Origin of the sequence: Trebonia kvetii, from assembly GCF_007827045.1 — a bacterium.
Lineage (GTDB): Bacteria > Actinomycetota > Actinomycetes > Streptosporangiales > Streptosporangiaceae > Trebonia > Trebonia kvetii.
Genome location: NZ_RPFW01000004.1, coordinates 796,227 through 853,159, shown reverse-complemented (window position 1 = coordinate 853,159; position 56,933 = coordinate 796,227). Strand labels below are relative to the sequence as shown.

Annotated in this window: 50 protein-coding genes (2 of these 50 cut by a window edge); 21 read left to right on the top strand and 29 right to left on the bottom strand. The window is 71.0% G+C overall.

Annotated elements, in window-relative coordinates:
• On the bottom strand, positions 1 to 798 hold the 5' portion of the coding sequence (locus EAS64_RS23855; protein ID WP_145856194.1) for an MFS transporter. 636 nt of this gene lie to the left of the window's left edge; the window shows 798 of its 1,434 coding nt (coding positions 1-798); it begins with the start codon at positions 796 to 798; the stop codon falls past the left edge of the window.
• 165 nt (positions 799 to 963) lie between these two features.
• Between EAS64_RS23855 and EAS64_RS23850 the strand changes: the two genes are divergently transcribed.
• Positions 964 to 2,280, top strand: a complete 1,317-nt coding sequence (locus tag EAS64_RS23850) for a WD40/YVTN/BNR-like repeat-containing protein (RefSeq protein ID WP_145856192.1) — start codon at positions 964 to 966, stop codon at positions 2,278 to 2,280.
• Positions 2,281 to 2,428: 148 nt separating this feature from the next.
• Here EAS64_RS23850 and EAS64_RS23845 read toward each other — a convergent pair whose 3' ends face one another.
• Positions 2,429 to 2,800: an FKBP-type peptidyl-prolyl cis-trans isomerase gene (locus EAS64_RS23845; protein WP_145856190.1), complete on the bottom strand. Its 372-nt coding sequence runs from the start codon at positions 2,798 to 2,800 to the stop codon at positions 2,429 to 2,431.
• A gap of 111 nt (positions 2,801 to 2,911) precedes the next feature.
• On the opposite strand from EAS64_RS23845, the gene EAS64_RS23840 reads away from it, so the two are divergent.
• The gene (locus EAS64_RS23840) at positions 2,912 to 3,589 is read left to right on the top strand and encodes a hypothetical protein (RefSeq protein WP_145856188.1); all 678 of its coding nucleotides are present in this window, start codon (positions 2,912 to 2,914) and stop codon (positions 3,587 to 3,589) included.
• On the opposite strand, the gene EAS64_RS23835 is transcribed toward EAS64_RS23840, so the two are convergent.
• Both EAS64_RS23835 and EAS64_RS23830 read right to left on the bottom strand, forming a co-directional pair.
• Positions 3,586 to 4,998: a WD40/YVTN/BNR-like repeat-containing protein gene (locus tag EAS64_RS23835; RefSeq protein ID WP_145856186.1), complete on the bottom strand. Its 1,413-nt coding sequence runs from the start codon at positions 4,996 to 4,998 to the stop codon at positions 3,586 to 3,588. The genes EAS64_RS23840 and EAS64_RS23835 overlap by 4 nt on opposite strands.
• A 214-nt stretch (positions 4,999 to 5,212) precedes the next feature.
• A complete protein-coding gene (locus tag EAS64_RS23830; protein ID WP_145856184.1) occupies positions 5,213 to 6,646 on the bottom strand; it encodes a gamma-aminobutyraldehyde dehydrogenase in 1,434 nt (477 codons plus the stop codon).
• A 190-nt stretch (positions 6,647 to 6,836) separates the two neighbouring features.
• On the opposite strand from EAS64_RS23830, the gene EAS64_RS23825 reads away from it, so the two are divergent.
• The 3 genes from EAS64_RS23825 (at position 6,837) to EAS64_RS23815 (ending at position 9,207) form a co-directional block, all read left to right on the top strand.
• Positions 6,837 to 7,316: an Lrp/AsnC family transcriptional regulator gene (locus EAS64_RS23825; protein WP_145856182.1), complete on the top strand. Its 480-nt coding sequence runs from the start codon at positions 6,837 to 6,839 to the stop codon at positions 7,314 to 7,316.
• Complete coding sequence (locus tag EAS64_RS23820; RefSeq protein WP_281283306.1) at positions 7,313 to 8,686, top strand: aspartate aminotransferase family protein; 1,374 nt, start codon at positions 7,313 to 7,315, stop codon at positions 8,684 to 8,686. Before EAS64_RS23825 ends, EAS64_RS23820 begins: the two co-directional genes overlap by 4 nt.
• Positions 8,687 to 8,883: 197 nt before the next feature.
• On the top strand, positions 8,884 to 9,207 hold the full coding sequence (locus EAS64_RS23815; protein WP_145856179.1) for a hypothetical protein: 324 nt from the start codon (positions 8,884 to 8,886) through the stop codon (positions 9,205 to 9,207).
• A gap of 26 nt (positions 9,208 to 9,233) precedes the next feature.
• Here EAS64_RS23815 and EAS64_RS23810 read toward each other — a convergent pair whose 3' ends face one another.
• Positions 9,234 to 11,492 carry a S53 family peptidase gene (locus EAS64_RS23810; protein WP_145856177.1) on the bottom strand — a complete coding sequence of 753 codons (2,259 nt, stop codon included), beginning with the start codon at positions 11,490 to 11,492 and terminating at the stop codon, positions 9,234 to 9,236.
• 85 nt (positions 11,493 to 11,577) lie between these two features.
• Entirely contained in the window at positions 11,578 to 13,794 is a 2,217-nt protein-coding gene (locus tag EAS64_RS43775; RefSeq protein WP_222849526.1) for a serine/threonine protein kinase, read from the bottom strand.
• Positions 13,795 to 14,118: 324 nt separating this feature from the next.
• Here EAS64_RS43775 and EAS64_RS23800 point away from each other — a divergent pair, with 324 nt between their 5' ends.
• Together EAS64_RS23800 and EAS64_RS23795 are read left to right on the top strand one after the other, a co-directional pair.
• The gene (locus EAS64_RS23800; protein WP_145856175.1) at positions 14,119 to 15,900 is read left to right on the top strand and encodes a purple acid phosphatase family protein; all 1,782 of its coding nucleotides are present in this window, start codon (positions 14,119 to 14,121) and stop codon (positions 15,898 to 15,900) included.
• Between the two features lie 89 nt (positions 15,901 to 15,989).
• Entirely contained in the window at positions 15,990 to 16,937 is a 948-nt protein-coding gene (locus EAS64_RS23795; protein WP_145856173.1) for an FAD-dependent oxidoreductase, read from the top strand.
• Between the two features lie 165 nt (positions 16,938 to 17,102).
• Here the strand turns inward: EAS64_RS23795 and EAS64_RS23790 are convergent, their stop codons facing one another.
• Positions 17,103 to 17,558 (bottom strand): alkaline phosphatase family protein, encoded by a 456-nt coding sequence (locus EAS64_RS23790; protein WP_145856171.1) that lies wholly within the window; start codon positions 17,556 to 17,558, stop codon positions 17,103 to 17,105.
• A 123-nt stretch (positions 17,559 to 17,681) separates the two neighbouring features.
• On the bottom strand, positions 17,682 to 18,218 hold the full coding sequence (locus EAS64_RS23785) for a DUF1349 domain-containing protein (protein WP_342782066.1): 537 nt from the start codon (positions 18,216 to 18,218) through the stop codon (positions 17,682 to 17,684).
• A 172-nt stretch (positions 18,219 to 18,390) separates the two neighbouring features.
• Between EAS64_RS23785 and EAS64_RS23780 the strand changes: the two genes are divergently transcribed.
• The 3 genes from EAS64_RS23780 to msrB all read left to right on the top strand — a co-directional run bounded on the left by EAS64_RS23780 (position 18,391) and on the right by msrB (position 21,140).
• Positions 18,391 to 19,557: a GH12 family glycosyl hydrolase domain-containing protein gene (locus EAS64_RS23780; protein ID WP_145856167.1), complete on the top strand. Its 1,167-nt coding sequence runs from the start codon at positions 18,391 to 18,393 to the stop codon at positions 19,555 to 19,557.
• A gap of 40 nt (positions 19,558 to 19,597) precedes the next feature.
• Positions 19,598 to 20,518 (top strand): TIGR03619 family F420-dependent LLM class oxidoreductase, encoded by a 921-nt coding sequence (locus EAS64_RS23775; protein ID WP_145856166.1) that lies wholly within the window; start codon positions 19,598 to 19,600, stop codon positions 20,516 to 20,518.
• 208 nt (positions 20,519 to 20,726) lie between these two features.
• A complete protein-coding gene (gene msrB, locus EAS64_RS23770; RefSeq protein ID WP_145856164.1) occupies positions 20,727 to 21,140 on the top strand; it encodes a peptide-methionine (R)-S-oxide reductase MsrB in 414 nt (137 codons plus the stop codon).
• A 9-nt stretch (positions 21,141 to 21,149) separates the two neighbouring features.
• On the opposite strand, the gene arfB is transcribed toward msrB, so the two are convergent.
• Positions 21,150 to 21,581, bottom strand: a complete 432-nt coding sequence (arfB, locus tag EAS64_RS23765) for an alternative ribosome rescue aminoacyl-tRNA hydrolase ArfB (RefSeq protein WP_145856162.1) — start codon at positions 21,579 to 21,581, stop codon at positions 21,150 to 21,152.
• Between the two features lie 159 nt (positions 21,582 to 21,740).
• Between arfB and EAS64_RS23760 the strand changes: the two genes are divergently transcribed.
• The gene (locus tag EAS64_RS23760; protein ID WP_187366133.1) at positions 21,741 to 22,760 is read left to right on the top strand and encodes a DUF4349 domain-containing protein; all 1,020 of its coding nucleotides are present in this window, start codon (positions 21,741 to 21,743) and stop codon (positions 22,758 to 22,760) included.
• 94 nt (positions 22,761 to 22,854) lie between these two features.
• Here EAS64_RS23760 and hemQ read toward each other — a convergent pair whose 3' ends face one another.
• From hemQ to hemE, 6 genes are all read right to left on the bottom strand, one after another.
• Complete coding sequence (gene hemQ, locus EAS64_RS23755) at positions 22,855 to 23,598, bottom strand: hydrogen peroxide-dependent heme synthase (RefSeq protein WP_145856158.1); 744 nt, start codon at positions 23,596 to 23,598, stop codon at positions 22,855 to 22,857.
• Positions 23,599 to 23,667: 69 nt separating this feature from the next.
• The gene (gene hemG / locus EAS64_RS23750) at positions 23,668 to 25,089 is read right to left on the bottom strand and encodes a protoporphyrinogen oxidase (protein WP_145856156.1); all 1,422 of its coding nucleotides are present in this window, start codon (positions 25,087 to 25,089) and stop codon (positions 23,668 to 23,670) included.
• Positions 25,090 to 25,415: 326 nt separating this feature from the next.
• Complete coding sequence (locus EAS64_RS23745) at positions 25,416 to 26,072, bottom strand: HAD family hydrolase (protein WP_145856154.1); 657 nt, start codon at positions 26,070 to 26,072, stop codon at positions 25,416 to 25,418.
• A complete protein-coding gene (locus EAS64_RS23740) occupies positions 26,069 to 26,845 on the bottom strand; it encodes a tyrosine-protein phosphatase (protein ID WP_145856152.1) in 777 nt (258 codons plus the stop codon). The genes EAS64_RS23745 and EAS64_RS23740 overlap by 4 nt, the downstream gene beginning before the upstream one ends.
• Positions 26,846 to 26,990: 145 nt before the next feature.
• Positions 26,991 to 27,107, bottom strand: a complete 117-nt coding sequence (locus EAS64_RS47565) for a DUF5990 family protein (protein ID WP_369333565.1) — start codon at positions 27,105 to 27,107, stop codon at positions 26,991 to 26,993.
• Between the two features lie 86 nt (positions 27,108 to 27,193).
• The gene (gene hemE / locus EAS64_RS23730; RefSeq protein WP_281283305.1) at positions 27,194 to 28,243 is read right to left on the bottom strand and encodes a uroporphyrinogen decarboxylase; all 1,050 of its coding nucleotides are present in this window, start codon (positions 28,241 to 28,243) and stop codon (positions 27,194 to 27,196) included.
• Between the two features lie 294 nt (positions 28,244 to 28,537).
• On the opposite strand from hemE, the gene EAS64_RS23725 reads away from it, so the two are divergent.
• The 4 genes from EAS64_RS23725 (at position 28,538) to EAS64_RS23710 (ending at position 31,919) form a co-directional block, all read left to right on the top strand.
• Entirely contained in the window at positions 28,538 to 28,807 is a 270-nt protein-coding gene (locus EAS64_RS23725) for a hypothetical protein (RefSeq protein WP_145856148.1), read from the top strand.
• 81 nt (positions 28,808 to 28,888) lie between these two features.
• Positions 28,889 to 29,632 (top strand): DUF3000 family protein, encoded by a 744-nt coding sequence (locus EAS64_RS23720; RefSeq protein WP_145856146.1) that lies wholly within the window; start codon positions 28,889 to 28,891, stop codon positions 29,630 to 29,632.
• Between the two features lie 62 nt (positions 29,633 to 29,694).
• Positions 29,695 to 30,990, top strand: coding sequence for an HRDC domain-containing protein (locus EAS64_RS23715; protein ID WP_439333619.1), 1,296 nt, complete (start codon positions 29,695 to 29,697; stop codon positions 30,988 to 30,990).
• Between the two features lie 152 nt (positions 30,991 to 31,142).
• On the top strand, positions 31,143 to 31,919 hold the full coding sequence (locus tag EAS64_RS23710; protein WP_145856144.1) for a DedA family protein: 777 nt from the start codon (positions 31,143 to 31,145) through the stop codon (positions 31,917 to 31,919).
• Here EAS64_RS23710 and EAS64_RS23705 read toward each other — a convergent pair.
• The 7 genes from EAS64_RS23705 to EAS64_RS23675 all read right to left on the bottom strand — a co-directional run bounded on the left by EAS64_RS23705 (position 31,895) and on the right by EAS64_RS23675 (position 41,528).
• Positions 31,895 to 33,118 carry an NUDIX hydrolase gene (locus tag EAS64_RS23705; protein WP_145856142.1) on the bottom strand — a complete coding sequence of 408 codons (1,224 nt, stop codon included), beginning with the start codon at positions 33,116 to 33,118 and terminating at the stop codon, positions 31,895 to 31,897. The two genes, EAS64_RS23710 and EAS64_RS23705, sit on opposite strands and share 25 nt — an antisense overlap.
• Positions 33,111 to 35,375, bottom strand: a complete 2,265-nt coding sequence (locus EAS64_RS23700) for an RNA degradosome polyphosphate kinase (RefSeq protein ID WP_145856140.1) — start codon at positions 35,373 to 35,375, stop codon at positions 33,111 to 33,113. Before EAS64_RS23700 ends, EAS64_RS23705 begins: the two co-directional genes overlap by 8 nt.
• Positions 35,376 to 35,464: 89 nt before the next feature.
• Positions 35,465 to 36,166: a DUF4232 domain-containing protein gene (locus tag EAS64_RS23695; protein WP_145856138.1), complete on the bottom strand. Its 702-nt coding sequence runs from the start codon at positions 36,164 to 36,166 to the stop codon at positions 35,465 to 35,467.
• A 145-nt stretch (positions 36,167 to 36,311) separates the two neighbouring features.
• Positions 36,312 to 36,689, bottom strand: a complete 378-nt coding sequence (locus EAS64_RS23690; RefSeq protein ID WP_145856136.1) for a hypothetical protein — start codon at positions 36,687 to 36,689, stop codon at positions 36,312 to 36,314.
• Between the two features lie 144 nt (positions 36,690 to 36,833).
• On the bottom strand, positions 36,834 to 38,282 hold the full coding sequence (locus EAS64_RS23685) for an FAD-dependent oxidoreductase (RefSeq protein WP_145856134.1): 1,449 nt from the start codon (positions 38,280 to 38,282) through the stop codon (positions 36,834 to 36,836).
• A gap of 11 nt (positions 38,283 to 38,293) precedes the next feature.
• Entirely contained in the window at positions 38,294 to 40,321 is a 2,028-nt protein-coding gene (gene dxs / locus EAS64_RS23680) for a 1-deoxy-D-xylulose-5-phosphate synthase (protein ID WP_439333618.1), read from the bottom strand.
• Positions 40,322 to 40,565: 244 nt separating this feature from the next.
• Positions 40,566 to 41,528 carry a quinone oxidoreductase family protein gene (locus EAS64_RS23675; RefSeq protein ID WP_145856729.1) on the bottom strand — a complete coding sequence of 321 codons (963 nt, stop codon included), beginning with the start codon at positions 41,526 to 41,528 and terminating at the stop codon, positions 40,566 to 40,568.
• 215 nt (positions 41,529 to 41,743) lie between these two features.
• On the opposite strand from EAS64_RS23675, the gene EAS64_RS23670 reads away from it, so the two are divergent.
• The gene (locus EAS64_RS23670; protein WP_145856132.1) at positions 41,744 to 43,762 is read left to right on the top strand and encodes a LamG-like jellyroll fold domain-containing protein; all 2,019 of its coding nucleotides are present in this window, start codon (positions 41,744 to 41,746) and stop codon (positions 43,760 to 43,762) included.
• Positions 43,763 to 43,896: 134 nt separating this feature from the next.
• Here EAS64_RS23670 and EAS64_RS23665 read toward each other — a convergent pair whose 3' ends face one another.
• The gene (locus EAS64_RS23665) at positions 43,897 to 44,610 is read right to left on the bottom strand and encodes a GntR family transcriptional regulator (protein ID WP_187366132.1); all 714 of its coding nucleotides are present in this window, start codon (positions 44,608 to 44,610) and stop codon (positions 43,897 to 43,899) included.
• Positions 44,611 to 44,692: 82 nt separating this feature from the next.
• Between EAS64_RS23665 and EAS64_RS23660 the strand changes: the two genes are divergently transcribed.
• The 4 genes from EAS64_RS23660 (at position 44,693) to chrA (ending at position 50,006) form a co-directional block, all read left to right on the top strand.
• Positions 44,693 to 45,859 (top strand): cobalamin-independent methionine synthase II family protein, encoded by a 1,167-nt coding sequence (locus tag EAS64_RS23660; protein WP_145856128.1) that lies wholly within the window; start codon positions 44,693 to 44,695, stop codon positions 45,857 to 45,859.
• 288 nt (positions 45,860 to 46,147) lie between these two features.
• Complete coding sequence (locus EAS64_RS23655) at positions 46,148 to 47,791, top strand: alpha/beta hydrolase fold domain-containing protein (RefSeq protein ID WP_145856126.1); 1,644 nt, start codon at positions 46,148 to 46,150, stop codon at positions 47,789 to 47,791.
• A 56-nt stretch (positions 47,792 to 47,847) separates the two neighbouring features.
• The gene (locus EAS64_RS23650) at positions 47,848 to 48,690 is read left to right on the top strand and encodes an MOSC domain-containing protein (protein ID WP_145856123.1); all 843 of its coding nucleotides are present in this window, start codon (positions 47,848 to 47,850) and stop codon (positions 48,688 to 48,690) included.
• 2 nt (positions 48,691 to 48,692) lie between these two features.
• A complete protein-coding gene (chrA, locus tag EAS64_RS23645; RefSeq protein WP_145856121.1) occupies positions 48,693 to 50,006 on the top strand; it encodes a chromate efflux transporter in 1,314 nt (437 codons plus the stop codon).
• A gap of 67 nt (positions 50,007 to 50,073) precedes the next feature.
• Here chrA and EAS64_RS23640 read toward each other — a convergent pair whose 3' ends face one another.
• The 6 genes from EAS64_RS23640 to EAS64_RS23615 are packed head-to-tail and all read right to left on the bottom strand — an operon-like array spanning position 50,074 to position 56,690.
• Entirely contained in the window at positions 50,074 to 51,477 is a 1,404-nt protein-coding gene (locus EAS64_RS23640; protein WP_145856119.1) for an amidase, read from the bottom strand.
• Positions 51,428 to 52,258, bottom strand: coding sequence for an ABC transporter ATP-binding protein (locus EAS64_RS23635; RefSeq protein ID WP_145856117.1), 831 nt, complete (start codon positions 52,256 to 52,258; stop codon positions 51,428 to 51,430). Before EAS64_RS23635 ends, EAS64_RS23640 begins: the two co-directional genes overlap by 50 nt.
• Entirely contained in the window at positions 52,251 to 53,249 is a 999-nt protein-coding gene (locus tag EAS64_RS23630; protein ID WP_246115826.1) for an ABC transporter ATP-binding protein, read from the bottom strand. The genes EAS64_RS23635 and EAS64_RS23630 overlap by 8 nt, the downstream gene beginning before the upstream one ends.
• Entirely contained in the window at positions 53,246 to 54,097 is an 852-nt protein-coding gene (locus EAS64_RS23625; RefSeq protein WP_145856114.1) for an ABC transporter permease, read from the bottom strand. The genes EAS64_RS23630 and EAS64_RS23625 overlap by 4 nt, the downstream gene beginning before the upstream one ends.
• The gene (locus EAS64_RS23620; protein ID WP_145856112.1) at positions 54,094 to 55,044 is read right to left on the bottom strand and encodes an ABC transporter permease; all 951 of its coding nucleotides are present in this window, start codon (positions 55,042 to 55,044) and stop codon (positions 54,094 to 54,096) included. Before EAS64_RS23620 ends, EAS64_RS23625 begins: the two co-directional genes overlap by 4 nt.
• Positions 55,045 to 55,052: 8 nt before the next feature.
• Positions 55,053 to 56,690, bottom strand: coding sequence for an ABC transporter substrate-binding protein (locus tag EAS64_RS23615; protein WP_145856110.1), 1,638 nt, complete (start codon positions 56,688 to 56,690; stop codon positions 55,053 to 55,055).
• Positions 56,691 to 56,781: 91 nt separating this feature from the next.
• Between EAS64_RS23615 and EAS64_RS23610 the strand changes: the two genes are divergently transcribed.
• Positions 56,782 to 56,933, top strand: the 5' portion of a protein-coding gene (locus EAS64_RS23610) for a TetR/AcrR family transcriptional regulator (RefSeq protein ID WP_145856108.1). The gene runs 541 nt beyond the window's last position; only the first 152 of its 693 coding nucleotides appear in the window; it begins with the start codon at positions 56,782 to 56,784; the stop codon falls past the right edge of the window.

Sequence of the window (56,933 nt, the reverse complement as noted above, 5' to 3'; positions counted from 1 at the left end):
GCGCCGCTTTTCGTGGCGCAGCCAGGCGGCGAAGGCGACGAGCACCACCGGTCCCGCGGCGAGGCTGGCTAGGGACCAGGCCGGCCAGCCGTGGGCGCGGCCGTCGAGCAGCGGCAGCACGATCGCGATAAGCGCCGCGGCGAAGAGGGCGGCGCCCCGCAGGTCGAGCTTGCCCGGTGTACCCGAGCGGGACTCGGGTACCCACTTGCGCGCGGCGGCGATCGCGGCGATGCCAACCGGGACGTTCACCCAGAAGATCACCCGCCAGCCGAGGCCGGCCAGGTTCGCGTCGATCAGCACGCCGCCGAGCAGCTGCCCGCCGGCGGCGGCGATGCCCATCACGATGCCGTAGGCGCTGATCGCCCGCACCCGGTCAGGGCCGGCATAGGTGGTGCCGAGAATAGACAGCACGTTCGGCGCCATGATGCCGGCCCCGATGCCCTGGGCCAGCCTGGCCGCGACAAGGAACCCCGCGTCTGGCGCGGCGGCGCACAGCGCCGAGGTGAGGGTGAAGGCCGCGAGCCCGATGCAGAACGCCCTTCTGCGGCCGTAGTGGTCGCCGAGCCGTCCCCCGGTGACCAGGAACGCGGCGCTCGTGAGCCCGTACCCGGCGACCACCCATTCGATGGCGGCCGGGCTCGCGGACAGGCCGCGCTGAATGCTCGGCAGCGCGACGTTGACGACGAAGAAGTCGAGTACGTAGACGAAGGTCCCGCACAAGATGACGGCGAGCGGCGCCCAGCTGACGGTCCGCGGCTTGCCTGTCTCGGTGCGGCTTGCGGTGCTCAAGTCGGTCATGACTTGAGCCTCCGGCCTCCCGTTACAGGAGGGTCAAGCCAGTGCGGGCATCCGGTGGCAACTGTCTTTTTTCCTCCACAACGGGTGCCAGGTGACCCGGTACGGCGCACGGCGACTCTCCCGCGGAGGGCATAACCGAATCCGCTGCCGAGGCGTCTACGCGGCATGAGGACTAATGAGGGTGCTTCCCTGTCTGCTTCGCTTCCCCGGCGCGGTCTGCTCGCCGGCTTGGCCGCCTCGGCGGCTCTCCTGCTCATGACCGGCTGCGGGTCAGGTCCCGGCGCCGCGCCGGCGGCCCGTGCCGCGAGCACGACCACGGTCGCGACTGCGACCCCGGTCTCGACCGCGACCGCTACCCCGGTCTCGACTGTCTCCCCGGCCGGGCCGGCGGGTCCTGCCACGCCGGGTCCCGCGGCGAGCTCGGGCACCGGGCAGCGGTGCGCTCCCGGGCAGATCGGGCCGGTCGGCGCCTCGTTCGTCTCGGCGGACGACGGCTACCTGCTCGGCATCACGTTGAAGGAGTGCTGGGCGGACGCCACCTCCACGCTCAGGCTGCGGAAGACGACCGACGGCGGGCTGCGCTGGACGTCGCTGACCGCGCCGCCCGCGCCGTGGGGCGGAATCGCGCCCAGCGGCCCGGGGCGCGTCCCTGCCAACGGTGTGACCTCGTTGCTGTTCGCCGACGCGCGGAACGGCTGGGCCTACGGGCCTGGACTGTGGGCGACGCACGATGGCGGCGCCTCCTGGCACAGGATCGGCACCAAGGACTGGGCCGTGCAGAGCATGGCGGCGACGGACGGCCGCGTGGTCGCAGTGCTTGAGAGCTGCGACGCATACGACGCCGACTGCGCCGCCCCGTCCTTCGCCGTGCGGACAAGTCCGGCCGCCCGCGACGCGTGGCGGCAGGTCCCCGGGGCTGCCGGTCAGGGCATCCCGTCCGTCGTCGCGCGGGAAGGCATGGCCTTCCTCGTCGTGAGCGCGACCGGCGATGGGTCCCACGCGAAACGCGACACGCTGCTGTCCGGTCCCGCGAACGGCTCCGCGCGCTGGACCAGCCGCTCGATCCCCTGTGGCCGCGGCGCGAACCCGGTATCGGCGACGACGGCGAACCGCCTGGTGCTGTCGTGCGCGATGCTGGGCGCGCACCCGGCGGCGACGCATCTGTATGCCTCGGCGGACGCCGGACGGCACTGGACGAAGATCGCCACGCTCGGCATGTACGACGGCGCGGGCACGGTCGAGCGGACCGGCGCCGGCACCCTGCTGGTGGCCGGGATCTACAACGGGGTGGCGTTGTCCCGCGACGGCGGACGGACCTGGACCTGGCCGGGCGCCATCGACAAGTCGGACAACGTCGGCGGCGGTGACGCGATCGAGGCCGACCTGTTCACCAACGACGCCGGCTACGTCATCGTCACCTGCGGCTCGCTGTGGATCACCCGCGACGCCGGGCGGACCTGGCGGCCGGTCACCGTCCGGTAAGCGACCGCCGGCCGCGGCGGCGCCCTGCACCGTCCGAAGCGCGGGCCGCCTGCCTCTCGCAGGTAACCCGCGCTTCCCGGTGGCTCGCATTTCGCGGGGGCCGCGTTTCGCGAGTTGCGCGCCCCGCGCGCCTATTGCTGTTATCCGGCTAGGCGGAGACGAGGTCGCAGACGAAGATCAGGGTCTCGCCCGGCTTGATGGTGCTGCCCGCGCCGCGGTTGCCGTAGCCGAGGTCGGGCGGAATGACCAGCTTGCGGCGCCCGCCCACCTTCATGCCCTGCACGCCCTGATCCCAGCCCTGGATGACCTGCCCGACGCCGAGGCGGAAGCGCAGCGGCTCGCCCCGGTTCCAGCTCGCGTCGAACTCCTCGCCCGTGGAGTAGGCGACACCGACGTAATGCACCTCGACGGTGTCCCCGGCTCCGGCGGTCTTGCCTTCGCCCTCCCAGACGTCGGTGATCTCAAGGGCCTTGGGCGGTGTGCCCTCGGGATAGTCCACTTCCGGCTTCGTGATGTCCATGTTCCTGACCTTACCGATCACGGCAGATCAAACCCTTGATTCGGAATGGATTCGGTATTCCGCGCCTAGGCTAGGGCCTGCGGCCGCTGCCGGGCATGGGAGGATCGTCCGGTGGTTCCCGCGGCCATTCACGACTTCTTCACCGCAAGCGCCGGAGTAGCCGGGGCGCTCATCGGGCTGCTCTTCGTGGCCATCTCGGTTTCCGCCGAACGGCTCGCGAAGGCCGAGGCCTCGGCACAGACGCTCCGGATCCGCGCGTACGCGGCGCTGACGGCGTTTATCAACGCGCTGTCTGTCTCGCTCTTCGCGCTGGTCCCAGGGGAGAAGATCGGGTGGACCTCAGTGATCGTGGCGATCGTCGGGCTGCTGTTCGTGGCGGCGTCGCTGCTGTCGCTCATCCGGCTGCGGCAGGTCCGCTGGGCCAGCCTGCGAGACGGCCTATTCCTCGTCGGGCTGGCCGTCACGTTCGTGCTGCAGATGGTCGCTGGGATAAATGTGGTCCAGCGGCCGGGTGACTCCGGCTCGGTGAACACGATCGCGATCCTGGTGGTCGTCTGCTTCGTTGTCGGGATCTCCCGGGCGTGGGAGCTGATCGGCGGCCCGTCGATCGGCATCGGGCACGAGGTCGTCGCCTTGGTCCGCGGCGGCGACACCGTGCGGGACGGCGCACCGGTGTCCGGGGCCCCGCCAGGCGGGGCCCCGGACACCGCTGGGAGCGCCGAGGCACCGCGGGCCGCTGGGGACGCGCCAGGCGGCGACGCTCCACCCAGTGGTGCGGGCGAGTTCTAGCTGGTGGTGTACTCGGTCGTCCAGGTGTGACCCGCGTCGCTCGTGGCCTCGATCGCGAACGTGTTCGTCTTGAGGTTCTCGCCGACCACCCAGCCCTGGTTCGTGCTGAGGAAGGCGGCCGCGAGCGGCTTGTTGATCGCGGCGATGTTCCGTGCGTCGCTGAGGGTGCCGCCGCCGTTTCCTGCCAGCGAGAGCGGCGCCGCGCCCCAGCCGTTGGCCGGCGGGGTGTAGCCGACGAACGCGGCGGCATCCGAACTGATCGCGCTGAACGGACCCGGTTCAGAGCCGGGACCCGCGTTCAGGTGCAGCTTCGGGCGGAGCGAGGACTCGAGCATCGGCTCCTCCATGACACCGCGCCAGTGGCCGCCGTCACTGGTGGCATAGGCGAGATACGGCGAGTGCATCATCGCGGTGCCCTGCCCGACGAACAGCACCCACGCCGCGTTCTGGCCGGTGCACTGCACGTTGGGCGTGTCACCGATCGCCCCCGACTCCACCCTGACCGCGGGCGGCTCGGTGAACGACTTCGTCCAGGTCGTGCCGCCATCGGTGGTGTGCCAGATCACACCGGGAGTACCGAGATAGCCGTTCGACGCGCTGGTGAAGCAGGCGGTCTCCGGGTTGGCCGGGGTGCCGCCCAGTTGCTGCCAGGTCTGGCCGCCATCGGTGGTCCGCAGCAGCTGGCTGCCGGAAACCGGGCCGGACAGGCCGCCGAGGACCGGCGCGCCCGCGGCGCCCGCGCCGCCGGCCACCGCGTACCCGACGCTCGGCGAGACGAAGTGGACGGTGTCGATGCCCTGGCACTGGGTGCCAGGCCGGGACGCGCTGAGCGCGGGCTCGGCCGCCGCCGTCCAGGTGGCCCCGCCGTCGGTGGTGTGCAGCAGCGCGTTCTTGCCGACGGCCCAGCCATGCGCCGCGTCGGTGAAGTCCACCTGGTACAGGGCGGCCGGGCCGGTGTACTGCCTGGTCCAGCTGTGCCCGCCGTCGCTTGTCGCCAGGATTCGGCCGTTGCCCGCCGCCCAGCCATGGCTGGCGTCGACGAACTGGATGGCCTGGAGCGACGGGATGGCTCCGCCCGCTGTGCCGCCGCCGCCGGCGGGCGCGCGATCGGCGGTGACCGACGCCCCGGTACTCGTGCAGTTCGCGGTGGACGGCGATGACGATGATGACGGTCCGCCGGCGGCGGCGCGGGTTTCCCCGGTGGCGCTCGCCGCGGGGGCCTTGCTGGCCGGCTGGCGGGGAGCCTGCTCGCTGGCCAGCTGCGCGGTACCGCAGCCGCCGAGCAGACCGGCGGCCGCGAGCGCCGCGACCGCCGGGCCGATGGCCCGCGCACGCTGCCGTCCGGCCCCGGCGAGACGCGCGGGACGAGGGGTACCCGCAGGGCCGACATTTGCCTTGTTCGTGTCCATGGGCTGCATCTCTTTCCTCGGGGGTATGAGGTGCCGCCTACCCCTGAGCAGCGCTCACTATCATTCTGCACGCGCGATCTTGGGGGTAACTGGGGGTTTGCGTGCGACCACTACCCGTGGATCTTAGTCGCAACAAGTGAGTTCTTGCATCCATTCCGTGACGGAACCAGTGCCGGGTCGCGGCCCCGGTGCTACCCGCCGGGGCCGCCGCGGGTCACTCGCCGGTGTAGGACATCACGTGCTTGATGCGGGTGTAGTCCTCGAACCCGTACATCGACAGGTCCTTGCCGTAGCCGGAGTGCTTGAAGCCGCCGTGCGGCATCTCGGCGATGAACGGCAGGTGGGTGTTGATCCACACCACGCCGAAGTCCAGGCGGCGGCTGACCCGCAGGGCGCGGGCGTGGTCCTTGGTCCAGACGCTCGCGCCGAGGCCGTACCGCACGTCGTTGCCCCACCGGACGGCCTCGTCCTCGTCGGTGAACCGCTGGACGGTGATGACCGGGCCGAAGACCTCGTCCTGGATCATCTCGTCGTCCTGCCTGAGCCCGGAGACGATGGTCGGCTCGAAGAAGTAGCCGGGGCCGGAGATCGCGTGGCCGCCCGCCGCCACGGTGGCGTGGGCCGGCGTCCTGTCGAGGAAGCCGGAGACCCGGGAGAGCTGGACGGGGTTGTTCAGCGGGCCGTAGTTCGCGTCGGTCACGTCGAGCCCGCCGGTCTTGGTGGACCGCGCCTGCTCGGCGAGCGCGTCGGCGAGGTCGGCGGCGATGCGCGGCCCGGCGATGACCCGGGCGGCGGCGGTGCAGTCCTGACCGGCGTTGTAGAAGCCGGCGTTCGCGATGGCCTTGGCGGCCGACTCGACGTCGGCGTCGTCGAACACGATCACCGGGGCCTTGCCGCCAAGCTCCAGGTGCACCCGCTTGAGGTCGTCGGCGGCAGTCCTCGCGACCTCCATGCCCGCCCGCACCGAGCCGGTGATGGACACCATGGCGGGGATCGGGTTCGCCACCATGGCGCGGCCGGTGTCCCGGTCGCCGCACACCACGTTGAACACGCCGGGCGGGAAGAACTCGGCCGCGATCTCGGCGAGCAGCACCGTGGAGACCGGGGTGGTGTCTGACGGCTTGAGCACCACCGTGTTGCCCGCCGCTATCGCGGGCGCGAACTTCCACAGGCCCATCATCAGCGGGTAGTTCCAGGGCGTGACCTGGGCGCAGACGCCGATCGGCTCGCGCCTGATCATTGAGGTGTGGTCGCGCAGGTACTCACCCGCCGACCTTCCCTCGAGCACCCGGGCGGCGCCGGCGAAGAAGCGCAGGTGATCCACGCTCGGCGGCACCTCGTCCGTGCTCGCGATGGCGAGCGGCTTGCCGGTGTTGCGGCACTCGGCCTCGGTGAGCTCCGCGGACCGCGCCTCGATGGCGTCCGCGAACTTCAGCAGGGCGCGCGAGCGCTCGGCCGGGGTGGTGTCGCGCCACGTCTCGAACGCGTCCCTGGCGGCGCGCAGCGCGTCGTCGACGTCGGCAGCCGAGCTGACGGGCGCCGAGGCGTACGACTCGGCCGTGCTCGGATCGATCACGTCGCTGTAGCGGCCGTCACGCGGCTCGCACTGCTTGCCGTTCACGAAGTTGCGTAGCGTTGCCTGCGTCATCCCAGCCTCCAGTGCCGCCAGTGGTCGTACGCGGGCTCTCGCGGGCCCATGCGATGAGCTTCGCAAAGTTAGGTACCTGCGACAAGTGATTCCGTGGAAGATTGGACGTTTATCTGCGAAATTAGTTGACAACTGGGCTTGACACGACAAGCATGAGGGGTGAGGGTCAACTTCGGAAGGATGTGATCGGATGGCCCACGGCCCGCGCGGCGGTATGGCCGCCACGCCGGCGCTCGATGAGATTTCCAAGCGGATCATCGAGCAGCTTCAGGCCGACGGGCGTCAGTCCTACGCGGCGATCGGCAAGGCGATCGGGCTGTCGGAAGCGGCTGTCAGGCAGCGCGTTCAGCGGCTGCACGAGGCCGGGGTGATGCAGATCGTCGCGGTCACCGATCCGCTCAAGCTCGGCTTCAGGCGCCAGGCCATGATCGGCCTGCGCTGCGACGGCGACCTTGAGAAGCTGGCCGACCAGCTCGCCGCCATGGACGAGATCGACTACGTGGTGCTGACCGCCGGCTCGTTCGACCTCCTGCTCGAGGTGGTCTGCGAGGACGACGATCACCTGCTCGAGATTCTGAGCAGGGTCCGCGGGGTACCGTCCGTCACGTCGACCGAAACCTTCGTTTATCTAAAGCTACGCAAGCAGACCTACACCTGGGGGACACGGTGACTCTTTCTTCTGACGAGCTCCAGGCGGCGGCCAAGCAGCACCTGTGGATGCACTTCACGCGGATGTCGTCCTACAACAACGGCGACATCCCGGTGATCGTCCGCGGCAGCGGGCCGTATGTGTACGACGACAAGGGCAAGCGCTACCTGGACGGCCTCGCCGGGCTCTTCGTGTCCATGGTGGGCCATGGACGCACTGAGCTGGCCGAGGCCGCCTCCAAGCAGGCCTCCGAGCTGGCCTACTTCCCGCTGTGGTCCTACGCCCACCCGGCGGCGGTGCAGCTCGCCTCCCGCCTCGCCGAGCTCGCACCTGGCGACCTGAACCGGGTCTTCTTCACCACGTCGGGATCCGAGGCCGTCGAGTCGGCCTGGAAGCTCGCCAAGGCGTACTTCAAGCGCAAGGGCGAGCCCGGCAGGTACAAGGTGCTCAGCCGCGAGTACGCCTACCACGGCACCTCGATGGGCGCGCTCGCCGTCTGCGGCCTGTCCGCGATCAAGCACGACTTCGAGCCGCTGCCGCCAGGCGGCATCCGGGTGCCGAACACGAACTTCTACCGCGCGCCGGAGTTCGTCGCCGACAACGAGACCAAGTTCGGGATCTGGGCCGCCGACGAGATCGAGCGGGCGATCCTGCGCGAGGACGCCGAGTCCGTCGCGGCGGTGTTCCTCGAGCCGGTGCAGAATTCCGGCGGCTGCTTCACCCCGCCGCCCGGCTACTTCCAGCGGGTGCGCGAGATCTGCGACAAGTACGGCGTGCTGCTGGTGTCCGACGAAGTGATCTGCGCGTTCGGTCGGCTCGGCTACTACTTCGGCTCCGAGCGGTACGGATACGTGCCCGACATCATCACCTTCGCCAAGGGCGTCACCTCCGGCTACTCGCCGCTCGGCGGCATGATCGTCCGCGACGAGCTGATGGAGCCGTTCCTGCAGGGCAACGCGACGTTCCTCCACGGCATCACGTTCGCCGGGCACCCGGTGTCGTCCGCGGTGGCGCTGGCCAACCTGGACGTCTTCGAGCGGGACAACCTGCTCGGCAACGTGCGGGCCAACGAGGACGGCTTCCGCTCCGCCCTGGACAAGCTCACCGACCTGCCGATCGTCGGCAACATCCGCGGCGCCGGCTACTTCTACGGCATCGAGCTGGTCAAGGACAAGAACACCAAGGAGACGTTCGACGACGACGAGTCGGAGCGGCTGCTGCGCGGGTTCCTGTCGCACGCCCTGTTCGACGCCGGCCTCGTCTGCCGCGCCGACGACCGCGGCGACCCAGTGATCCAGCTCGCCCCGCCGCTGATCTGCACCCAGGAGCACTTCGACGAGATCGAGCAGATCCTCCGCTCGGTCCTCACCGAGGCGTGGACCAAGCTCTGACGACGCGCGCAGCGCTCTGACGACGCGCGCAGCGCGGGCGGGCCGCACGATACGAGGGAAATCGTGACCGCGCTGACGCTGGGGCAGCGTAAGGAAAACCTGCCGGCCGAGGTCAGCTGCTCATCCTTGACACCTGCGAGCATCTCGCCGGGGGCTGCGCGGACCTCGCCGCGCTGCTGCTTTCCGCGGCGCCCCGGGTGCGCCTCCTCGCGACAAGCCGGGTACCGCTCCACGCGGCCGGCGAGCACACGCTGCTCATCTCGCCGCTCGAGGTTCCCGCCGACGACGCGGCCGCCGGCTACTCGGAAGCCGCCGCCCTGTTCGCCGACCGCGCGCGGGCGGCCGTCCCCGACTTCGAGCTCACACCGCGGAACACGCCCGCCGTGGCTGAGCTGTGCCGGCGGCTCGACGGCATACCGCTCGCGCTCGAACTGCACCTCGAGCACATCTTCGGCAAGCTCGGCCTGTCCTCGCGCACGCAGCTGTCGACCTTGATGCTAGCCGGGCGGGAGCCCGGCTAGCACCGCCGTCGCGTTGCCCGGGCGCCCTACTTGTGGACGGTGAGCGTGACGTAGCCCTTGCACCCGTCGGTGCACGGCAGGTAGTCGGCGACCAGCATCTCGAGGTGGTACTTGCCCGCCTTGAGCTTGGGGAGCTTGACCTTGCAGGACGTGTGGCTCGCGCAGGTCGCCCAGGCGACCCCCACGATCGCGGGCTTCTTGCTGATGGTCAGGATCTCGGCCAGGTTCGCGTTCGGAATGGCGACGAACCCGGTGCCGGTCACCGTGGCCGCGACCGCCGTGCTGGCCTTCACCGAGGACGGCGAGACACCGTGCGTGCTGACCCGTCCGAGGCCGCCGCGCGCGTAGTAATGACACATGTCGGCGGCCATGCCTGGGTCGAAGTACGGCAGGTCCTTGGCCGTGAGCAGCGGGGTGCCGAGGCCGGTGGCCTCGTCGTACCCGGTGGTCGCCGGGTAGAGGCCGCCGGTGTAGCCGGACGCCGTGTCGTCGTTGTTGCCCTTGGTGATGTCGTGCAGCAGCGTCGGCGGCGTCTCGAGGTAGACGAGGGCGTTGTTGACGGCCACCTCGAGGTACAGGGCCTGCGGCAGCATGACGTGCGGGCCGGCGTTCCAGCCGAGGGCCGAGCAGAACGGCGAGGCGTCGATCAGCGCCGCCTCCGCCGCCACCAGGGACGTCGCCGCGGACGTGCCGTAGAAGCCCGTCCACTTGTTCTTGTAGAACACGACGTAGGGGCTGGACCCGCCCGCGTTGGCGGATATGTCGGGCACCTGGCGCCGGTAGCCGTTGCGGTCGCTGCCTGACTTGCAGGACGCGGCCGCGACCGAGTTCTTGGAGATCAAGCCGGTGATCTGCCCGATACTCGAATCCTGCTGGTGGAGGTCCTGGTAGGACGGCATGCACAGCAGCGTGGAGACGCCGCCGCCGGTCGCTCCCGGGTTGGCGTTGCCCGAGCCGTTCCACGCCACCTCGTTGGACAGGACGCCCGCGCTCGTCATCGTGGTACCGCCGACGGAAAACACGTTCGTCGCCGATGCCGGTGCCGTGGGGCTCAGTGCGGCGGACTTCGACGACCCCGCGAAGCATCCGGTCGACCCGGAGTCACCGGAAGCGGCGACCGTGGTGATGCCCTTGGCATTGAGCGTCTTGAACACCGTCTGGTAGGCGGATAGCAGCGCCGTGCCCGATTCGATCTCACACAGCCCGTAGGAGATCGAGAAGACCTGGTCCCTGTCGAGGGCGGCGACCTTGGCCGCGATGTCGTAGAGCGGGGTGATGCCCGGCTGGCCGTCCTGGTAGTCGTCGATGGTGACCCCGGGCGCGATGCCCGCGATGTTCTCGATGTCGAGCGCTGCCTCGCCGCCGCCCGCACCGGTGCCCACCGACTTGCCCACCTTGGTGTTCACCACCTTGGTGGAGATCCCGTAGCACTTCTCATAGCCCTTGATGTCGGTGCCCAGGTTCGGCTCAAGCTCAGCCACCGCCACGCTCAGCCCCAGGCCGAAGTCGCTCACCTTGTACAGGCTGGTCATCTCGTAGTGCGCGGCCAGCTGATTCGCGGTGAAGCCGTGCATGGCGATCGCCTGGTCGGTCGCGGAGTTGCAGGCCGTGGGCCCGTGCGCCGCGCTCACCGCGGGGCTGACCGCCACCGGCCCGCTGCGCTTGGGCGTGCTCGTGGCGGAGACCTGGTGGGACAGCGCGTGCGGCTGGTACACGGTGTCGAGGCCGAGCACGCCGTCGATCGCCGGGGCGATCGACGCCGGGATCTTCGGCGCGGCGGAGTTCGCGTACGCGACCCGGCCGCCGGGCAGCCGGTAGCTGACCAGCCGCACGCCGAACGCTCGCTCGACCGCGGCCGCGGTGCCGGTGACCGGGATGTAGAGCCGGTCGGGATCGACGCTGCCCGGATGCAGGCCCATGCTCGCGAGCGTGCTCGACACCCGCGCGATCGCCGCGGGCGACAGGCCGAACTCGGGACCGAACTGATCGTTGCCGACGAACCGGCCGAAGTACGGTGACTTCGGGTTCGCGAGCCCGGCGACGAGCGCGTCGAGTCCCGCCTCGTTGCCGAGCTTCAGCGTCACGTCGAACGTCAGCCCGGTGGTGGGGGCCAGGGCGCCGAGCCGGACCGCGCCGGCCGGGAGCGGCGTGGCCGCGCTCCCCGCCAGGGCCACGCTCGCGTCGGCCGCCCCCGCCGATGAGGGGATGGCCACGGCGGCGAACGCCCCGGCCGCGATGGCGACCGCCGCCGCCGCAGCGGTCAGGCGGTACTTGCCTCGGTGCATGTGCTGATCCCTCCGTCTCAGGCGGTCAACACGGTTGCCGCCAGACTGCTGATGAAGCCGGTGGTCGCCGCGGACGACCGCGATCTCAGGAGACGACCGTGACCGAGCCACCGCTTGCTGTCACCTTGAACCCGCCGAGGCAGGCGCCGCTGGAATTGCTGACGGTCCAGATGTAGCCGGTGTACGTGCTGACCCCAGACGAGCCGCCCGGCCCGACCGTGCCAAAGCTGGCGAAACTGCCGCTTGTCGTGTACTCGCCGATCGAGATCGGCGCGTTGCTGTTATTGATGAAGGTGAAATTCGCCACCGCACCCGTGGTGGACGTCCCACCGCAGCCGACCGACGAGGCGCCGGAGTAGCCGCCGATGGACTGCGACGGGGGCGGCGGCGGGGTCGTGGTGTGCGTCGGCGGCGTCGTCGTGTGCGTGGCCGGCGGGGTCGTGCTCGGGGTGTAGGCCGGCGTCGTCGCCGGCGGCGGGGTGTACGCCTGCGTGGTCGCCGCCGCCGAGGAGGTCGTCGGCCGCGGCGGGTTCGGCTTCTTGGTCGTCACGTGGGGCTTGGGCTTAGTGGTGCTGACCTTGGGTGACGCGCTCTTGCTCGGTGTCGGCGACGGGGAAGGCGACGGGGACGGGCTGTGCGACGTGGTCACGACGACCGACGGGCTTGGACCCGATGCCGACTTGCTCGGGCCGCCGCCGCTCACCGCGAAGCCGATCCCGGTGCCCGCCAGGACGACGAGAGCCGCGGCCGCCGCGAGCAGGATGCGGCGGCGCTGGTTCGGCCGGGGCAGCGGCGTGACGACGCCGCCTGGCGGCGTCGGCCCCATCGGGCCGCTACCGCCCGGGCCGCCGAAGCCGGGGCCGCCGGTGCCCTGGGTACCGGCGCCGGTGCCCTGGGTACCGGCGCCGGTGCCCGTGGCGACCGTGCCTGGTCCCGCGGCGAAGACCGCGGGACCGCCGCCCGGCGGGGTGCCGACGGCAGGCGGAATGGTGGACAGCCCGATGGTGGCCTGGCCGGTGTACTCGGGCACGCCACCCGACGGCGGATAGATGGGCTCGATCCTGGTGTCCGCGACGCCGGGCGGTGCGGCCGCCGCGGCGGCACCCATGGCCGCGACCCCGGCGACCGCCGCGGGCACGCCCGAGGCGGGCGGAACCTCGGCGACGTGCGGAGCATCCGCGACGGACACCGCGTCCTCGACCGGCGGGGCCTCGGAGACGGCGGACGGCACCTGAACGCCGGCCGGCGTCAGCGGAACCGCGCTCGCCGCGGGCGCTTCGTCCGCGACGGCCTCGCCCGCGACCGCACCCACGATGGCGGCAGCCACGGCCGGAGCAACCGCCGTCAGCCCCGCAGGCGTCCCCGGCGTGACGGGAGTGGTGTCCTGCAGCTTGACCGCGGCCGACGGCGTCGGAGTCACCGCCGTCGGCACGTACTTGCCGAGCGCCTGCGTGAACGGCTCGGGCAGCCACTGCGGCGTGACCACACCGATGCCCGCACCGAGCGCGTCGAGGTCGGTGAGCAGTTCGCCGGGGGTCGGCCGGTCCGCGGGGTCCTTGGCAAGGCACCGCTCGATCAGCGGGCGGACCTGGTCGGGCACCTGGGCCAGGTTCGGCTCCTTGGCCACCACCCGGTACATCAGGGCCGGGGTAGGCCCGCTGCCGAACGGCCCCTCCCCCGTCGCCGCGAACACCAGCACGCCGCCGAGGCTGAAGACGTCGCTCGGCGGGCCGACGACCTGGCCCTCGGCCTGCTCGGGCGACAGGTAGCCCGGCGAGCCCATGACGGTGCCCGTCTGGGTCAGCATGGACGCCTCGCGGGCGCGGGAAATGCCGAAGTCGATCACTCGCGGCCCGTCGGCGGCGAGCAGCACGTTCGACGGCTTCATGTCCCGGTGCACGACGCCCGCCGCGTGAATCGCCTGCAGCCCCTCGGCCAGGCCCGCCGCCAGCGCGAGCACCGACTCCGGCGGCAGCGGCCCCTGCCCCTCCACGGCCTCGGCGAGCGAAGGGCCTGCCACGTACGCGGTCGCCAGCCACGGCACCGAGCTCTCCGTGTCCGCGTCGACAACCAGCGCGGTGAACATCCCGCCGACGCCGCGTGCCGCCGAGACCTCGCGCGCGAACCTGGTGCGGAACCCCGGCTCATTCGCCAGCTGCGGCTGAATAACCTTCACCGCCACGGTCCGGCCGCCTGGCGACCTGGCCAGGTACACCACGCCCATGCCGCCCTGTCCGAGCCGCCCGAGCAGTTTGTATGGCCCGACCATAGCCGGGTCGCCTGGCAGCAGGTTCTTTACCACGATGTCACCAGGGAAAAAGGTGCCAGGTCCCCCCGGCAGCACCCGCACATGTCAAAGCCCGCCCACTTATTGAAAATGATGTATGCGAGGTTTATCCGCCCTACGGCAAGGTTCTACCATACCTACCGCCCAATTTGCATTATTGGCAGGCGGTAACGAATTGGCATCGGCAAAGGTGCAGCCCATCCGCCCCTTCCGTGCCAGCAGGCTCGCACTTAACGGCCCGGGCCAGCCGAACAGCAAATCCCAATATTCATCAAGATCTGGGGCCGCTACCTTCCCTGCCGTCACCAGTCGTTTACCGTCAGACGGCAAAGTCTCCGCATGTCAGATGACTCGGGGGCCGATTTGTCCAGGCGGCAGATGATCGTCGCGGGGACCACTGGCCTGCTGTCCGCGACCGCGGCGGGACCGACACGCGCCGCGGCCCGGGGGCGTTCCGAGCCCGCCGACGGCACGCCAGAGCAGATCCACCTCACTTGGGACGACGATCCGACTTCCACTGTGGTGGTGTCGTGGGCGTCGGCCGGACAGGCGGTGCGGCCCCGGGTGCGCATCGGCCAGCGTGTCATCGCCGCCGCGGAACGCGCCTATACCGACGCGCTGAGCGGCACCATCGTGTGGACGTATCACGCGCGGGTGGACAAGCTGCGCCCCGGCGCCACCTACGGCTACGCGGTCACCGCCGACAACGACTCGAACGGCGCCGACCCGTTCAGCGCCACGTTCAGCACCGCACCCGCGGGCCGTGCCCGCTTCCGGTTCACCAGCTTCGGCGACCTTGCCACGCCGAACCCCGCGTGGGCCAGCTCCTACGGCCAGGCGGCCTACGCGGTGGGCGCGGTGGAGACCTTCCAGCCGCTGTTCCACCTGATCAACGGGGACCTGGCGTACGCGGACCTGACCCCGGCGGCGCAGCCGCAGGTCTGGCGCGACTTCGGCAACAACGTGCAGGCCTCGGCGGCGAACCGGCCGTGGATGCCGGTGCCGGGTAATCACGAGCTCGAGCTCGGCAACGGCGCCCACGGCCTCGCCTCCTACCTGACCAGGTACACGCTGCCGTCCAACGGCGTGGACGGGCTCGACGGGCGGTGGTACGCGTTCCGGGTGGGCACGGCGCTGTTCGTCTGCCTGAGCGGCGACGACGTCGCGTATCAGGACGGCGGCGGGTTCGTCGCCGGCCCTGGCCCGCTGGTGCCCGCGCCGGCTACGGGCCATCCGCCGCTGGCGGCCGGCACCTCCAGGTACGTGCGGGGTTACTCGGGCGGCGTGCAGACCCGCTGGCTGGAGTCGACCCTGGCGGCCGCACGCGGCGACGCGTCGATCGACTGGATCGTGGTGCAGCTGCACCAGTGCGCCTGCTCGTCGGCACCCGGCGGCAACGGCTCCGACCTGGGGGTGCGCCGGGAATGGCTGCCGCTCTTCGACCGCTACGAGGTCGACCTGGTGCTGTCCGGGCACGACCACGGCTACGAGCGGTCCTTCCCCGTCCGCGGCTGCGACACCGACGCCGGCCAGGACGCGCTGACCGGCCTGACGGCCGACACCCGGCGGCCGCATCCGGTGACCACCGTGGACAGCGGGGTGTTCGACACCAGCCAGGGCACCGTCCACCTGGTCCTCGGCTGCGGCGGCAGCATCCCCGCCCCCGGCTCCCCACGGAACCCAGAGGCGCCGACGGCGGGCGGGGCTCCGGGGATGGGCGACGTGCCGGGGACGGCCGGGGCATCCGGGACGGGCGCCGCATCCGGCCGCTCGCCCGTCCGCGAGGCGGGCGTCTTCACCAGGCCCGGCCGGCCCGTGCCGGGCGGCGCCGCTCCCGGCGGGTACACCAGGCCCGCCGCCGACGCCGTCGAGGAGGCGACCTGGTCCGCGCGGCGCGACGGGTCGACCGCGTACGGCATCGCGGTGTTCGACGTCAACCCGGGCAGCGACGCCGGCGGCCAGACGTCGGTCACCGTGCGGTACTACCACGCGGTCGGCGCCGACCAGGTGAGCCCGGCGACCGGACAGCCGGGCGCGCCGAGCGGCGACTACACCCTGTTCGAAACGTTCACCCTGGTCAGGCCGCGATCCGATGGGCGGCGCTGGCACCTGAAGGAATAGCGGCGGCCTGGGACGCGAAGGGGGGACGAATAGAACGGGCACGACCCTGGCAGGCGCGCGGACGCGGTGCCCCGGTAACGTCGGTAGCCGTGACGGACGTGGACGCGGTTGTCGTTGGTGCCGGGGTGGTCGGGCTGACGACCGCCATATCGCTCGCCGAGGCGGGGCTGTCCACGCGGATTGTCAGCGCCACGCCGCCGCCCGCGGCGACGTCGGTCGCGGCGGGCGCCATCTGGGGCCCGGTGCGCTGCGGACCGCCGCAGCGGTGCCTCGCCTGGTCGCGTAGCGCCCTCGACGTGCTGTCCGGGCTGGCAGCCGACCCGGACTCTGGCGTGCATTTCGTGTCGGGACGCGAGGTGGCGGCGCACCACGCGACGCCGCCCGACTGGCTCACGCTGCTGCCGGAAACCAGGCTGCTCGGTCCCGGCGACCTGCCGCCAGGCTTCGTCTCCGGCTGGGCGTACACCGCGCCGGCCATGAACATGCCGGTCTACCTGGAGTACCTGCTCGCCCGATACGCCGCGCTCGGCGGTTCGGTGACCGTCGAGACCGTCGCGTCGCTCGCGGACGTCGCCGCGCCCGTGGTGGTGAACTGCACCGGCATCGGCGCGCGCGACCTGGTGCCCGACGAATCGGTCGTGCCGGTGCGCGGGCAGGTCGTCGTCGTGGAGAATCCCGGGATCAGCGAGTTCTACCTCGACCACGGCGACGACGGCGCGGACTACCGGTACCTGTTCCCGCACCCCGACGTCGTGGTGCTCGGCGGCACCGCCTACGAGGGGGCATCGGACATGGCGCCGCGGCCGGAGGTGTCCGACCGCATCCTGCGGGACCTCACGGCCGTCTTCCCGTCGCTACGGGATGCCAGGGTTATCGCGGAACGGGTTGGGCTGCGACCGGTCCGCCCGACGGTGCGCCTGGAGGCGGAGTCGCTGTCCGGCGGCCGGCTGCTGTGGCACAACTACGGGCACGGCGGCGCCGGTGTCACCCTGTCGTGGGGCTGCGCCGCCGAACTGACCGCCGGGGTACTCGCGTGACCGGCAATGGCCGGATCGCCCGGCGGCAGGTCCTTTAGCAAAGGGTCATCCGCGGCAATAGAGCCGTGAATGCCCCGCGGTAACCGCACAATGCCAAAGGCCCGCACCACTTATACGCATGCGAGGTTTTACGCGCTTAACGGAGTTGCACCATAACCGCGCGTGTCACGGCATTGCCGGCGAATGCCGTTTGCCGCCCGCCACCTGCGCTACGGGACCGGCTGCCGCGCCGGGCCGGCCTCCTGCGCCGGCATCGCATTGCTCGTCGGGAGCGGATAGGGGATGCCCACGTCGAGCGTGCCGGTGAGCGCGTTGAGCACCGCCTCCTCGACCACGGTGAGGTTGGAGCCGATCGACGTTCGCCGGCGGGTCGTTGAGCAGATGGAACGGCTGCAGGTAGCCGGCGGCGCTCGGCCCGGTGCCCGGCTGGAAGCCGTACTGGTCGAAGATCGGCGTGCCGTTGGCGTTCTTGAGCACGTTCGGGTCGGAGAAGCCGCGCGTCCCCGACAGGGTGCCGAAGTAGTGGTCGAAGCTGCGGTTCCCCTGCATCAGGATCACGATGTGCTTGACGTCGCTGAGGCTCGCGGCGGTGGTGCCTGCCGCGTCGGCCCCGCCGATCATGAACGTGCGTCGCGTGGTCTCGTTTTTGCCCGGGTCATCGTCCCTGAGGCGAGCGTAGGAGCGGCGATTGGCCGCCGGCTAGCCACTGCGTGACATCGAGGTGACTTGCTGACGTCACGCCCGTCAGGTGCCGTCTCGCAGGTCAGCGGGCGCCCCCGTCCGGAAGCCGATCGAGTCGAAGACCGCGGCGCAGCGGTCGCCGAGCGGCGACTGGGCGAGGAAGCCCACCCGGGCGCCCGACGCCTCACCGAGGGTGAAGTAACGCAGCAGCCGCCAGTAACTGCCGTCTAGCGATGCGTGAAAGGCCCAGGCCCGTCCCGACCTGGTAATGCGCAGCCACAGCGGGCCGCCTTCCGTCTCGAATGAGTTGCTGTCGTCCGAGGTGCCATGGGTAACCACGGTGACCGCGGTCGGTTTCCGCTGCGGCGAGAATTCGTAGCAGAGTTTCGCCCACCGGCGATCGCTGAGATAAAGCAGTAGCACTCCCGCGTCGAAGGTGGAATTGAAGCCCACGCTGACCCGCGCGGTGAGGGTGAAATCCTCCTCGCCAGGCAGCCCCGTCCACCGCCCCGCGTCCGGCCTGGCGCCTTCATCGCCGGCCGGGTCGATAAACATGTCGGACTTTGCCCCACTTATCAGTGTTAGTACTCCGGCAGACACGTCGGCCTGGCATGCTGGGGACCCAGACGGCTCAAGAGGAAACGGCACTCCCGGTAGGTACAAATCGGTCACTGTGGAAGTCTTTCACGGTCTGGTGCCACGAACCAGCATTCACAGCCGTCCGCACATCTTTACAAGCTCGCCGCCGCGAGCGCATAGCTAGGAGGGGTCGGTGCCGCAGGTCACTCTGGACCGAAGGGCAGACGACAACGACACGACCGAGCCCGCCGTGCGGCGCGGCAGGCACCGGAGCGGGCGCCAGGCCCCGCGCCACCCGGGCCGGGTCGCCGCCCGGCCGCGCAGGTCGCGATCGGTTGCGCTGCTGGCGCTCACGGGGACTCTGGCGGGCGGCGGGCTCACCGCGATCGGCATTCTCGCCTCGGGCGGCGGTGACTTCGTCACGACCGGCGCGGTCGCGCTCCGGCCGTCGGCGGTGGCCTCACTGCCCGGTGCGGGCAGCGTGCAGGGCGCGGGCAAGGCGATCCCCACCATGCCTCAGTTCGACTTCGCGCCGAGCCCGGTGATGACCGCCTTCCGGGCGCGGAAGCCCTCCGCGCTGCGCGCCAAGCCGACGCCGACGGAAACCACGCCCACGGCGTCCCCCACGCCGACAAGCGCGCAGTCCACGCCGACGCCTCCCCCGGCCACGACGCCGACCGCCACGCCGCCGCCCGTCGGCACTGCCTCCTGCAAGAACCCGGTGTTCACCACGTCGACCCTGTACGGCACCTACACCGCGCTGCCGTACTTCGTCGCCAACAACGAGTGGAACGCCGGCGGTTCCGGCCTGGCGCAGACGCTCGACGTCTGCGCGCCCGGCAGCTGGTCGGTGACCGCGGCGGTGAACAGCGGCAGCAAGTCCGTGAAGACCTACCCCAACGTGCACCGTGACTTCAACTCGCCGGCGATCAGCTCGCTGAAGTCCGTCACGAGCACGTTCGCGGAATCGGAGCCGGCCGGCGCGCCCGGGGCCTACGAGAACGCCTACGACATCTGGCTCAACGGGATCGCCAACCCCGCCAGCGGCAGCGACGAGGTGATGATCTGGAACGAGAACCACGGCCAGATCCCCGGCGGGTCACCCCAGGGCACCGTGACGTTCGACGGGCACGCCTTCACCGTGTGGAAGGGCGACGGCAACTACTTCGCCTTCGTCGCCAATTCGACGTTCACGTCGGGCACCCTGAACCTGCGCGCGTTCTTCCAGTACCTCATGGACAAGGGCTGGATCCCGGGCAACTCCACGCTCAGCGAGGTCTGCTACGGCGTCGAGGTGGTCAACACCACCGGCGCGCAGGAGACATTCAACGTCACCAACTTCTCCGTCGACGCCAGCTGACCCCGGGCACGCGGAAGGCGTTGCCGTAGGGTCGGTGACCATGGACATCGGATTCGGTGCGCCGGTCTCCGGCGCGTGGGCGACGCCTCGCAACCTCGCGGAACTGGGACGGCGGGCGGAGCGGCTCGGGTACCGGTCGCTGTGGACGTTCCAGCGGCTGCTCGCGCCGGCGGGCGCGAACCTGGCGCCGATGTACCACTCGGTGCTCGACCCGATGGTGTCGCTCGGCTACCTGGCCGCCGCCACCTCGTCGATCCGGCTCGGGGTCGCCGTGGTCAACCATCCGTTCGCCTCACCGCTGCTGCTCGCCAAGCAGGCGGCGACGGTGGACGTGCTATCCGGCGGCCGGCTTGACCTGGGCATCGGCTCCGGCTGGCTGGCCGAGGAATTCACCGGGTCAGGTGTGCCGATGACCGCGCGCGGTGCGCGCGCCGACGAGTACGTCGCCGCGCTGCGCGCGGTCTGGGGCGGCGCGGCGGGATACAGCGGCACGTTCTTCACGATCCCGCCGGGTCGCCAGGAGCCGCATCCTGTCCAGCGCCCGGGGCCGCCTGTCCTGATCGGCGGCATGTCGCGGGCGGCGATGGAGCGGGCCGGGCGGATCGGCGACGGCTGGGTGACCGCGTCGAGCGCGGACCTGTCCACCATCGCGGAATCGGCGAAGGTCGTGCAGACCGCCGCGCGGGCGGCCGGGCGGAGCCCGGCCAGGATCGTCTGCCGCGGTGTGGTCCGGCCGGGCAAGCCGTCAGTCTCCAAGACGACGGGCAAGCGCCGCCTGCTGTCCGGGTCCTACGAGCAGATCCGCGAGGACGTCGGGTGGCTGGAGAGCTGCGGGGTGACCGAGGTCTTCTACGACCTGAACTTCGACCCCGCGATCGGTGACCCGGCCGCCGACGAGGGCAAGGCGGTGCTTCGCGCGTCGGAGATCCTCGAGGCCCTGGCGCCCGAGGCCCGCCTGTAGCGCCTGCCTGAAGATCGTTTAGCCGATGCCCTTGTCATTACCGGGGCTATCACCCCGGTGGTGACAAGGGCATTGCGGCGGTGATCTTCGCGGGGGTTCGCGCGCGGGGGTGGGCGGAGCCACGAACCCGTTCGGGATGATGCTCGGGGAAGCCGTCGCGGGGCTGGCGCGGCGGGACCTGCGGCACCCATCTATTAGTCTCGAAGGCATGGAGAAGGTGGAGCGGACCGATGCGGAATGGCGCGAGCGGCTTACGCCGGCCGAGTACGCGGTGTTGCGGCAGGCGGGGACCGAGCGGGCGTTTACAGGTGAGTACACGGACACAGAGACGACGGGCGTGTACCGCTGCCGTGCGTGCGGTGCGGAACTGTTCCGTTCCGATGCCAAGTTCCACTCGGGGTGCGGGTGGCCGTCGTTCTACCAGCCGACGGCGGACGACGCCGTGACGCTGATCGAGGACCGCGCGCACGGGATGATCCGCGTCGAGGCGCGGTGCGCCGCGTGCGACTCGCATCTCGGGCACGTGTTCACCGGCGAGGGGTACGCCACGCCGACCGACGAGCGCTGGTGCATCAACTCCGTCTCGCTGACGCTTGAGCCCAAGGAACCAGCCGAGGGCTGACATCGCGTCTCAGTGCTCGCCCGCGTCGTAGCGGCGGTCGCGCTTGGTCTGGCCGCGGCGGCGCTTGTCGGCGAGTCGACGCTCGCGCGCGCCCCTGGTCGGCTTGGTCGGCACCCGCGGCGGCGGTGGCGGCGCGATCGCCTCCTTGAGGACCGCGGCGAGCCTGGCGCGGGCCGCGTCGCGGTTCATCAGCTGGCTGCGCTCGGTCTCCGCGGCGACCGTGAGCACGCCGTCGGCGAGCCGGGTCTCGAGGCGGGACAGCGCCCGGTTACGCTCCCGTTCCGGCAGGGACGGCGACCTGGCGATGTCGAAGGAGAGTTCCACCCTGCTGTCGGTGGTGTTGACCGACTGGCCGCCAGGGCCCGAGGAACGCGAGAAACGCTCGCGCAACTCGCCGGCGGGGATCACCAGCCAGTTGTTCACGCGAAGGTCGTCGGCCATAACTTAAGTGTGGCCGGCGGGGCAATGCGGTCGCCACGGGGTTTTTGTCCGGTTCCCTGGTTGCGGTTGGTCGCATGCGGCCAAATCGTGACCTGGTGACGCAACCGGCCGCGCTTGGACCGCCGTCCAAGTGGCATGCGCTCCACCTCTTCCGCCCGCATGGACCGCCGGCCTCGCCGACCCCGCCGGCCTCGCCGGCCGAGTCGTCGGCTGACCGGCGCGGCCGCCGTCTGCGGGCTGCTCCTCATCACCGCCGCGGCGGCCGGCTGCTCGGGCTCTTCGAGTTCAAGCGCCGTGGCATCCGGCGAGGCCGCGGGATCCGCGGCCCCCTCGTCGGCCGCGGCCGCCCCTAGTGCGTCCGCGGCCGCTGGCACGGACAACGGCTTCGCCGGGTCGGGCAGCTCCGGCCGGTCCTCGTCGTCCACCACCGACAAGTACGTCGCGACCGGGCAGCAGCTGATCTACACGGCCCAGCTGACCGTGCGCGCCAAGGACGTCCAGGCGGCCGTCAACCGCGCCACGTCGGTCGTGTCCGCGGCCGGCGGCTACGTCTCGACGGAAAACATCACGGCCGCGCCGCCTGGGCACCCGAACGAGGCGTCCGCCTCGGTGACGCTCAAGATCCCCGCCGTCGCCTACGCCACGACGCTCGCCGCGCTGTCCGGGACCGCGCTCGGCACTCAGCTCTCCCTGACGCAGCAGACCCAGGACGTCACGCAGCAGGTCGCGGACGTGAACAGCAGGGTCGCCTCCGACGAGGCGGCGATCGCGCAACTCCGCGACCTGCTCAAGCACGCGGGAAGCGTCAGCTCGCTGCTCGAGGTGCAGAACCAGATCAACTCCGAGGAGTCCGACCTCGAGTCGATGCTCGCGCAGCAGAGCGCGCTTAACCACGAGACCGCCTACGCGACGCTGACCCTCAGCCTGGTCGGGCCGAAGGCCCCGGTCAAGCAGCACACCGTGGTGGCGAAGCCGCCGCCCGGCCTGACCGGCGGGCTCTCGGGAGGCTGGCACGCGTTCCGGCTGACCATCAGCTGGCTGCTGACGGTGATCGGCGCGGTGGCGCCGTTCCTCGCGGTGATCGCTGTGGTCGGCGGGCTCGGCTGGTGGAGCCGGCGACGGCTGCAGCAGCGCCGCCAGCCGCCGCCGGCCTCACCGGAGGCGCCCGACGCCGCCTGATACCGCCTGGCGCTTTGGCACGCGCGTCGGCCGACCTCGGGGGCCGGCCGACGCGCGTCGCGGTTCAGGCGGTGGCGGTTCAGGCGGTGGCGGTTCAGGCGAGCGAGGCGACGAGTTCGGCGGGCGGCTTGCGGCGGCCGGTGTAGAACGGGATCTCGATCCTGGTGTGCCTGCGGGCCTCCGCGCCGCGCAGGTGGCGCATCAGGTCCACGATCCTGTGCAGTTCGTCGGCCTCGAACGCGAGCATCCACTCGTAGTCGTTGAGCGCGAAGCTGCTTACCGTGTTGGCGCGCACATCCGGGTACTCGCGGGCCATCTTCCCGTGCTCGGCGAGCATCTTGCGCCGGTCGGCGTCCTCAAGCAGGTACCACTCGAGGGAGCGGACGAACGGGTAGACGCAGACGTAGTTCTTCGGCTCTTCCCCGGCCAGGAACGCCGGGATGTGACTCTTGTTGAACTCGGCGGGCCTGTGCAGCGCCATCGCTGACCACACCGGCTCGGACGCGTAGCCGAGCTTGGTGCGGCGGAAGTTCACGTACATTTCCTGCAGCTCGTCCGCGGTCGGCGCGACCCACCAGAGCATAAAGTCGGCGTCGGCCCGCATCCCCTGCAGGTCGTAGCAGCCCCGGGTGACGATGCCCTTGCCGTTGGCCTGGTCGAGCACTTCTGTCAGCTCGGTGGCGGCCTCCTCGCGGGCGAAGTCCCTGTCGGTCACCGTGAACACGGCCCACATGGTGTACCGGATCAGCTCGTTGAGGTCCCGTACCTTGGGCCGCTGCGTGTCGCCGGTGTCCGTGGCCTTGTCGTCCGTGGCCTTGTCCGCTGCCGAGTCAGTCATGTTTGCATCCTAGTGACCCGGATCGCCCGCCGAGCCTGGCGGCCCTGGCCGTGCCAGGGCGAGTCGGCGTCAGCTTGGCGGCGTGGGGTGGGTGGCGGCCAGGTAGCCGGTGATCTGGCTGACCGCGGCACGGGCGGTTGCGATGCAGGCGGGGATGCCGATGCCGTCGTAGGCGGCGCCCGCGACGGCGAGGCCGGGCTGCTCGGCGACCGACGCCCTGATGCGGGCAACGCGCTCCAGGTGGCCGACGTTGTACTGCGGCAGGCCTCCGCCCCAGCGGGTGACACGCCTCGCGATTGGCGGCTTGGCGGTCCCGATGGCGTCGGCGAGTTCGGCGGCGGCGAGGGCAGCCAGGTCAGCGTCGTCGCGGCGCAGGACCGCGACGTCGCCGCTGCGGCCGACGGAGCAGCGCACCACGTGCACCGGCGCCTGGCCTGCCAGGTGCGGCCACTTGACCGTGGAGAAGGTGGCGGCCTTCACGGCCCGCCCGTCCACGGCGGGAACCAGGTAGCCGCTGCGCTGCTGGGCCGGGAAGTCCTCGGCACGGAAGGCCAGTGTGACGATGGCCATGGACGCGTAGGGGATGCCATCAAGCTGGACCGCGGCGGCGCCTGCCGCGTCCTTGAGCAGCCGGGCGGCGGGCGCGGCAGGAACGGCGAGTATCACCGCGTCGGCGTCCAGGTACTCGGGGTCGGCCGCCGGGCCGACGGTCAGCCGCCAGCCGGTCTCGGTGCGCGCGAGCTCGCGGACCATGGCGTTCGTGCGGATGTCCGCACCCGACGCCTTGGCGACCGCCTCGGGCAGCGCGCCGAGGCCGGTGGTCAGCGAGACGAAGACCGGGTCCGGCTTGGCCGTGGGTGCCGCGGCGGGTGCGGGCGGGAGGAGCGACGCGACCGCACCGGTCAGCCGGTCGTGCGTGCGCGCCGCCGCGGCGAGCGGCGCGAGGGTGGCGGTGAACGACAGGTCCTCGGAACGGCCCGCGTACACGCCGCCGAGCAGCGGGTCGACGAGCCTGTCGACGATCTCGGCGCCGAGCCTGGACCCGATGTACTCGGTGACGGAGACGTCGCGGGCCTCCGCGGGCAACTCTGTCTCGTCCTTCGCCCGCGCCACGCCCTCGGCGGAGATGACCCCGGTGGCGGCGAGCTCGTCCAGGTCGGCGGGCACGCCCATGAACTGCCTGCGGGGCAGCGGCCGCATCGCGCCTCTGGTGTAGATGGCGGACGCGGTGACGCCGGCCGGGATCAGGGCGTCGCCAAGGCCCACCGCGGCGATCAGCTCGGTGCCTTCCGGCCGCCTGGCGAGCAGCGCCTCGGCCCCTTCGTCCATGGCCACTCCGGCCACGTCGGAGGCCGACAGCTTCCCGCCGACGCGTCCCGAGCCCTCGAGCACGGTGACACGAACCGGGGAGTCCATCAGGTAGAAGGCCGCGGCCAGGCCGGTGATCCCGCCCCCGATCACCGCCACGTGCGGCGTCCCGTTAACCGTCATGAGCTTAAGCCTGCCATAACGGGCCCGGCCGCCAGTGCGGGCGGCCGCGCTTGCCGTCAGGGGGCGGACGGTGGACGCCGGGCAGGCGGGGCGGCGGGAGCGGGGGCCATCCTTTGCGGGGGCACCGCCTAGGGGTGGCTAGCGCCAGAGGCGGACGCTGCCGTCCTTGCCCGCGCGGGTCTGCGTACGCGGCGGTGGTGATGAGCAGCGCACTGCGGCCGAACGCGGAGCTGTCACCCGGCGTCATCCAGCCTCGCCCTTCCCGCGCGTCTCAGGAGCGTGTGACGTACCGCACAGTCCTAATGGACTCCCTCGACCCTGGACACTCAGAGCAGCGACTGCGCCTCAAACAGCGAGTGAACGACGGGGAAATCCCACTGCGAGACGTAGCCGCTCTCCGCGCCCCGGGCGATCTGGATCGGACGAACGCCCACCGCCTGCGCGCCGACGCAGAATGTCGGCTGGTCGTCGATGAATACCGCGTCGACCGCCGCGACGCCGAGGTCGTCGAGCGCGGTCACGTACATCTCGGGAAACGGCTTCATGGAGCCGATCTCGCAGGACAGCACGAGCGCGTCGACCAGCGGGGTGACGCCTAGGTAGTCGAGGTGCGGCCGCGTGGTGTCCGCGCAGTTGGACACCAGGGCGGTCCGGATCCCGCGTGACCGCAGCCAGTTGAGGAACGGCACCGTGTCGTCGCAGAGCCGGGTGTAGGAGAGGACAAGCTCCGCGTCGCGCCGCGACAGCTCCTCGACGAGCTCGGGCTTGGGCTCGACGCCGAGCGCGCGCAGCGTCTGGGCGAACGAGGCGGCCACGGTCATCCGGCCGCGGTCGCGGTCCTCCCGCATGGTCTCCCATTCGGCGAGCCAGTCGTCAAGCGGCAGGCCGAGCGGCTCGATGAGCTCCTTCGTCCGCGGCACGAACTGGGAGACGAGGATCGTGTCGTAAACGTCGATGAGGCAGGCATGTACCACGCGGGTCACGCCTGCCTGAGCCTGGCGCGCAGCGTGGCGACCTCGGCCGCGCCGAAGCCGTTGGCGGTCAGCCAGGCATCGATGCCGCCGTAGCGGACGGTGAGCTGCTCGAGGAAGGCCTTCATGGTCTCCGCCCGCGGCGCGTGCGCCTTGACCGGCCTGCTCGTTATGTCGCCCGCGTACATCCGGGAACGGCTCAGCCGCTCCACGATCGCCTCGAGCCGGTCGTCGGTGGCCATGTAGTCGTCGACGATGGCCTCCGGCTCCACCCCCGCGATGGTCAGCGCGAGCGCCACCACGACGCCCGTCCTGTCCTTGCCCGCGGCGCAGTGCACGATGGCGGCACCGGGGGCGGTGGCGATGGTGCGCAGCGCGCCGACGACCTCTTCGGGGCGGTTCTCCAGGTAGCCGAGGTAGTGACCGCACATCGGGTCGTCGGGGTAGCGCTCGCGGTCCGCCTCGACGGACTCGGTGAGCAGGGCAGCCTTCAGCGTGTCCGACACGTCGAGAAACTCCTTGAGCACCGGGTGGTGCGCGTGCCTGACCCCGGAAAGCGCGTCGAGCGGCGCCGGTCCCTCGATCGTTACCTCGTTGGTCGAGCGCAGGTCGACGACCGTGGTCACGCCAAGCTCCTCGACCAGCCTGCTGACGTCGCCAGGGGTCAGCTCCTGGAGGTTTTCCGAGCGCAGCAGCCGGCTGTGCACCGTGCTTCCGCCGTCGATGGTGGGCAGCCCGCCCAGGTCGCGCGCGTTGACAGCGCCTTCAAGTTCAATCCATGCCACGTCCCGATTGTCCCATTTCGCACGTGAGGCAGGCCAACCGCATCCGCGAAACCCAGGTGAACAGTGCGCGACCAGCCACGATGATCACGCGTGCACGCTGATCAAGGGCGGATCGAGGGCGGCTCAACGGCGGTTCAATGGCGGTTCAATGCACCTCACGGGGCACCGCGTCGAGCCGGAGCTTGGCACGCCGGAACATGCGGAACTCGCCTGGCGCGTCGACGGTGCCCCAGTTGAGGTAGATGAACCGGCCGCCCGGTATTCCGGCGGCTGACCGCGGCCGCCAGCACGGGCGGATCGGCGTCCCGGTAACGGACGGCGGCTGCCGGCACCGATGCGCCTGAGCTGCTAGCGGGCGGTTACCTCGTGCACCAGGTCGGTGAGGCGGGCCAGGACGTCCGGGTCGGTCTCCGGCAGCACGCCGTGGCCGAGGTTGAACACGTGGCCTGGCAGCCCCTTGGCGTGGTCGAGGATCGCGCGGGCGCGCGCCTCCACCACGTCCCAGCCCGCAAGCAGCACCGACGGGTCGAGGTTGCCCTGGACCGTCTTGCCGCCGCCCGCCCGGCGGGCCGCCTCGTCGAGCGGTATCCGCCAGTCGACGCCCACCACGTCCGCGCCCGCCTCGCCGAGCAGGCCGAGCAGCTCGCCGGTGCCCACGCCGAAGTGAATCCGCGGCACGCCGAAGGCGGCAAGCGAGGAGAAGATCCGCCGGGTGTGCGGGAGGATCGACTGCCGGTAGTCCTCCGGACTGACCACGCCGACCCATGAGTCGAACAGCTGCACCGCCGACGCGCCGGCCTCGATCTGCGCCTGAAGGAACCCGATGGCGATGTCCGTGAGCCGGCTCATCAGCGCGTGCCACAGCTCGGGCTCGCCGTACATCAGCGCCTTGGTCCTGTCGTGGTTCTTCGACGGGCCGCCCTCGACCAGGTAGGAGGCGAGCGTGAACGGCCCGCCGGCGAAGCCGATGAGCGGCTTGTCGCCGAGCTCGCCGACCAGGGACTTCACCGCCTCGCCGATGAAGGGGACGTCGGCGGGCTCGAGCGGACGCAGCCGCGCCACGTCGCTCATGGCGCGGATCGGCCGCTCCACCACGGGGCCGATCCCCGGCTTGATGTCCACATCCACGCCGACCGCGCGCAGCGGTACCACGATGTCGCTGTACAGGATCGCCGCGTCGACGTCGTACCGGCGCAGCGGCTGCAAGGTGATCTCGGTAACGAGCTCGGGCCTGGTGCACGAGTCGAGCATCGCGATGCCCTCGCGGACCCGCTTGTACTCGGGCAGCGACCGCCCCGCCTGCCGCATGAACCAGATCGGGGTGTACGGCACCGGCTCACCGCGGCACGCGCGGACGAAGGGCGAGCTCTGCGGCTGGTTTGGCTGGGGGTGGGTCACGCCAGGGAGTTTACCGCCGCTCCGCGCGCCCCACACGATGGCGCCTTTTGCCATCGCCCCGCCCACCACCGTGCGGCGCCCCGCGCCGCACACCGGGGGGTACGGGGGGTCGTCCCCCCGGGAGGCAGGTCGGGCCGCGCGCCCGATACGATGGCGCCTTTTGCCATCGGGCGCGCGGCCCGACACGCCGGGCGAGATCCCCAGAAATCGCCCTGCTCCGTGCCAAGATCTGGAAGAGTCCGCAGGTACGAGCAGAGCAGTTAGCAGCAGGAACGCAAGCGGAGGGGGCATCCGATGACGCAGCCGCTTGGCAATTGTCCCGGATGTGGCGGCGACGAGCCATTTGAGCAGGTTCACCCCGGCCGGCACGCCGGTGATCGCTGCCCGGATGTCGACGGCGAGTGCCCCGAGTGGGTATGCCTGGGCTGCGGCGCCGCGGTCGTCATGGGCACAGTGTTCATGGGAACAGGGGTGCCCACCGGCAGCGAGGCGCTCACCAGCGACGACGCCTTCGCGGACACACCCATTCCCATCCGGCCCATGCAGTCCGTCCGTGCCGCGTAATCCCAGCTCAGGACCGCTCACCGGCCCGCTAACCCGCCGCCCGCGCGCCAGTCGCCGCCAGGCACGACGTACGCTCAGGCCATGAGGTTGGCGGACACGCCCGCAGCGGTGCGGGCAGGCGGCGACGCGGAGGCGGTCCCGGCGGGCCAGGGTGCCGCCGCGGACGGCGTCGGCTCTGCCGCCACGGACAGCGCCGCCTTCGCCGCAGCGGTCGCCGCTCTCGAGGCGGCCCGCGATGCGGTCACCGAGGTCAGGGACGATCTCGAGATCGAGGACTGGCCCGCGCCCAAGCGCCTGGCCCCGTACGCGATCGCGTTCGAAGCCACCGCCTACCGTGACGGCCAGGAGGCAGGGTCAGCGAAGCTGATGCTGCTGCACGATCCGGCCGGGCACGAGAGCTGGACGTCAACGTTCCGCGTGGTGGTGCAGGTGCACGCCGACGTGGAAGAGGAGATGGCGGCCGACCCGATGCTCGGCGAGGTCGGCTGGTCCTGGCTCACCGACGCCCTTGACCTGCACGCTCCCGGCTACGGCGCGCCGAGCGGTACCGTGACCCGGGTGATTACCGAGGGTTACGGGGGCAAGGCGGACGAGCCGCCGTCCACCGCCTTCGAGCTGCGCGGCTCCTGGTGCCCGGACGGCGAGCAGCTCGACGACGAGATCGGCGGCGCCATCTTCGCCTGGTGCGACCTGCTTGCCGCGGCGGCGGGCCTGCCGGCCCAGCCGCCGGGAACCCGGATGCTCGGCCGGCGCGGTCAACACGGTGCTGGTCAACATGGGGCTGGTCAACACGGGGCTGGTCAACGCGGGCGGCGACGCCAGTGACTGCCGAGGGTACGTCGTACGAGGACGAATTTCCCGCGGCAGGGGCGTCAGCAGATGCTGGCGTGCCCGGTGACGTGGCAGCGAGCGAGGACGACGCCAGCGCGACCGACGACGGCCGGGAGATCATCGACCTGACCGAGCCGGCCGGCGGGCTGCCGCCGGTGATCGCCACCGCCGAAGACCTCGCGGCGGCCGTGGCCCGGCTCGCCGCGGGAAGCGGGCCGGTGGCGGTCGACGCCGAGCGGGCCTCCGGCTACCGCTACGGGCAGAAGGCCTACCTGGTGCAGCTGCGCCGCGCGGGGGCTGGCACGGTGCTCATCGACCCGATCGCCTGCCCCGACCTGTCCGGGCTCGGCGCCGCGCTCGCCGATGTCGAGGCCGTGCTGCACGCCGCCTCACAGGACCTGCCGTGCCTGGCCGAGATCGGTTACCAGCCGCACGAGCTGTTCGACACGGAGCTGGCCGGCCGCCTGCTCGGTTACCCGCGGGTGGCGCTCGGCACCATGCTCGAAGAGGTGCTCGGCTTCCGGCTGGCGAAGGAACATTCGGCCGCCGACTGGTCGGTGCGGCCGATACCCGCGGAGATGCTCAAGTACGCGGCGCTCGACGTGGAGGTGCTCGTCGAGTTGCGCGACGCGCTCGCCACCCAGCTCGACGAGCAGGAAAAGACCGAGTGGGCCCGGCAGGAATTCGCCGCCGTCGCCGCCGCTCCCCCGGCGCCGCCCCGCGCCGACCCATGGCGGCGCACCTCGGGCATCCACAAGGTGCGGACCAGGCGGGCGCTCGCGGTGGTCCGCGAGCTGTGGCAGACGCGGGACGAGATCGCCCGCGACGCCGACCTGTCGCCCCGGCGGATTCTGAGCGATCAGGCCATCATCGACGCGGCCAGGGCCGAGGCGGGCAAGCCCGCGCCGACCGGCCGGCCGCAGCTGGACAGGATCAGCGGGTTCCACGCGCGGAACGCACGCAAGTACTCCGAGCGCTGGACCGCCGCGGTGACCCGGGTCCGGCAGCTTACCGAGGCGGAGTTGCCCGAGGTGGCCGGCGTGGCCACCGCGCCTGGCCCGCCGCCCGCGCACCGCTGGGCGGAACGCGACCCGGCCGCGGCCGCGCGGCTCGCCGCCGCGCGCGAGGCGATCGGCGCGATCGCCGCGGAGCGCAGGCTGCCAGTGGAGAACCTGCTGCCGCCTGACGCGCTGCGCCGCCTGGCCTGGGAGCCACCGGTCCCCGCGACGCAGGAGACGGTCTCCGCGGTCCTGCGAGGCTATGGCGCCCGCCGGTGGCAGGCCGAGCTGACGTCCCTCCCGCTCGCGGAGGCGTTCGCCGCCTCCGCCGCGAGCTCGGCCCCGACCGCGTGACGATCAGCGCCGCTGCGCACGCATAGGGTGCCTGGTTCGTGAAAGTGCAGGCCACGACGGGCCGCCGGGCCTGATCCGGGTGGCCGCCGGAAAGGCTACGCTGTAGGGCAAACTACCGCCGCGGCGAACGGCGGCCGACCAACAACCGGGGGATGGACGAACTCTTGCTTACTGCCGTCGCGTCAGCACTGAGCAGCACGGCGCTCCACGGCACAGCACTGCTCGCCAGCCCTGTATTCGCCAGTGCGGCCCCGCCACAGCTGCCTGGTTTCCTCAACTCCCTCGCGCCCGTGATCCAGCACTACGGCGTCTGGGCGATCGTGCTGTTCGTCTTCCTTGAGGACTTCGGCGTCCCGGTGCCAGGCGAGACGATCCTCATCGCGGGCGCGGTATTCGCCGGAACCGGCAGGCCCAACATCGTCATGGTCTACATCGCCGGCTTCCTCGCCGCGGTGGCGGGCGACAACCTCGGATACGCGATCGGCCGGTTCGGCGGGCGGGCCGTGGTGGACCGCTGGGGCAAGTACGTCTTCCTGACACCGGAACGCCTCGACAAGGCGGAGAACTTCTTCAACAATCACGGCGGCAAGATCATCGTGATCGCCCGGTTCGTCGAGGGGCTGCGGCAGGCCAACGGGCTCATCGCCGGGATCATCGAGATGCACTGGCTGAAGTTCGTCGCGTTCAACGCGCTCGGCGCCGCCCTATGGGTCGGCACCTGGGTGAGCGTCGGCTACTTCGCCGGCCAGCACATCACCGCGGTCTACGACGCCATCAGCCGCTACTCGCTGTACGCGGCGATCGCGGCGGCCGTGGTGATCATCGCCTGGATCGGCCTGCGCATCCGCAAGCGGCGCCGCGCGGCGGTGACGGGGAACACGCCGGTGGACGCCGGCGAGAGCTCTCAGGACAGTTCGGCCAAGTCATAGCGGTCGGCGGAGATCAGCACGCCGGCCGGCGCGCTGCCCTCGGCGGTCTCAGTGGCGTCGGCGGGCTCGGGTGCGCGTGCCTCATCGCCGGGCTCGGGCACTGCCGAGTGCACGGCGGCCGGCTCGACGCGGGCGGAATCGCGCGCGGGCAGGCCAAGCAGGCGCCGCCACAGCGGGCGCGCCAGCGGCTCTTGCGTCGCGGGTGCCGCCGCGGGCGCCTCGGCTACCGCCTCCGGTTCCGCGGGCGCAGGCAGCGGCGCGACGTTGAGCACCCAGAAACCGGACGTGTTCAGCGCGTCGTCCCACTCCTTGGGCAGCTCGAACGGGGCGTCACCGGTGTCGTCGGCGGAGGTCTCCCCGGCGGCCACATGTCCGGTGAGCGCCGCGAGCGCCGCCGCCCGCAGGTCAGGCAGGTTCTCCCGGTGCGCGCACACCACGGTGGGCTCGCCCGCGGCGATGGCCTCGCGGATAAGCGAGTCGATGTCGGGGCCGGAGTCAGCCGAACCCGTTCTGGGTGACTTGGCGTTGATGTAGAGGGAGGGGACTTCCCGCACCCGAGCGCCGGTGAGCTGCGCGAGCGGCCGCAGGGTTTCCGTGCAGCGCGCCGCGGTCGAGCTGATCAGCCGCAGCCGGGGGGCGAAGCAGGTCAGCAGGTCGGCCAGGGTTTTGGCGTCGGCGCGGCCCGAGTCGTCGAGCGGCCGGTCGGCGTCGGCGCGCTTCCAGCCGCTCTTGGGCAGCGCCTTGGAGTGCCGCAGCAGGATCAGCGGTACGGTACCCGCGGGCCGCGCCGCGAAGTCGGCGAGCACCCCGTGGTCGTGGGGGTAACTGACCTTCTGCGCGGCGCTGGAGGCGGGCACCCAGGCGACCCTGTCGACCTCGGAGTTCGGGACCGCACGCTCGTCGACGGACACCGTGCGTGCCGCCCAGTAGTGGACCCGCTTGGGGCGGCCGCCCACGTTGTAGCGGACCGAGGCCAGGCGCCGGCCGAGGGCCAGGCGCGCGCCGCCCTCCTCGAGCACCTCGCGGACCGCGGTGACCAGCAGCGGCTCGCCGGGCTCTGCCTTGCCCTTGGGCAGCGACCAGTCGTCGTATTTCGTCCGGTGCACGAGCAGGATCTCCGGCTCGCCGTCAGGGCCAGGGCGCCAGGCGACACCGCCGGCCGCCTTGATCAGCCTGGATCCTGAATTGTTGTTAGGCATCGGTGATGCGCCCTCGGCTCTTGTCCATGATCATGCTTTCGTGCACGTCACGCAGCGGAGCGCCGGACTCGTCGCGGGAGTGCCTGCTCCAGTTCCCGTCGCTGTCCAGCCACCAGGAGGACGTGCGGTCGTCCATGCCAAGATCGATCAGTTCTCGCAGCCGCGTGGAATGCGCGGGATCAACTACTCTCACCAGGGATTCCACTCGCCGGTCCAGGTTCCGGTGCATCATGTCCGCACTGCCGAGCCAGACCTCGTTCCCGGCGTCTGGGTCCTCGCCCGGCTGCGGGTCGGGGTCGGGCTCACCGGTGCCGAAGGCATAGATCCTTGAATGTTCAAGGAAACGGCCGAGCACGCTGCGGACTCTGATGCTAGCGGACAAACCGGGCACATTGGGCCGCAACGCGCACATGCCGCGAACCCAGATGTCAATGGGGACCCCGGCCTGGCCCGCCCGGTAGAGCGCGTCGATCACCACCTCGTCCACCAGTGCGTTGCACTTGAACGCGATCTTGGCGGGCTTGCCCGCCCTGGCCCTGGCCGCCTGGCGGCCAATGCGCCCGACGATGCCCGCGCGCAGCGATTCCGGCGCGACGAGCAGCCGCCGGTAGCCGCTCTTCCTGCTGTACCCGGTGAGGTGGTTGAACAGGTCCGTGACGTCCTCGCCCACCCGTATGTCCGCGGTGAGCAGGCCGAAATCCTCATACAGCCGGGCCGTGGTCGAGTGGTAGTTGCCGGTGCCGATGTGGATGTACCGCTTCAGCGCGCCGTCGGGTTCCTGGCGCACGATGAGCATCAGCTTGCCGTGCGTCTTCATGCCGACGAAACCGTAGACGACGTGACAGCCCGCCTCTTCGAGCTTTCTGGCCCAGGCGATGTTCGCCCGCTCGTCGAAGCGCGCCTTGATCTCCACCACCACGACGACCTGCTTGCCCGCCTCCGCCGCGTCAACCAGGGCGTCCACGATCGGGCTCTCCCCGCTCGTCCGGTACAGCGTCTGCTTGATCGCCAGCACCCGCGGGTCGGCAGCGGCCTCCTCGACGAGCCGCTGCACGGTGGTGGTGAACGAGTCGTAGGGATGGTGCACGAGGATGTCGCGCTCGTCAATCGCGGCGAAGATCGAGGTGTCGGTCGGCACGGCCTTCGCGTTCGGCACGAACTGCGGATAGCGCTGCTCGGGGATCGGCAGGTCCGCGATGACGTTCAAGCCGGTCAGGTCGAGCGGGCCGGGCAGCCGGTAGACCGCGTTGTCGTCCACGGACAGCTCGCGCGCCAGCCTGCGCAGCACGTCCTGCGACATGTCCTGCTCCACCTCGAGGCGGACGGCGGGCTCGAACCGTCGCTTGACCAGTTCGCGCTCCATCGCCTGGAGCAGGTTCTCCGTGACATCCTCGTCTACCTCGAGCTCGCGTACCCGGGTGACGCGGAACACGTAGTGCTCGATGATGTCCATCCCGCCGAACAGCTGGTTCAGGTGCGCAGCGATCACGTCCTCGATCGGGACGTAGCGGTAGCGGTTGACATTGAGGAAGCGCGGCAGCGACGGCGGCACCTTGACCCTGGCGAACATCGTTGTGCCGGTGGCCGGGTCGGTGACGTTGACGGCGAGATTGAGCGAGAGCCCGGAGATGAACGGGAACGGGTGCGCCGGGTCCACCACGAGCGGGGTGAGCACCGGATATACCTGATCGCGGAACAGTTCGGCGAGTCCGGTCCGTTCCGCGGCGGTGAGCTCCTTCCAGCGCAGGATCTCAATGTCGTGGCTGGCGAGCTCGGGCCGGATCAGCTCGGTGAAGACGGCGGCGTGCCGCTGCGAAAGCAGGCCCGCCTGGGTCAGCGTGTTCTTGAGCAGCTCGCTCGGGGTGCGCCCGGACGGGATGTTGACGGGGAACCCCGCGGCCATCCGGCGCATCAGCCCGGCCACCCGCACCATGAAGAACTCATCGAGGTTGGAGGCGAAGATGGCAAGGAACCGGACGCGCTCGAGCAGCGGCGTCTGCTCATCTTCCGCGAGCTCGAGCACGCGCTGGTTGAACAGGATCCAGCTCTGCTCCCTGTCCAGGTAGCGGTCGGCGGGCAGCTCGCGGCCCTGGCTCTCCTCGCCTTGGCTGGCCGAGGGGAGGTCCAGGCCGCCGTCCTCGGTCATCGACTGCACGTCCAACGGCTCCCTGTCTTGCTGCTGCTCACTGTCCTGCTGCTGACTAGGGCGCGGTGCAGGCGAGTCGGCTGGGACGAATCCTGTCTCGCTGACGCTCATGATCACCATTTTCCCGTGCACGCGCGGGTCAAAAGCGGCACCCCCGGCGACATCCGCCGGATTAGCCGGCTACGGCCCGCGTGCCGGGCTCAGCCGCCCGTTACTTGAGTGCTCGCTGGGGCGCCAGAGGGGGCGTCAGCACCCGCCTGGACGGCGCGTACGTGCAGGTAGATCTGCCCTCGGGCGGTGCAGGCGGTCAGCGGGCGGTCCAGGTAGCGCGCCGACGACTGGCCGGGCGGGACCACGCGCAGGCCGGACGCGCGGACCGGATGGCAGCGCGGCGTCGGCACCGTGGCGTCGAGCGAGGCGTGCGCGGTCTGGCCGGGGGCGAGCAGCAGGCGGTGCGCCACCACCGCCGTGTCATGGGCGGCCGCGCCGCCGACAAGATCACCGTTGCGGTCCGCGGCCACCTGCGGGTAGCCGGTCATCGTGCACGGCAGGCGCGACACGTTGGTGAAGTCGAGCCGGTAGCGGATGAGCGCCGCGGCCACGGCCTGGCCATGCTTGGCGGCGGGGGGCTTGGTGGCCCCACGTGGAATGCCGTGCGTGATCTGCTCGGCCACCCGGACGCCAGGTCCCACCGACAACCGCAGCCGGGAGATCGCGCACTGCGGCGGTACGGCCGGGACCGCGCTCGCGGACGCGGCGGCGTGCCCGCCGTCCGCTCCCTTCGCGGATATCAGCGAGGCGTTCATCGGCGCCCCCTTGCTGACGATGACCGCGAGCGCCGCGGTGGCGCCGAAGACCACGGCCGCGGCGACTCGCCAGCCTAGGCTTGCGCCTGCCCGCATCGCGGCCCCCTTGCAACGATCAGCCCCTACTCACCCATCTTCACCTTGACGGACGCGTTTGCCTAGGCCCTGGCTTCGTCTTGTCGCACAGTGTTGCCACATGGGCTTGCCATAGGGGCTTGCCGGGCGGGCTGGCAGCCGGCGGCTAGAGCCGCCACTCGGGGACGTTCGGGCTGTCAGGCGTTCGGTCGCCCCAGGCGAACGGCGCCAGTTGCCCTAGGTGAATGACCTGGAGCAGCGCGTCGCACCAGCGCTCATCCGCTGGCCTGGTGTCGAACCGGCCCAGGCATTCGTTTGCAGCGTCGAGCACGGCAGTGAAGATCGCGTTGTCGGCGGCGAACTGGGCGTCGTCGGCGCCGGCCGTCCCGCCTTCCGTCCCGGTCGCGGCAGCCTTATCGGCCGCCCCGCCGCTGGTCAGCGCCAGCCGGTGGCGGTCGAGAATGTCCGCGGCCCGCCGTGCCATCGCGAGCCCAAGGGTCTCGGCGAGCAGCAGATCCTGCGCACCGGTTACGCCGCCCGACATCCCAGTTCCTCCTTCGCCATGCCGCCACGGCGCGGCAGTGAGCCAAGCGCCGTCGCGAGGAACCCTACGTGGCTCCGCGCCGTCACACCATGATGCCGAGGGGTAATGACATTCTTACGGACTGTGACGTCACATAGCAAGTCGTCAGCGGATGGCGGACCAGATCGCGTCGCCGTTCGGCAGCTTGACGCGCTCGCCGCGGCCAAGAGCGGCGGCCAGCGCCTCCTCCGCCTCGGAGATCCGCAGCCACTGCGCGTAGCTCACCGGCTCGACGCCGCGCGCCGTGAGCAGGTCGGCGCAGGCGAGGCCGGCCGGGAAGTCGGCGGACTCGTCATCGTCGGGATGGCGCAGCAGGCCGGGCCGCGGCAGCTTCCCCTCCCCCACCTCGGGGCCGCCCGCGAGGTCGGCGAGCAGCGCCTGGACAGTCTCCGCGGCGTCGCCCTTGTTGGTGCCGATCACGCCGGTCGGTCCGCGCTTGAGCCAGCCGGCCACGTACTCGCCAGGCAGCGGCTCGCCCGAGTCGGAAAGGACGCGGCCGCTGGCGTTCGGTATGGTGTGGGTCCGCTCGTCGAACGGCACGCCGGGCAGCGGCACGGACTGGTAGCCCACGCTGCGCATGATCATCTGCGCGTCGAGGGTCTCGAATTCGCCCGTGCCCTCGAATACCCCGCCCGCGGTGAGCCTGGTGCGCTCCAGGCGAAGGCCAGCAACCGTTCCGGATGGTGATGCCTCGATCTCCACCGGCCGCAGCCAGAACCGCATCCGCAGCTTGCGGCCCGGACCTTCCGCTATGCCCTCCGGGGCGCCGGCCCAGCCGGTCAGGGCGACCAGGTTGCCGCGCACCCGGCGGTCGGCGGCGGCCAACTCGGCCGACTCGCCGGAGCGGTCGAAGCCCTCGGTCAGGTCCATCTCGGCCGGGTCGGTCCAGACGTGCACGCCTGGCAGCTCGCCGAGCTCGCGCAGCTCCTTCGTGGTGAACTTGGCCTGCGCCGGGCCGCGGCGGCCGATGACGTGCACCTCGCGGACCTTGGAGGCGCGAAGTGCGGCCATCACCGGCTCGGGAATGTCGGTCTGCTCGAGCTCCGCCGGGTCGCGGGCCAGGATGCGGGCCACGTCCACCGCGACATTGCCGACGCCGATGACCGCGACGGACTCCGCGTCCAGGGTGAACGCGCTGTGCTCGATGTCGGGATGGCCGCAGTACCAGTTGACGAAGTCGGTGGCGGCGTAGCTGCCCGGCAGGTCCTCGCCGGGAATGCCGAGCCGCCTGTCGCGCATCGCGCCGGTGGCATAGATGACGGCGTCGTAGCTGGCAAGCAGGTCCTCGCGGGTCACGTGGGTGCCGAGGGCAACGCCGCCCGCGAAGTTGACGCCAGGCGACTCGAGGACCCGGCGCAGGTAGTTCGCGACCGACTTAATCGACTTGTGGTCCGGGGCGACGCCATAGCGGACAAGGCCGAACGGCGTCGGCAGCCGGTCAAGCACGTCCACCACGATCCGAACCGGCGCGGGGAGGAGGGCGGCCTGCTTGACCAGGGCCTCGGCAGCATAAAGGCCGGCCGGACCGGATCCGACCACGGCAACACGGAGCATAACGCTAAAGGCTACTCGGACAGCCGCTCCTGCGTCGATGACTCCTGCCCGGCAGGCGTGCTCCCGTCCGCCTGCGCCGGCGTCCCGGCCGCCGCCGCGGCCGACGCACCGGGTGTGCGGCGGGCGACCGCCTCGGTGAGCTGGCGCGCCAGGTGCTGCGGCGTCAGCCCGGCCGTCTCGAGGATCTCGTCGCGGGTGCCGTGGTCGAGGAACTCCTGCGCCAGGCCGAACGTCTTGATGGGAACGTCGACGTCGTGGTCGCGCAGCACCCGGGCCACGGCGTCGCCGAAGCCGCCGTTGCGGCCGTTGTCCTCGACCACCGCGACCAGGCGGTGCTGGCGAGCGGCGTCCACCACTGCCTCATCCACCGGCTTGGTCCAGCGCGGGTCGACAACGGTCACGCCGATGCCGTGGTCGCCGAGACGCCTGGCCACCTCGACCGCGGTGACCGCCATCGGGCCCGCGCCGAGCAGCAGCACGTCCTTGCCGAGCTCCGCCGCGGGCACGGCGAGCACGTCCATCGTGCCCAGCTTGCCGACCGCCTCGACCTCGGCGCCGACGGTGCCCTTGGGCCAGCGGACCACGGTGGGGCCGTCGCTGACGTCCACCGCCTCGTTGAGCAGCTCGGCGATCCTGCTGCCGTCGCGCGGCGCCGCCACCCGCAGGCCGGGGATGACCTGCAGGATCGAGCCGTCCCACATGCCGTTGTGGCTCGCGCCGTCGGGGCCGGTGACGCCCGCCCTGTCCAGCGTGACGGTGACCGGCAGCCTGTGCAGCGCCACGTCCATCAGCAGCTGGTCGAAGGCCCTGTTGAGGAACGTGGCGTAGATCGAGACCACCGGGTGCAGGCCGGCCATGGCAAGGCCCGCCGCCATGGTCACCGCGTGCTGCTCGGCGATGCCGACGTCGTACACCCGGTCCGGGTAGGCGGCCTTGAACGGCGCCAGGCCGACCGGGTGCAGCATCGCCGCGGTGATCGCCACCACGTCGGGACGTCGGGCGCCAATCGCCACCATCTCGTCGCTGTAGACGTCGCTCCACGCGCGCTTGACGGGCTTGGGCGCGGCGGCGGCCGTGCTGGCCGACCCTGGCTTGGCTGTCTTGGGCGCGGTGGCCGGCTTGCCCGCGGTGCCGGGCACCTGGTGCAGGCAGTCCTCCTCGTTCTGCTCGGCGAGGGGGTAACCGAAGCCCTTGCGGGTGATGACGTGGACGAGGACCGGCCCGCCGTACTCGTGCGCCTGGCGCAGCGCGTGCTCGGTCGCCGCCTCGTCGTGGCCGTCGATCGGGCCGATGTACTTGATCCCGAGGTCCTCGAAAAGCACCTGGGGCTGCAGGAAGTCCTTCAGGCCCTTCTTCGCGCCGTGCAGCGCGCCGAACAGCGGGCTGCCGACGAGCGGCGTCGCGCTCACCGTGGTCTTGATCAGGTCGAGGACGTGCTCGTAGCGCTGGCTCACCCGTATCGCGCTCAGGTGACTCGCCAGGCCGCCGATGGTCGGCTGGTAGGAGCGGCCGTTGTCGTTGACCACGATGACGAGCCTGCTGTCCCGGGCAACGGCGATGTTGTTGAGCGCCTCCCAGGCCATGCCGCCGGTCAGCGCGCCGTCGCCGATCACCGCCACGACCGTGCGGTCGTGCTCGCCGCGCAGCTTGTATGCCTTGGCCATGCCGTCGGCGTAGGACAGGCTCGTGGAGGCGTGCGAGTTCTCCACCAGGTCATGCTCGGACTCGCGGCGGCTCGGGTAGCCGGAAAGGCCGCCGGTCTGCCGCAGCGTGCTGAACTCGCCGTAGCGGCCCGTCAGCAGCTTGTGCACGTAGGACTGGTGCCCGGTGTCGAAGATCAGCTTGTCCTTGGGCGACTCGAACACCCGGTGCATGGCGATGGTCAGCTCGACCACGCCGAGGTTCGGGCCCAGATGGCCGCTGGTCCTCGTCACCGTCTCCACCAGAACGTCGCGGATCTCAGTGGCCAGCAGGCCAAGCTGCTCCTGGCTGAGTTCCCGCAGATCCCGCGGGCCGCTGATGCGCTCAAGCATGGTCACGGCTGCTCCTCGTGCGTCCCTCGGCGATCGATTACCCGATACTAGTGGTCGATGTCCGCGCTGGTCTTGCGCGCTTACCCCGTTCACCGACACGCGTGTCGGTTAACGCGCGCCGGCCCAGGCCAGGCAGTCCCCGTCAAACCCATAGAAACCACAATAAATATCCCGAACGTATGCTCCGTGAAACCCCCGTGTTTCGCGTGCGTAACCGGCGTGGCGTGTGACGCCCGACAAGGGCGTCAGGTTACGGGACGAGGATGAGCTTGCCGGTGGTGCGGCGGCCCGCCAGGTCCTCGTGGGCCCGGCCGGCGTCGGCGAGCGGGTACTCGGCGCCCACGCGGACGTTCAGCTCACCCTTGCCGATCCAGCGGAACAGGTCGCCGGAGCGCCATAGCAGCTCGGTGCGGTCGGCGATGTAGTGGCCGAGGGTGGGGCGGGTGAGGAACAGTGACCCGCCACTGTTGAGCCGCTGCGGGTTGAACGGCGGTACCTGACCGCTCGACCCGCCGAACAGCACCATCATGCCGCGCGGGCGCAGCGCCGAGAGGCTGGAGTCGAAGGTGTCCTTGCCCACACCGTCGAATACGACGTCCGCGCCCCTGCCGCCCGTCACCTCGCGGGCCACGGCGGAGAAGTCCGCGTAGCCTGCCGTGAAGTCGGCGCCTGCCTGCCTGGCGAGTGCCGCCTTGTCGGCGGAAGACGTGGTAGCGATCACAGTGCCGCCGAGTCCCTTGATCATCTGGGTGAGCAGCAGGCCGACGCCGCCGGCTGCCGCGTGCACGACCGCCACGGTGCCCTCGGCCACCGGGAACGTGCTGTGGCACAGGTAGTGGGCGGTGAGGCCCTGCAGCATGACCGCCGCCGCGGCCTTGAGGTCGACGCCCCCGGGGACAGGCACCGCCCACCGGGCGTCCACGACGGCCAGTTCGGCGTAGCTGCCAGGCCCCTCGGCCCAGGCGACGTGGTCGCCCGCGGCGAACTCGGCGACGCCGTCGCCCACGGCGACAACGGTGCCCGCACCCTCGCTGCCCGGCACGTAGGGCACCGGCTGCGGGTAGACGCCGGAGCGCCGGTAGATGTCGATGAAGTTGACGCCGGCCGCGGCGACCTGGACGAGGACCTGACCGGGACCAGGGACCGGGTCGGGATGATCCGCGAGGACCATCTGCTCCGGCCCGCCGAGCTCGCTGATGACGATCGCCCGCACAAGATCACGTCCCTTCGCGTTTGCCTCCGCTGCACTACCTACCATGCCAGCCGCGGATACGCGCGGTGACCCGTCCCTGGGTGCCGGGGTCACATTGGTTTCTGATCTGGTCATGCAGGCGATCGGTGCTCGCCATCCGGTATTTGATCCCTCTTGTTCGGTCCTGCGTACTGTGCGACTCGGCCACTGTGCATCCCGGACCGGAGGTAATCAGCATGTGCCAGGAAATCCTGTGTCAGCACGACGGAGACGACCGCCCGTCGCCGCGGCCGCCGAAGGGACCGAACCGGCGGGCGTTCCTGCGCACGGCCGGGCTGGCCGGCGCGGGCGTGGCCGGGGCGACGGCCCTTGGCGTGGAGGTCGTGTCCCCGGCGGTCGCGGCTGAGCTGAGGGACGGGCGGCAGGCGGCCTCGGCCCGCTCCGGTGCGGGCACCTGGAACCCCGATCCGGACCGTCCGCGGTTCACCCTGGCGGTCATGCCGGACACGCAGTTTCTCTACTGGGGCTCGCAGGGCAGCGTCAACCCGGAGCCGCAGGAAGAGTCATTCCGCTACGTCATCGCCAACAGCACGAGCGAGTCGAACATCATCTTCATGGCGCACCTCGGCGACATGACCGAGGACGCGCAGGCCTCCTCCTTCGGCTACGTCGGCAAGGCGTTCGACATCCTTGACGAGCAGGGGGTCGGCTACAGCGTGCTGGCCGGCAACCACGACGTGAGCGGCGACGACATCCGTGGCACCACCCCGTACCTGCAGACGATGGGGCCGCAGCGGTTCAAGAAGTCGCCCACGTTCGCCGGCTCTGACGCGTCCGGGTACAACACCGCGCACATCTTCCGTGCGGGCGGCCGGGAGTGGCTGCTGCTCGCGATGGACTGGCGGACCTCTGCTGCCGGGTTCGCGTGGGCCAGCAAGTTCATCGCGGACAACCCGACCCTGCCGGTGATCCTCACCACACACGAGATCATCGGGTCGACCTACGACGACAACGTGTACCCGTACCAGTCAGGCGACCCGGAGAACGACGCCGCGTTCTCCGGGTACGGGCAGACGGTCTGGGACAGCCTGATCAACGAAAACGACCAGGTCTTCCTGACGCTCAACGGCCACTACTGGCCGCCGGGACGGATGACGGCGCAGAACGCGGCGGGCAACGACGTGCACCTGCACATCACGAACTACCAGAACAGGTACTTCGGCGGCGGTGCGATGCTGCGGCTTTACCACTTCGACATGACGAGGAACACCATCGACGTGGAGACGCTGTCGCCGTGGGCGCTGACCCGCCCGCCGCAGCAGCGCAACGTGCTCGCGGCCCAGGAGGCCCGGCTCACCACCGCGGTGGACCGGTTCGCGGTGCCCATCGATTTCGAGAGGCGGCTCGTCGCGCCCGCGACGACGATCGGGCTGGCGACGACCACGGCGCTGGTGAAGTCCGCCAGGCCGGCAAGCTCGGTGCTGGTTCCCGGCACCCTCGCCTACTGGCGGTTCGACGGCGGCGGCGCGAACGGCACCCCCGTCGCCGCGGGCACCGCCATCCGCGACCGGTCAGGGCACGGCAATGACCTGAGCACGCTTGTCACCGTGCCTGGCAGTCCGGACACCGCGCTGACCTGGTCCAGCGATCACGCGCCGAGCCAGCCGGGGCACGGCAGCCTGTACTTCGACGGCGGCCAGAGCCCGCTGCGCGGTGCGTACTTCACCACCGGCGCGAGTGCCCCGCTGAACACCGAGACCTTCGCCAGCGGCTTCACGTTCGAGGTCTACGTGAAGATCCCGCTCGACTGGAACTCCAGCGATAACGCGTGGATGGCGGTGCTCAGCCGGTGGGGCGAGAGCGCCCAGGCGGGCAAGCAGGGGCAGAACACCGACCCGGATGAGCCGATCGCGACACTCAGCTTCTCCAACGGCCGGGAACCGCAATGGAACATCTACCCGCTGAACCTCACCTACCCGACCACCAACTGGGGCCAGGGCCTGCCGGAGGACACCTGGTGGCACGTCGCGGTCGTCAACGACGGCAAGCACACGATCATGTACATCGAAGGCTGCCCGACCGTCGACAACCCGACCCTCATCAAGTCCACCGGCATCACGCAGCTCGCGTTGCCGTGGGCGCTCGGCGGTTATGAATACGGCGGCTCGATCAACCAGGTCTTCCACGGCTGGGTCGGCGACGTCCGCATCGCGAACCGGCCGCTGCCGGTCAGCGAGTTCATGCTGTACCGGTAGCCGGCGGAAGATGCCGAGCGCGTACGGTGCGGATGTCATGCCGCAGACACTAAAAGCGGGCGGGACAATGCGGAAATACTTGTTCGCTATGCCAGGCATCACCAGGCTGATACCTAGTCTGACCTGCGTAAATTCTAGGGCTTGCGGCCGCTCAACCGACCGAAGATCACGTCGGCGAAGTCGAGGTCGAGGTCACGGTAGTGGGCGCGCATCAGCTCCGCGGCGGCCTCGGCGTCACGCGTTTCCAGGGCGGCGAGCAGCCGCTCGTGCAGTGACTTGACGGCCTCGGGCGGCACCGCGACCAGGCGGCGCGCCACGATAACGTAACGCTCCGTGCGGGTCGACAGGGCGTCCCTGCACTGGATCAGCACCTGGTTGTGCGACCCGCAGTAGACCATGCGGTGAAAGGCGCGGTCGACGCTGAGCATGCCGTCCGCCGCCACCGGCAGCCCGGCGTCCCGCAGGTAGCGCAGCGCCTCCGTGTCGTCGCGACTGGTGACGAGCTTTCTGGCGGCGGCGATCTCTTGCTGGGTCATCTGTGCGGCGGCCAGCCGCGCCGCGAGCAGGTCAAGGTCCTGCCTGACCGCGACGAGTTCCGACGCCTCCCGCTCGGTGAGCGGCGCGATCACCACGTCCCTGTGCGCGTTGCGGATGACCAGGTGATCGGCCTCGAGCCGGCGCAGCGCCTCGCGCAGCGGCGTGATGGAGACGCCGAGCGACGCCGCGAGCCGCACGTAGTCGACCCGGCTGCCCGGCTCGAGCGTGCCGAGCAGTATCTGGTTGCGCATCTCGAGGTAGGCCCCGTCGGCCTTGGTCGTGGCGCCGCGGGTGAGATCGCCGTACGTCATGCCGCATCGCCCTTTCCGAGGGGTTGCCATTTCCGAGCAACTTTATAATATAAAGTTCTCCATCGCGACGAAGGGACTCCTCGTGCGGACGAGCACTGACCGGATCCTGACCACGCACACCGGAAGCATCGCGAGGCCCGATGACCTGATCGAGCTGATGCGGGAGAAGGAGAACGGCCGGCCCTACGACGCCGGCGCGTTCGAGGCCCGCGCGACGGCGGCCGTCGCCGACTGCGTTCGCCGCCAGGTCGAGGCGGGCCTCGACGTCATCAACGACGGCGAGCAGCGCAAGAGCGGGTTCACCACCTACCTGACCGAGCGGCTCGCCGGGTTCGAGTCGGTGCCCTACTCCCCCGGTGAGCGGCCCGGCCACTGGCCCGAGGTGGCCGAGTTCCCGCAGTACTACGAGCGCTACTTCAAGACCGCGATGTACGGGGCGATGCTGAGCCCGCCGACCCGGCTGGTGTGCCGCGGCCCCGTCAAGTACACCGGGCAGGACGCGCTCGCCGCCGACATCGCCAACCTGCGGGCGGCGCTCGGCGCCGTGGACTACACCGAGGCCTTCATGTCCGCGGCGCTGCCGACCGGGCTCGCCGAGCACGACAACGAGTACTACGCGTCGCGCGAGGAGTTCATCACCGCGCTCGCCGACGCGGCCCGCGAGGAATACCGGGCGATCATCGACGCCGGCTTCCTGATCCAACTCGACGACCCGGCCGCGTCCAGCCTGTGGGGCCACGCCGGCGCCGAGCCCGCCGAGCGCGACCGGCGCGTGGCGGAGACGGTCGAGCTGATCAACTACACGCTGCGCGACATCCCCGCCGACAAGATCCGCTACCACACCTGCTACGGCATCAACCAGGGGCCGCACACCCACGACCTGCGGCTGCGTGACTTCATCGGGCCGATGCTGCGGGTCAACGCCCAGGCGTTCTCCTTCGAGGTGATGAACACCCGTCACCTGCACGACTTCCACGCGTTCGAGGAGGTCACGCTGCCGGAGGGCAAGGTGATCATCCCCGGCATGCTCAGCAACGGCGCGAACTGGGTGGAGCATCCCGAGCTGATCGCCGAGCTCACCGTGAAGTACGCGCAACTCGTCGGCCGGGAGAACGTGCTGATCGGCAACGACTGCGGCTTCGCCTCGCAGGCCGCCTCCCGGGAGGTCGACCCGACGGTGGGCTGGGCCAAGTTCGCGGCGCTCGCCGAGGGCGCACGCATCGCGTCGCGGCGACTGTGGCACCGCTGACCTCCGGCCGGCCGGCGGGGGCGGGTGGCTTGCGGCGGGTAGGCCGAACCCGTTCCGTACGGCCCTTGTCTTGGGTGAGGGAATCACCGTGCGCGTGATCATCGCGGGCGGCGGCACCTCGGCGCCGACGCGTACTGGCGGCAGACGGCGGCCCGCATCGAGGTTTCCGAGCAGCGCGGCCTGGGTGACGACGCGGTCATCACCGCCGGGTCACTCGAGCCGCGGGCGGCGAAGTACGGCGAGCCCTACTACTGCGGGCACCGCGCCGACCTGCTGACCAGCCTGCTGATGTCGCTGCCGGCCGACTGCGTGCGCACCGGCAGCCGCCTCGTCGCCTTCGAGGAGACCGCGCGCGACGTGCGGGTGGAACTGGCCGGCGGAGCGGAGTTGCGCGGCGACCTGCTCATCGGCGCGGACGGCCTGCGTTCCGCGACGCGCAAGCAGCTCATGGGCGAGCGGGAGGCCCGGTTCACCGGCGTCGTGGTGTGGCGCGGCCTGATACCGCGGCAGCAGGTGCCGCAACGCTACGACGCGAAGATCATGGCCTGGTTCGGGCCGCGCTGCCACGTGCTGCTCTATCCGCTGCGGCACGACCGGCACCCGGACAGCGTCTACAGCCTGAGCGCGTTCGTGCCCGCCGCCGAGGTGCACCTCGAGTCGTGGACTGCATCGGGCGACCTGGCCGACCTGCACGCCTCGCTGACCGACGCCTGCCCAGCGCTGCGCGAACTGCTCGGCCTGATGGACCGGGCGCTGATCACGCCGATCTACTTCCGCGACCCGCTGGACCACTGGGGCTCCGACCGGGTTGTCCTGCTCGGCGACGCCGCGCATCCCGCGCCGCCAAGCGCGGGCCAGGGCGCCGGCATGGCGCTCGAGGACGCCGTCATGCTCGCGGCCTGCCTGCGGCGGGCCGGCCCGGGACACGAGCCCGAGGCCCTGCGGGAGTACGTGTTCCGGCGCAAGGCGCGCACCACCCGGATGCTCGAGTCGTCCCGGGTCAATCTGCGCAACAGCCAGACCAGCGATCCGGTTCAGGTCCAGGCGCGCAACGGCTACTACCGCGGGCTCGAGCGGCTCAGCCCGGCGGGCCCGCCGATGCAGGAATGGCTGCTCGCGCACGATCCGGTCGCGGCGGCGGAGCAGCCGGCCGCGGAGTTCTCGCGGCGCCTGGCCGTGCCCGCCAACCCGATGCGCCGGCCAGAGGCGCGGCGGGCCTTTAACCGGTGGCGGACCGCGCTTACCGGCGAGCACCGGGCGGCGGGCTGGCTCGGCGAGCGCCGGGGTTACGCCGAGTTCGCGCGGCGCGAGCTTCTGTTTGCCGACGCTAGCCTTCCCGCCGTCAGCGTCGACTGCGACGGGACGGCTGCGCTGCGGACGCCCCCCGCTCCCGCGTCGGACGCTCCGGTTGCCCGCGAGTACCCGCGGGCACCCGTCATCGTCAGCGGCGAGTGCGCGGGGGGCGGCCTCGCGCTCGGCCTCGCGCTGGCGTTGCGCGACGGTGGCCCGCATGACCGGATGCCCGCGGGCATCCACGTCGTCTCGCCGTTCTGCGACCTGGCGCTCTCGCCCGAGCATCCGAGCCTGGCGGCGCACACTGACCCCTGGTTCAACGCGATCGTGCTTGTGCAGCTCGCCGCCTGCTACCTGCACGACGCGGACCCCGGTCAGCCGCTGGTGTCGCCGGTGCGCGGCGACCTGTCCGGCGTGCCGCCGCTGCTCATCCAGGCGGCCGAGCCAGAGGCACTGTTTCCTCAGGCCGAGGCGCTGGCCGGCCGCGCGGGCGACGCGGGCGTCCCGGTCACGTTCCGTCCGGTCGCCGACAGCGTGCACTCCTTCGTGCTGTTCGATTTCCTGCCGGAGACCGGGCGCGCCCTCGCGGAGTTCGGTGCGTTCGCGCGCACGGTGCTCGCAAACCACCCGGTTGACTAGACCCGTTACCCGCCGCGTGCCGGGGGAAAATAGGCTTTGGCGCGTGAGCGCGGACGATGACTGACGAAACCGGCCTGGGAACGGTGGCGGTGCTGCGCCGCTACCCGGTCAAGTCGATGCTCGGCGAGGACCTGGCCGCCGGCGAGGTGACCGCGCGCGGCCTGGCCGGAGACCGCGTCCTCGGCCTTATCCACCGGGAGTCCGGCAAGATCGCCAGCGCGAAGAACCCGCGGCTGTGGCGGCGCCTGCTGAAGCTTCGCGCCGCATTCCATGGCCCTGCCGTGCGGATCACGTTCCCTCACGGTTCCGTGCTGGTTCCCGCAGACCCGGGCATCGAGGCGGCACTGTCGGAGTTCCTCGACCAGCCGGTGACGCTGGCCTCCACCCCGCCGCCCGATGCCAGGTTCGACCGGGCGGTCCCCGAGGAGGTGCTGCGGGACGGCATCAGCGCGCTGGTCCGGGTGGAGAACGGCCAGCTTGGCGGCGCCTCACCCGGCGGCACCTTCGTCGACTTCGCGCCGCTGCACGTGATCACCACGTCGACGCTTGACCGGATCGCGGCGCTCAGCCCCCGTGGCACCGTCGAGCTCGAGCGGTACCGGCCCAACATCGTCATCCGCACCGAGGCGCCGGGGTTCGCCGAGAACGACTGGGCGGGCTGCGACCTGCGCGTCGGCCGTGACCTGGTGATCCGCGTCATCGCGCGCACCCCCCGCTGCGCCATCCCGACCCTGGAGCACGGCGACCTGCCGCGCGACGCCGACGCGCTGCGGGTGCCCGCCGCCCGCAATAGGATCAGCGCGATGGACGACTTCGCACCGCAGCCCTGCGCCGGCGTCTACGCGCAGGTGATCAGCCCGGGCCGGGTCGGGCTCGGCGACGTCGCGCGGCCGGCCTGAGCATGGCGGGCACCGAAGGCGACGCGGGCCCGGGCCCCGGCCCGGCAGGGGCTGCGCCGGCGCCCGCTGTGCCGCTGCGGACGGTGCTGCGCGAGTGGGGCCGGATCGGTGTCATCGGATTCGGCGGACCGCCCGCGCACATCCGGCTGCTACGGCAGCTGTGCGTCGAGCGGAGGGGCTGGCTGGATGCGACCGAGTTCGAGGACGCGATCGCGGTCTGCAACCTGATGCCGGGGCCGGCCTCGACGCAGCTGGCTATCTTCTGCGCCTGGCGGCTGCGCGGCCGGGCCGGCGCCCTGGTCGGCGGCGCCGGGTTCTTCATGCCCGGCCTGGTCGTCATTCTCGCGCTTTCTGTGCTGTTCGTGTCCGCCTCTCCCCCGCTCGCCGTGCTCGGCGCCGGGGCAGGCGCGGGCGGCGCCGTCCCCGCGGTCGCGCTCGCGGCCGGAGCCTCGCTCGCCACCCCGAGCTGGCGGAACAGGCCGGCCACGGCGCGCTGGTTCTGCTACCTGGCCGCAGGACTCGCCGCGGCCGCGACCATCGGCCCCTGGCTTGTCGCCGTGCTGCTTGCCTGCGGCGCGGTCGAACTCGCCGTCCAGCGCCGGCGCGGGCCGCATCCGCCCACGCCGGACCCGCCCAGGGAGCGCCCGCATGAGCAAGAGCGGGAGCCGGGCACGGAGGGCGGGCCGGGCACGGAGGGCGGGCTGGGCACGGAGGGCGGGCCCGGCATGCTCCGCGGCCTTGCGGCCGCGCCGCTCGCGCTCACCTGGGCGGTCGGCGGCGGAGTGCTCGCGTCCATCGCGTGGGTGGCGATCAAGGTCGGCGGGCTATCGTTCGGCGGCGGGTTCGTGATCATCCCGCTGATGCAGGCCGACGCCGTCAGCCGCTACCACTGGATGACCGGCCCGCAGTTCCTCAACGCGGTCGCGCTCGGCCAGGTTACGCCGGGTCCCGTGGTGCAGACCGTGGCCGTGGTGGGCTACGCGGCGGCGGGGATCGCGGGCGGACTCCTTGCCTCCGCGGTCGCGTTCGCGCCGTCGTTCGCCTTGGTGCTGCTCGGCGCCCGGCACTTCGACCGGATCCGCGGTGACCGCCGGGCCCGCGCCTTCCTGCAGGGCGCGGGGCCCGCCGCGATCGGCGCGATCTTCGGCTCCGCGATCACGCTCGCCAGGGAGATTTCCCACCCATGGCAGTACCTGGTGCTTGCCGGGGCGCTCGTGCTGCTGTTCCCGCTGCGCCGCGGCGTCGTGCTCACCCTGCTGTCCGCCGCGGCCGTCGGCGTCACCGTGGCGCTGGCAACGGGAACCGTGGCGCCGTGACGCGCCGCAGGGACGCTGACCGCCGGACCCGCGCCACCCCAGCACGCGGGCCCGACGGTGCCAGGGACTACCCGATGGCCGGCCGGTGCGCCGGGTCGGTGTACCAGGGGTAGCGCTCCTCGTGCGCGGCGGCGACGCGGAATGCGGTCACGTCGTCGTAGGTCTTGCCGACAATCGATAGGCCGGTCGGCACGCCGTTGCCCGCGCGCCCTGACGGGACGCTGAGCACCGGGCAGCGGCTGGCGATGTTGAACGGGACCGTCATCATCACGTCCATCCAACTGCTGTCGTTGCGTCCCTCGGGGATGTCGCCGTGATCCCATTCCGCGGGCAGCGCCGGGACCGCCATCGTCGGGCAGATCAGCGCGTCGTACTCCTCGAGGAGTTCGCCGAGCGGATAGTAGAGCGCCGCCTCCAGCTCAAGCCCCTGGTAGTAGTCCTCCTTCGCGATCTCGTCGCTCTCCGCGACGAACGCCCGCGCGTAGGAGGTGAGATCGTCGCCATGCGCCTCAAGCAGCGGGCGAACCGACGGCCCGAAGATCATCCCGAAGTGAATCCGCGCCGCGCGGATGATGTCCGCGAGCTTCCACGGCAGCGACACCTCGGTGACGACCGCGCCCGCCTCGCGCAGCCGTTCCGCGGCCGCGAGAGTGTTCGCCGCGACGTCGGCGTCCACGTCGAAGCAGCCGAGGTCGGGACTGAGCGCGATGCGCAGGCCAGCCGCCGGTTCGAGCGGCGACGGAATCACCAGCTTGGGCCGCAGCGACACCACGTCAGACGGGTGCGGCCCGGCGATCACGTTCTCGAGCAGCGCGACGTCCGCGACGGAGCGCGCCATCGGGCCCTCGTGGCAGTAGTGGTCGAGGTTGAATGGCGGGAACTCGGGCACCCGGCCGTACGGCGGCTTGAACCCGGTCACGCCGCAGAACGAGGACGGGATACGGATCGATCCGCCGATGTCGGACCCGGTGGCCAGCGTCGTGCTGCCCGCGGCGAGCGCCGCCGCCGAGCCGCCGCTCGACCCGCCTGGCGAGTACGCTAGATTCCACGGGTTGCGGGTCACGCCCCACAGCTTCGTCCAGGTGACCGGCGCGCAGCAGAACTCGGGTGTGGTGGTCCGCGCGTGCACGATGCCGCCCGCGTCGATGATCCGCTGCACGAACGGCGCGGTCACGGTCGCCACCTCGTCGCGCAGCGGCAGCGAGCCGAGCGTGTTGCGGTGCCCGGCGATCGGCGCCTCCTCCTTAACCGCGACCGGCAGGCCCTCGAGCGGCCGCGCGTCGCCGGCCAGGTACCGCTTCTCCGCCGCGCGGGCGGCGTCGAGCGCCTGGTCGTAGAACATCTCAGCGAACGCGTTGACGGACGGCTCGACCGCCTCGGCGCGTTCGATCACGGCCGAGACAAGCTCGACAGGGGACGCCTCACCGGACCGGAACAGGCGCAGCGCCTCGGTCGCCGACAGGTAATGCACTGATTCTCCTCTGTGGTTGCCATCCGGGGCGCGGGACGCTCTCCCGCAGTAGCCGGGTGTAGGCGTGCTGCGGGTCGTCGAGCACGGTGCCCGTCGCCCCCCGCTCCACGACGCTGCCCTTGCGCATGACGATGACCTGCTCGGTGAGCTGCCGCACGACAGCGAGGTCGTGGCTGATCAGCAGGTAGCTGATGCCGGTCGCGTCCCTGATGTCGGCGAGCAGGTTGAGCACCTGCGCCTGGATGGACACGTCGAGCGCGGCGACCGACTCATCGAGGATCAGCACCTTCGGCTCGGCGGCGAGCGCCCTGGCGATCGCCACCCGCTGCCGCTGCCCGCCGGACAGCGACTTGGGCGGAACCGACCGCTGCCTGGTGTCGAGGCCGACGAGACCGGCGAGCTCGGCCACCCGCTCCCTGCGCCGCGCCGCGTCCCAGCCGTGGTGAATGCGCAGCACCTCGTCGATCGCGGTCTCCGCGCTGTGCCTGGGGTCGAGGCTGGTGTACGGGTCCTGGAAGACGATCTGCACCTCGCGGCCGCGCTTCCGGCGCTTGCCCGCCGCGCGGACGGGAGCGCTCCGGTCGTTGCCGCAGGCGCTGATCCGCCCGCTGGTGGGACGCTCGAGGCCGATGATCATCCGGGCGATCGTTGTCTTGCCCGAGCCGGACTCCCCCACGATCGCCAGCGACTGGCCCTCGCCGATGGCGAACGACACGCCGTCCACCGCGACCAGGTCGCCGTACTCCTTGCGCAGGTTCTCCACCTCGAGGACGTCAGGCATCAGTCGTCACCCCCAGCGTGCCGCGCAGCTGCGCCGCGCGCAGGCAGCGGGACTGCCCGCCGTCCAGTTCTGTCAGCATCGGCAGCTCCGTCTCACAGCCGGGCGCGGCATGCGCGCAGCGGGGCGCGAACGCGCAGGCGGTATCCGGCGCCTCGAACCCCGACAGCGGCCGGCCGGGTATCGCCTGCAGCCGTGCCTGCGACCTGCCGATGTCCGGACGTGCCGCGCCGAGGGCCGCGGTGTACGGATGCAGCGGGTCGGTGTGCAGCAGGGCCGAGTCGCGGACCTCCACCACTTGGCCGGCGTACATGACCGCGGTCCTGTCGCAGACCGCGGCGGCCAGCTCGAGGTCGTGGGTGATGAACAGCAACGCCAGATCGAAGTCGCGGCGCAACTCGGCGAGGATCGCCATCACCTCGGCCTGCGTGGTCACGTCGAGCGCGGTCGTGGGCTCGTCGGCGAGCAGCAGCCGCGGCCTGGTGAGCAGCGCCGCGGCGATCATGACGCGCTGCAGCATGCCCCCTGACAGCTCGTGCGGGTACCTGGCCAGGAGCTTGGCGTCCAGCCCGACCTGGCCCAGCATGTCGGCGGCACGCTCCATGGCCGCGGCCTTCTTGACGCCGGCGTTGGTACGCAGCGCCTCGGTCATGAAGTCGCCGATCTTGCGCACCGGGTTGACGTGCGCGCGCGGGTCCTGGAAGACCATGGCGACCTGGCCGCGGTAGCCGCGCAGACCCTTGCCGTCGAGCGCGTTGACGTCGGTGCCGTCGAACGTGATCGTGCCCTGCGTCCGCGCGCCGCGCGGCAGCAGCCGGCCGATCGCGCGTGCGGTCATCGACTTGCCTGAACCGGACTCGCCGACGAGGCCGACAGCCTCGCCTGGCCGGATCGCGAGGTCGACGCCGCGCAGCACCGTCCCTGGCCCAAGTGTCACCCGCAGGCCGGCCACCTCGAGCAGGTTCCCCATCTCGAACAGGTTTGGGTGGGTCATCGGACCGCCTCCCGCTCAAGTAGACGCTCGCCGAGCACGTTGACCGCGATCACCACGGCGACCACGCACAGGGCCGCCGTGAGCGCCGGCAGCGGGTAGCCCTGCATGATGCCCGGCTGGTTCTCGGAGATCATCACGCCCCAGTTGGGTGCGGGCGGCTGCACGCCAAGCCCGAGGAACGAGATCGCGGCCAGGTCGACCATCGCGTAGCCGAACAGCACGGTGGCCTGGGCGACGATCATCCGCGACATGTTCGGCAGGATGTGGGCCAGGCAGATCCGCGGCACCGACGCGCCCTGGACCTCGAGCGCCTGCACGTAGGGCTGGCTGCGTTCGCGCAGCGCGCCGGCCCGCAGCACCCGGGCGACGTAGGGCAGGTAGGCGATGGACAGCGCCACGGCCGCGGCGGTGAGCCCCGCGCCGAACACCGTCGTCGCGAGCACCGCGAGCAGGATGCCGGGGAAGGCGAACAGCACGTCAAGACCCGAGGAGATGACCGCATCGGTCGCGCCGCGCCGCCAGGCGGCGATGAGCGCGAACGCCGCGCCGCCCGCCATCGCGAGCGCGACGACGACAAGCGGCCCCAGCATCGAGGACTGCGCGCCCGCAAGCAGCCGGGACAGCACGTCGCGGCCCTGGAAGTCGAAGCCGAGCAGGTGGCCGGAGACCGGGCCCACCCAGGCGATCTGCAGGTCCGGCGCGTTCGGGTCGTAGGGCGCGAGCCAGGGGCCGAACAGCGCGGCGAGCACGGCGAGGGCGATGACGACCGCGCTGGCGGTCCCCGACTTGCCGAGCCTGCCTGGCGTCCGAATGAAGCTCCGTGCCCTGGTGAAGGTCAGTGCGGTCATGACGCCCTCGCTCCCAGCTTGACGCGCGGGTCGAGCACCGCGTAGAGGAGATCGGCGAACAGGTTGACCACGACGAACGCGGTAACCAAGACCAGCGATATGCCCTGCACCACCGCGAGGTCCTTGGACTGCGCGGCCTGCACGAGGTAGGCACCGAGCCCGTTCATCGAGAACGCGGTCTCCACCACCGCGGCCACCGCGATCAGCGACGCCACCGTGATCGCCGAGACCGTGGTGATCGGGATCGCCGCGTTGCGCAGGATGTGCCGCTGGATGATCTGCCGCGGCGGTATGCCGCGGCTGATCGCGGTCTGCACGTGTTCGCGGTCCGCCTCCTCGCGGATCGCCGCCCTGGTGACCCGGGCGACGATCGCCAGCGAACTGAGCGCGAGCGCGACCGCGGGCAGGGTGAATGTCCGCAGGTTGCTGAGGAACCCGCCGCCGGTGCCCGTCGACAGGGCGGGGAACCAGCCGAGCTTGACCGCGAACACCGTGATCAGCACGATCGAGGCGACGAACGAGGGGATCGCCGCCGTCACCGCGGTGCTGACGAGCGTCGAGGTGTCGAGCCAGCCGGGTCGCAGTCCGGCCACGACGCCGAGCGCGATGCCGACGAGGCAGATGATCAGGCTCGCGTACAGCACAAGGCCGGCAGTGGTCCAGATCCGGTTGCCGATCAGGGTGGAGACATTCTCCCGCAGCGTGATCGAGATCCCGAGGTTGCCGTGCACCACACCGTCCAGCCAGTATCCGTACTGCGCGAGGAACGGATCATTGAGGTGATAACGCTGGTCGAGGATGGCCACGCTGGCTGCGGGGAGTGCCCTGCCGCCGGACAGTGCCGCGAGTGCACTGCCCGGCGCCATGTACATCGCGCCGAAGATCACGAAGCTGGCGACGAGCAGGCTGCCGATCAGCATCGCCATCCGGCGGGCGAGGAAGCGCATGCTTTCCCCTACTTCCCGCCGAGAGTGTTGGCCCACGGCGCGAACATGTAGGCGAACGAGCCGGTCGCGCCGGTGATGCTGTCGTTCATCATCAGCACGTTCGTCGGCTGCGCGTTGGGGATCCACGGCAGGTCCTTGGCGGCTAGCTGCTCGGCCTTGGCGACGAGCGCGGCCCGGGCGTTCAGGTCGGCGGTGCCCCGGGCCTGCTGGAGCAGCGAGGTCAGCTGCGTGTTGCTGTAGCTGTCGTAGTTCTGCGACCCATTGGGCAGCACCACGGTGGCGAGCAGCGCGGCCGGGTCGGCGTAGTCGCCGTAGTTCACCGTGATCCAGCCGTCCACGCCCTTGCGCGCCGAGGCCGAGGTGAAGAAGTTGATGTAGTTGTCCGCCGACACCGAGTCGAGTTTGACCTTCAGCCCGATCGCCTCCGCGGCCTGCTGGTAGGCGCCGGTCTCCGCCGCGATGCTCGGGATCTGGCTTGACGTGCCGAGGGTGATCGTCTGGCCCGCCGCTCCCGCCTGCTGCACCAGCTTCTTCGCCGCGGCCAGGTTCTGGTTCATCACCGCCGAACCGTTGTAGGCGGTGTTGAACACCTGCGTGCCGTAGCCGAACGCGCCGGGGTTGGCCAGCCAGCGCGGCATCAGCGCCGCGCCGTCGTACACCTGGCTGATGATGGACTTGCGGTTGAGCGCGAGCGACAGCGCCTGGCGCACCTTCACGTTGGCGAGCGGACCCGAGTTCGCCGCAACCACGAACGCGTCGGTCTCCCAGCCCGGGCCCTGGTAGACCTTGACGTTCTTGCTCTTCTGCAGCTGGCTGAGCGTGGACAGGCCGAAGTAGTAGGAACCCTGAATTGCCCCGGTGAGCATGCCTGAGGTGAGGCTCGTGGGGTCGGGCACGCCCTTGAGCACGATCTGCTGAACCATCGGGTGGACGGAGTGGTCCCAGTAGTTCTTGCCGGCCACAGCGGTGACGCCGACACCAGGCGTCCACGACTTGAGCTTGTACGCGCCGGTGCACATGATCGACCCGGCGGGCGTGCCGTAATTCTTGCCCTGCTTTTCCGCGAACGCCTTCTCGATGATCACGCCGCCCATCGACGCCAGTTCGCCTGGCAGCCAGTAGTCGGGCTGCTTGAGGGTGATCGTCACCTGGTCGGCGCCGGTCGCCGCGATGGACTTCACCCGGTCGAACCCCTGGCCGTAGAAACCGCCGGTCGCGGGGTTCATCTGCCGGTCCAGGCTGTAGACGACGTCGGCCGGGGTCACCGGGTGGCCGTCCCAGAACGCGGCGCCCTTGCGGATCGTGAAGACGATCGAGGTCGACGACGGATACGTCACCGTGGCAAGGCCGGGGGCCAGCGAGCCGTCCGGCTGCTGGCGCAGCAGCGACTCGCACATCAGCGAGATCGCGGTGTTCTCTGGGTAGTCGAACGCGAAGGCGGGGTCGAGCGAGTTCACGTCACGGTAGACGGCCCAGGTCAGGCTGGTGACCTGCTTGGTGCCCGCCGGCGTGGTGGCGACGAGTCCCGCAGTGGGCGAGAGCGCGGCCGGCGCGGCGGAGGTAGCTGAGCTGAGCGAGCGGCCGCAGGCCGGCAGGCCGACCAGCAGGGCGAGAGCGGCTGTGTAGCGAAGCCAACGGCGAGTCATGGCCGTAGTGAACTTTATGGACAAATATCTTGTCAATGGTTATGACCAAGCATTTGCCGTACAGTGTCCATAACACAAAGAAAGGGGTCCCATGAGCGGTCTGCCGCGGGGCAGCCTTACCCGCGAACTGCTCGTCCGCGAGTCGCTTCGACTGCTCGACAAGGACGGCGTGGCGGGATTCAGCCTGCCCAAGCTCGGCCGTGCGCTCGGTGCGGACCCGACCGCGATCTACCGGCACTTCGC

Bases quoted from the DNA above. Each gene is read 5' to 3' on its own strand.
- EAS64_RS23850 (WP_145856192.1), top strand. From the start codon at position 964: ATGAGGACTAATGAGGGTGCTTCCCTGTCTGCTTCGCTTCCCCGGCGC.
- EAS64_RS23845 (WP_145856190.1), bottom strand. From the start codon at position 2,800: ATGGACATCACGAAGCCGGAAGTGGACTATCCCGAGGGCACACCGCCC.
- EAS64_RS23835 (WP_145856186.1), bottom strand. From the start codon at position 4,998: ATGGACACGAACAAGGCAAATGTCGGCCCTGCGGGTACCCCTCGTCCC.
- EAS64_RS23830 (WP_145856184.1), bottom strand. From the start codon at position 6,646: ATGACGCAGGCAACGCTACGCAACTTCGTGAACGGCAAGCAGTGCGAG.
- EAS64_RS23825 (WP_145856182.1), top strand. From the start codon at position 6,837: ATGGCCCACGGCCCGCGCGGCGGTATGGCCGCCACGCCGGCGCTCGAT.
- EAS64_RS23810 (WP_145856177.1), bottom strand. From the start codon at position 11,492: ATGCACCGAGGCAAGTACCGCCTGACCGCTGCGGCGGCGGCGGTCGCC.
- EAS64_RS23800 (WP_145856175.1), top strand. From the start codon at position 14,119: ATGTCAGATGACTCGGGGGCCGATTTGTCCAGGCGGCAGATGATCGTC.
- EAS64_RS23790 (WP_145856171.1), bottom strand. From the start codon at position 17,558: ATGATCGGCGGGGCCGACGCGGCAGGCACCACCGCCGCGAGCCTCAGC.
- EAS64_RS23775 (WP_145856166.1), top strand. From the start codon at position 19,598: ATGGACATCGGATTCGGTGCGCCGGTCTCCGGCGCGTGGGCGACGCCT.
- msrB (WP_145856164.1), top strand. From the start codon at position 20,727: ATGGAGAAGGTGGAGCGGACCGATGCGGAATGGCGCGAGCGGCTTACG.
- arfB (WP_145856162.1), bottom strand. From the start codon at position 21,581: ATGGCCGACGACCTTCGCGTGAACAACTGGCTGGTGATCCCCGCCGGC.
- EAS64_RS23760 (WP_187366133.1), top strand. From the start codon at position 21,741: ATGGACCGCCGGCCTCGCCGACCCCGCCGGCCTCGCCGGCCGAGTCGT.
- hemQ (WP_145856158.1), bottom strand. From the start codon at position 23,598: ATGACTGACTCGGCAGCGGACAAGGCCACGGACGACAAGGCCACGGAC.
- hemG (WP_145856156.1), bottom strand. From the start codon at position 25,089: ATGACGGTTAACGGGACGCCGCACGTGGCGGTGATCGGGGGCGGGATC.
- EAS64_RS23725 (WP_145856148.1), top strand. From the start codon at position 28,538: ATGACGCAGCCGCTTGGCAATTGTCCCGGATGTGGCGGCGACGAGCCA.
- EAS64_RS23720 (WP_145856146.1), top strand. From the start codon at position 28,889: ATGAGGTTGGCGGACACGCCCGCAGCGGTGCGGGCAGGCGGCGACGCG.
- EAS64_RS23710 (WP_145856144.1), top strand. From the start codon at position 31,143: ATGGACGAACTCTTGCTTACTGCCGTCGCGTCAGCACTGAGCAGCACG.
- EAS64_RS23705 (WP_145856142.1), bottom strand. From the start codon at position 33,118: ATGCCTAACAACAATTCAGGATCCAGGCTGATCAAGGCGGCCGGCGGT.
- EAS64_RS23700 (WP_145856140.1), bottom strand. From the start codon at position 35,375: ATGAGCGTCAGCGAGACAGGATTCGTCCCAGCCGACTCGCCTGCACCG.
- EAS64_RS23695 (WP_145856138.1), bottom strand. From the start codon at position 36,166: ATGCGGGCAGGCGCAAGCCTAGGCTGGCGAGTCGCCGCGGCCGTGGTC.
- EAS64_RS23690 (WP_145856136.1), bottom strand. From the start codon at position 36,689: ATGTCGGGCGGCGTAACCGGTGCGCAGGATCTGCTGCTCGCCGAGACC.
- EAS64_RS23685 (WP_145856134.1), bottom strand. From the start codon at position 38,282: ATGCTCCGTGTTGCCGTGGTCGGATCCGGTCCGGCCGGCCTTTATGCT.
- EAS64_RS23670 (WP_145856132.1), top strand. From the start codon at position 41,744: ATGTGCCAGGAAATCCTGTGTCAGCACGACGGAGACGACCGCCCGTCG.
- EAS64_RS23665 (WP_187366132.1), bottom strand. From the start codon at position 44,610: ATGACGTACGGCGATCTCACCCGCGGCGCCACGACCAAGGCCGACGGG.
- EAS64_RS23655 (WP_145856126.1), top strand. From the start codon at position 46,148: ATGTCGCTGCCGGCCGACTGCGTGCGCACCGGCAGCCGCCTCGTCGCC.
- EAS64_RS23650 (WP_145856123.1), top strand. From the start codon at position 47,848: ATGACTGACGAAACCGGCCTGGGAACGGTGGCGGTGCTGCGCCGCTAC.
- chrA (WP_145856121.1), top strand. From the start codon at position 48,693: ATGGCGGGCACCGAAGGCGACGCGGGCCCGGGCCCCGGCCCGGCAGGG.
- EAS64_RS23635 (WP_145856117.1), bottom strand. From the start codon at position 52,258: ATGCCTGACGTCCTCGAGGTGGAGAACCTGCGCAAGGAGTACGGCGAC.
- EAS64_RS23630 (WP_246115826.1), bottom strand. From the start codon at position 53,249: ATGACCCACCCAAACCTGTTCGAGATGGGGAACCTGCTCGAGGTGGCC.
- EAS64_RS23625 (WP_145856114.1), bottom strand. From the start codon at position 54,097: ATGACCGCACTGACCTTCACCAGGGCACGGAGCTTCATTCGGACGCCA.
- EAS64_RS23620 (WP_145856112.1), bottom strand. From the start codon at position 55,044: ATGCGCTTCCTCGCCCGCCGGATGGCGATGCTGATCGGCAGCCTGCTC.
- EAS64_RS23615 (WP_145856110.1), bottom strand. From the start codon at position 56,690: ATGACTCGCCGTTGGCTTCGCTACACAGCCGCTCTCGCCCTGCTGGTC.